Here is a 57,671-nt window from a genome sequence, read left to right as displayed (position 1 = left end):
CTTGCGCTCTTGATCATCCAAGGTAACAAGCGTTTCGCCAGCTTTGGCAAGGCGAACATCAATGCGGCCGCCAGGCAAACGATCTGCATCAAAAGCATGAAGCGGTTGGCCGTATTCAAGCATAACAAAGTTTGTAACGTCAACAACGTTGTTGATTGGACGAACGCCGGCAGCGATCAATCGGTTTTGCAGCCACAATGGGGACTCACCGATTTTTACGCCTTTAATATAACGAGCCGAATAATGCGAGCAATGCTCAGGTGCACTAATGCTGACCGTTGCAAGGCTATCCGCACGTACGGCTGTATGATTAATAACAGCCTTTGGCAGACGAACTTCACGGCCAGTTAAAGCTCCAATCTCATAAGCAACACCAATCATGCTGAGGCAGTCTGAACGGTTTGGCGTCAAATCAAGCTCGAGCACCTCATCGTTAATGCCAAGCACATCGCCAATTGGCGCACCGATTTTCGTTGTAGCTGGAAGAACAAGAATGCCTTCCTGCTGTTCTTTTGGCAGAAGCTTTTCATTCAAACCAAGCTCCTTCGCCGAGCAAATCATCCCTTGGGATTCAACGCCGCGAAGCTTTGCACGTTTAATTTTGAAATCGCCAGGCAATACAGCACCGATTACCGCAACCGGAACAAGCTGGCCTGCATCGACATTTTTGGCTCCGCAAACGATTTGCAGCTCTTCGCCAGTGCCAACGTCAACCTTACACACGTTCAGCTTATCCGCGTCCGGGTGCTTTTCCTTCGATTTCACATAACCAACTACGACGCCGGTCACGCCTTTATTGCGGGATTCCACAACGTCGATTTCAATGCCGCCGCGCGTCATTTTCTCCGCAAGCTCCTGTCCTGTGAAGCCGGACAAATCGATATATTCATTTAACCATTTATAGGATACATTCATCTCTTTTCTTCCCTTCTCTCATTGCTACATTCTTGCGAATTGGCTTAAGAACCTCAGATCGTTCGTATAGAAATGACGAATATCGTCAATGCCGTATTTCAACAACGCGATACGCTCAATGCCCATGCCGAATGCAAAGCCGCTGACCTCTTCCGGATCGTAACCGCCCATTTCAAGAACGCGTGGATGCACCATGCCACAGCCAAGAATTTCAAGCCAGCCTGTATGCTTGCACATGCGGCAGCCTTTACCGCCACACTGAACGCAAGTAACGTCAACCTCAGCACTTGGCTCCGTGAATGGGAAGAAGCTTGGACGAAGTCTAATTTGCGCTTGTGAGCCGAACATTTGCTGAACGAATTGCAGCAATGCTCCTTTCAAATCGCTCATCCGAATATTTTTGCCGATGACAAGACCTTCGATTTGATTGAACTGGAATGAATGTGTCGCATCGTCATCATCACGGCGGTAAACTTTACCCGGACAAATGACTTTAACAGGCGTTTGGCCCTTCATTGCTTTCATTGTACGAACCTGAACCGGGGAGGTCTGCGTACGCATCAAGATATCATCCGTAATATAGAACGAATCCTGCATGTCGCGGGCTGGATGGTTCTTAGGCAAGTTCAATGCCTCGAAATTGTAATAATCCTCTTCAACCTCTGGACCCTCGGCAATTGTATAGCCAAGACCGATAAAAATGTCTTCAATTTCTTGGGCTACCTTGTTCAAAGGATGTACTGCGCCGGTAGGCAATTGCTTGCCTGGCAGCGTAACATCCAGCGTCTCTGCAAGGAGTCTATTGTTCGTCTCAGCTTGCTGGAATGCATCCTGCTTCTCATCGATAACCGTTTCAATAGCTGCTCGAACATCATTCGCTACTTGACCAATTACTGGACGTTCTTCAGCGCTTAGTCCACCCATGCCGCGCAAAATTTCAGTCAAAGCGCCTTTTTTACCTAAATATTTAACGCGCAAATCATTTAGCTGCTGTGGCGTATCCACATGCTGAAGCTCCTGCAATGCTTCAACGCGCAGTCCTTCCAATCTTTCCTTCATTTTTCTTCGCCTCCATATCATCATCCCTAAATCATGCAAGCGTAACGGCTAAAGCCATCCTTAGGAGGCTTAGCTAACGTTTCGCGGTAAAATATAAGCTCTTTATAAGCTAACAAACTTATAAATGGTTATATTTACACAAAAAAAGGCCCTCTCTCCCTAAAGGGACGAAAGAACCGTGGTACCACCCTAATTCGGATTGAGCATCAGCCTGTACGCATAACCAAGTGTGGCTAACGTCGCCTAGAGGCGCTGAATGACAATCCCTTAGCCCCATAACGGCGGGAACCGGAACTTCCCTACACGCGCCGTATATCATGGCGTTTCAGGTGTCTGCTCAGGAGTGAACTTGGGCAGCCTATTTTCACAAAAACGCTCTCAGTCTACGGCGTCTTCTTCCTGTGCGAAAGTACTGCTTACTCTTCTCCATCATCGCTTTACTTCGATTATGAAATAATAATCTATATTATATGCAATCTGAAGTACCGTTGCAACCGCTAAGCTTGCTTTTTGCTACGAATCAATCCTCATCATCATTTCTTCCAGCAATCGAATGCGTGCGAACGACGCTCGGAGAAGCCCGATTCCTATTTCCGGGTACAAACGAATGAGCCTTGACACATTATCGCCCAGCAGCTTCAGCACTCTCACATCGCCAAGCAAGGATTGCGCCGTTACTGTAGATGAGGTGCTGTCGAGCGCTGAAGTTACGCCGCATACATCCCCTGCACCGAGTACGCCGATCGTTCCTTCCCAGCCTGCTGCGGAAATGCTCGTAAGCTCGATATTGCCGTCAACGATAACATACATCGCGGGGTTAGGCTCTCCTCTTTGCAGCAGATTCTCTCCATCCGGGCATACATACTCCTCGGCAATATTAGCAATTAAGCCTAGCTCCTCAAGCGATAAATCAGCGAAATAGGGAACCTGCCTTAAAAAGACTACTTTGTTTAAACGGCTCATCATCTGCTGGTCTTTGGACATTTGTTCCCCCTCCTCCACTAACGCCGCTGCAGCGATCTCCCGCCACCAATCATCATTTCCGTTTAGTGCTGCCTCCAATAGGACAGTCGCTTCCTCATCGGCAGTTACTTCTCTTCCAGCTTCGCCGCGTTCTAGAACGGTCAGCAAAAACTGCGATAATCTGCGCTCACCCATGCCCTCCGCGAGCACTTCCCAAGCATTGCTGCGAATTTCTTCGTCTTCATCAGCAGCTGCCCTTCTGATCGCATCAACAACCTGCTCATCCGCAAGCTTGGTCAGCACCGCCCATACTCCTGTAAAAATAAAGTCGCGAACCTCTCGCCAGCGCAGCAAAGCAAGCTCTGCAAGCTCCGTCTTCCCTAGCTGTTTGAGTGACAATGAATAACCTGACGCTGCCTCAAGCTCACTTAAACGATTTAGCGCTTCATCCGTTAGCTTAGAACGTACCTGCTCGTCTGGCAGAAGTGCCGAGAGCGTAATCATCACAGCTGTCCATCGCTTCAGCGGCGCGCCATTCAAGCTGTCAGTCAGCAGCTCTATCGCACCATCGCCCATCTGAATAAAGCTTTCTGTCGTCGTGCGGAACATTTCTTGGTCCATAAGCGGGAGACGCTCCAGCAGAATGGGTATAATGGATGTAACCTTAAGCCTTCCCAAACATGCGATTGCTGCAACCCTTGCCGCTGGATGCGCATCATCAACAAGCTTCTCAACCTTCGGCACAAACGAATACAGCTCAAGCTCCGCGATAACTCGGCAAATATAAACTGAGGATTCGCCTCCTGCATCAAGAATACGATCGATCACTTCCGCACATGCCTCGAGGCTTGCTGCATTGTTAAAGGAGTACATCGCTTTGACTGCCTCTGCAATGACACTCGGATGCCGATCAAGCAGCTTTTGCCGCAGGAAATAAAAAGCCTGATGCTCCATATGCTTCATTCTGCCAATCTGTCTTACTCCTTCAGCACGCATCTCATCGTCCTGATCCTCAAGGAATGCTGCTACCTTCACCATCGCATGCAGGTCTGCGCGCTCAAGATTCATCGCCCTAACCGCAGCAACGCGAATGCGTGGATTCGGATCATCAATCAGCGCCAGCAAATCGGCAACATCATTCGGATTTTGTTGCCTGCCGATAATTTGCAAGGCAATTTCTTTCGCAGAGTCTATCGGCTGCTTCAACATGGCCCTGAGCTCTGCCATTGCAGCTTCGTTTCGACTAAATTCATCGAACTGCTCCGCTAAGTCCTGCTCGCCAATTGTCTGTATGCTGCCTACAAGCTCGCGCATATAGAACCTTCTGCCGAACCAAGCAAGCACAAACAGCAGCACGGCGCCTGCAAATCCTACAAACGACAAGGCTGTCCAGGATACCCCAAAGCCTGAATGCAAAAACTGCAAGCCAGCGCCGATCAAAATGCCCGCCGTAGCCGCAATTCCTTGCGCTGCATATCTGTAGCTGTCACGCTGCGCAAGCGGAAGCGTCTTGAAGAACAGCTGATAGGAAGGCTCGGCTGAATAATAAAGCAGCAAATATAACAGCATGTAGCCGATCGAAATCATTGGAAGCGCCGCTGGACCGCCAACAAAAAATAAAGCGCCGGCAAAGGCGAGAACATAAACGCCTGATATAGCCGTAAGCATTTGGCTTGCACCAAGGCGTGCCATCAGCTTGCCTGAGACGGTTTGCAGCAAAAAGGCAAGAACAAACAACACCATCGTAATCATCCCAAAAAACCGGCTGAAAGCCTGTTCGCTTGGAAATGACATTTTTGTCACGTTCAGAAACTCATATTCCATTAGAAAATAAAGAGCTGGCATCAGTGTCATAAGCAAAATAACGGTTAGCAAAAAAGGAGATCGAAGGGCGTGCTTAAACACCGCTCCCGTTGACACCGGTTCCTCCTCTAGAGCATTTGCTTCGATTTTGATCGACAATGGCACCAAATAACGGGTAATCACTTTACGGTAATTCGGCAATGCAGCCAGAAGCAGCAAACCGGAAGCGGCATAAATAACCTCGGGTCCAAAAAATAGGCTTAAAAGCTGTGCAAGCAAACCTGCCGCTACTCCGCCAAGCGTTGCAGAGCCAACGAACACGGGCATGAGACGCTTCGCTTGCTGCGTCGAGCACAAATCAACGGCCAAGCTCCAAAGCAATAGGGTCTGCTGCCTAACGACAAAGCTGGAAGCTATGAACAAGACGGGATAATACCCTCTCAGCTCTAGACCGAAGCTCTGCAATACTAGCAGCATCAATGCATTTACGGCAACGATGCCTAACATTATTCCATATAAGACGCGCATCAGCTTCGGCTTTGGCAGCCTAGCAGCAAGCCAGGACAAGAGCCACGCCTCTAGCGGCAATATGATAGCCTCCGCCGCATATACATAGGGAAGGTATTCACTTCCGAACCGCTGATTGAACAACGTCATAAAGCCATTGTAATTAAGCATTTCAGATATGCCGCAAATAAAAAAAACAGGTGCCATCATAAGCAGCTTTCGCTGATCCTCTGGACGGGCACCGATTGCGCGCAATATGGTATCTTTAGTCATATCTTTTTAAACCAGCTTTCGATGATAGATTAAGCGGTCTTCCCCTTCGTAGTAATAATCTGGACATCTACCAACCAGTGTAAAGCCGCTGCTCTCAAACAATTGACGAATGCGGTTGTACTCTGGCAGATCGCAAGTATAGGTTACTAGATATCTGGCGTTTACTTCTCCCAAAAAGTCATACATCTGCTCCATCAGCATCGCCGCAACGCCTACTTTGCGATAATCATGATGAACAACCATGTAGTCCCAGTTGAAACCTCCGGTTTTTTGCTCATTTTCGGCGATGCAATTTATGCCTATGACATTTCCATCCTCATCCTCGGCATACCAGAAATAAATTTCATTATTTACCGCGCGAAATGGAAGCTCTCGGAAATGCGTCAGCTCGCCTGGCGTGTATCGAGTATCATCAAATGAAAAGCCTGATAATAAAAATGCGACGACTTTTTCCGCCTCATCTACCGTGGAGATGCGACTGATCCGAAACTGTCCAACAAGCATTCGACCTTCCTCCTAACTTCAATTTTTAAACGGCGAGTGTGCCATTCCAGCCCTCAGTCGATCCCTTCTGGTAATACTCATCACAAAGATAAAAATATAACTTTGCCGCTTTGTCGAAACGATTAATTTTGATCACTTCTATAAAGGTTTCTCTCGCATCGAAGAAACGCCCCTCTTGGCAAAGCATAATCCCCTTCTCAAACAGCGGCTTTGTACGATCCTTTAAAGCACGCTCTGTATCTGAATCTCCCTCATATACGTCAATAAGCTCAATCGGATCATCCTTGCCGTCAATTCGTACACGACCAAGCAGACGGAAGCGGAAGCGTTCCGGTGAACGCAGCTGCTCATAGAACGTACGAGTGACAAGTATTGATGCACCCATCGTATCGGACATCCGCTCTAATGTTGCTGTAATATTCACATCATCGGAGATAACATTGCCCTCCATCCGCTGCTCTTCACCCACGATCCCAAGCATAAGCGGCCCTTTATGAATGGCCATGCCTAGATCAACCGGAGCAAAGCCGGAAGCCTTCAAGCTTTCATTATAGGAAACGAGCTCTCTGCGTATCGCAACAGCCGCGCGCAGCGCATCTTCATTTCGTGAAGGGAACAGAGCCATAAAACCTGCGCCCAAATATTTGCTTATTAGTCCTTCCTCTGTCCGAACGAATGGACTAAACCGTTTTAGAAAGGTGTTCATAAAATCAAAATTTTGCTTTGGAGTCAGCTGCTTCGATAAATGATGGAATGAGCGAATATTCGCGACCATTACCGTCATATTTTGCTGAACCTGATCTCCAAGGTGAATATCGGTAATTCCCTTTTTGCCTAAATATTTAAAAATCTGCTGCGGTACAAAACGATGCGAAGCTTCGCTGAACGAAGTAATGTCCTTTATGTACGTTCGAATATGAAGCGCCATGCGATTGAACTGCTCTCCCAAATCGCCGACCTCATCCTGTGATCGTATGTTCACCTTCACATCCCAGTTGCCATTTGCCATCTCCATTACGCTTTTGCGAAGCTTGCGCAGCGACGAGAGCAGATAATACGTTACAGCGAGTACGAGAACGATTAATACTAAGCTTATAAGCCCAATGTTTCGCATGATGCTTTTGTAAATAGTTTGGTTGGATTGATACAATACATTCAAATCCCGGCCTGTTTCATAAACGCCTACAATTTTGTTAGTAGAATCATAGATAGGTCCAATTGCATATAGCCATTTGCCTGTAGCATCTTCCCATCGATCCGTTACAACCTCGCCCTTCTCAACCACAAGCCGGTTCAGCTCGTTCTTAGGAAAAGGCTTGTACATATTGACGCCGTCATCATCATCCATAATGATGAAGATTTCACCATTTTCATATCTGTACAATGTGCTGTAGAGGCCTTTGCGATTTGCAGGATCCTCGCTTTCGAACAAGAAGTTCATTTTGCTCCGAATCGATTCATAATCCTTGCTCATATAATCGTTTGGCGAAGTCAATCGATTCAGTTGGTCGCCGTTAATCATATTTTGACCATTGCGCGCAAGCAAAGACAGCTGCTTCTGCATCTCATCCTCCATTTTGCTGGAGAAACTATCATATATAAAATTGGATAACATAATCATCGCTATTATCAATATCGGTACAATTGCAAAAACTTGTTTGAAAAACAATGAGATTCTGCGATTAAGCACATGTACATAGAACAGTCTGATTATCATAACTAAAATAACGAGCAATACGGCAGCTGCCAGCCACGTAATCCAGCCCTGTACCACCGAACCGCGATCATAAGTTAGCTTCGTAAGGACACTCGTAAGGCTGCCAGCCTCATCCATGCTGACGATGCTGTCACCTAAAGCAAGCTCCATCTGACCCGCTGTATTCATTGTCAAATCCATAATATCAAGGCTTTCAGCATGCGGTGCTTTTGTCTTTAACGATGCCTCATCTATGACCGTTCTTAAATTACTGGAATCCTTCGCATTCATACTCGTAACTGCATTTACTAGGCGATCAATAAAATATAATTTTCCATTCTCGTGCAGAAGCAGTCCTTCAGGGAAGTTTTTGCGAGTGCGATCCATGCCTTCCAACGGATAGGACAGCTCGCTTTCGCCTCCTGCATTCACTCTGAAAATAGCGCCGCGCTTCGTAGAGTAATAGATTTGATCCGGCGCATAACCTACGATTTCTGATAAGTAACGATCTGCAGGCAATTTAAATGTTAGCAGCTCCTCTGCCTTGCCGCCCGCAGCAGATAACCGATTTAATTGTACGTTCGTCTCTTCGTTTATGTAGAAATAAATATCTTCCTTTACAACTTGAAGACCTTTGATCAGCCCTACCCGTTTGTTGGTACCGCTTCCCTCGAACGTAAACAGGACCGTTCCTTTTGTATCGCCTATCGCGTAGCGAACAATTCTTTCTTCGCGTACATAAAGCCCATATCCGTCCAAAATCGTATCAAGAACATAGATTGTGCCGTCAGCCGCCACCGCTATATCTGTAAAATCATGTCTTATGGTAGCATCATCCTGCCGAATGACCTCTTCAATAGATCCTTTGCTGCCGATTCGTATAATCTCTTGACGTGAATCTCCGATAACGATCATGCTTCCATCCGGCCCTGCCGATGCCTTGGATAAATAAGTGAGGGGTTTCTCTGTTTTATACGGAGGGGTTTGAAAGTGATTTATGTTTGGATAAAGCCAGAAGCCGAGGCAAATTGCTATTATACTCAGAAGAGTCATACCCATAGTGGACCTTCGCATGTGCACCATCGCTTTCATTTTTCAAAATATTTCTATTTCCATATTACTACATGTTTAGTCATTTAGCATCAGCATTGTTGTAAGTATTCATCGAATGTTAGCTATTTTAGTAGGTTTATGTTGATGGCTTTTAGGGCTTATAGTACTATTAAAATAGTAGAATATAGCAAAAAAACAGGAGAGGCATTAAGTAAGGCCTACTCTCAGGAAGGAATTATATGGGACAACTTATATGCGGAGGAGCTACCATGCAATGCTCTTTTGGAGCAGCTCCCGGCACGTTTAATGTGTTGCCTGCCAATCGCGTTTTGACGGCTATGCCGATCGCGAACATTATGGATAATAAACCGATGGTTAATATATTGCCCTTTGGAGTATGTAATTCGCTGGCCAATCCGATGGTCGCAGCCGCAACTGCTGCTGCCTTAGGCGTACTTACCCCTCAGCCCTGTATTCCCGTTACAGCCGCTCCATGGGTGCCCGGCTCGCCAACCGTGTTAGTTGCGAACATGCCCGCTTTAAATAATTCGTCGAAATGCATGTGCAACTGGGGGGGCGTCATTCAGTTCGTGAATCCGGGACAGATGACGATACAGGTGCCATGATATGATAGCGCAAATTCTAAATCCCATAATCAAGCCCATTAAGCGAAAAATTATTGCGCCTCTTAAACGGGCGAAAACGCTGCCAAAGCGTATGCTTGCTGTGCTCCGCAAATGGCTGGTTACTGCTATTTTTGGCCCGCTTCGATCGCTCAACAATTATTTGCGCATCGGGAGCTACTACATAGCGAAGAAGCTTATCGCACTTGTTCTCGTCATTACTCTGATCATCGTTTATTTTGGATTTGTAAGCCCGCCAGCCTTCATTAACAAATGGTTCGGACGAACGCCTCAGCTGGAAGCAGCTGCTGCTGCGAATGGCAACTTCACAGGAGCTGCATCCGTCCTTGACGCGGAAGGTAATCTGCTGTTTAAAGGAGAACTGGTCGATGGTCAATACAGCGGTCCAGGGAAGCTATATTATCCAAACGGCAAGCTTCGTTACCAAGGAGATTTCGCTAAAGGAATGATGGCGGGCTCAGGCGAGTTGTTTAATGAAGAGGGAGAGCTTCTCTACCGCGGACAATTTGCTGACGATCAATATGCGGGTGCTGGAACTTTATTTTATCCAGGGGGAAAACCTCAATATGTTGGCGAGTTTGCAGCCGGAGCGTACGATGGAGCTGGTACAGCATATGATGCTGGCGGCGGGATCATCTATGCTGGCGCCTTTCTGAAGGGTTCATACAGCGGCGATGGAAAACTTTACAATGAATCAGGCAAGCTGATCTATGAAGGCCAATTTAATACTGGGGTTTATGAGGGTACAGGCAAGCAGTTTGACAATAATGGCGTTTTATTATTCGAAGGCAACTTCCTTGCTGGCAAGCTGTCAGGCCCGGGAAAACAATATTACCCATCAGGCTTCGTAAAATACGACGGCGCCTTTCTTCTCGGCAGCTATCATGGTGTTGGCATCTTATTCAATGAGACAGGCTCCGTTGTTTATACAGGGTCATTCGCCAGCGGACAGCAGAATGGCAGCGGACAAATGTTTAATGCCTCAGGCGGTGTTGTCTATGACGGCAAATTCGTCAATAACAAATATGAAGGCATAGGAGCACTGTACGATATGGACGGCGCGCCTCTTTACAAAGGTTTTTTCAGAGACGGCAGCTTGTACGCTGAAGGCTTCATGAATCTGTCGCTCATAAAGCTGCAAGAAACGTTGGGTGTTCCTGATGCTCCTGTAACTGTTCCTGAGGAAAAGCTTACTGAAGAAATTTTTGTAGACGAGCCTACAGAACCTATAACGACCGACGAAGCTGATGCTTCAGCAGATTCTTCATCACCTGAACCGAAAGCGACAGACCAAGCAGCGATAGCACCTTCGGCGACGCCGGAGGGCAGCAGTAATTCAGCCGCAATGCCAACAGCAACACCGCAAAGCATTCAGACAAAGACAATGGCTGCTGGCGGCTCCACTGCTCTACCTGCTGCACTTGGCAGCACCAAGGAAACGGCGGCGAACACAGAGAAGGATACAACGAAAAGCGAAGACCCTATATTTGTTGATCCCGACCTAGCACTCGATCCAATACTGCCGCAAACGCTGACGTTCAGCGCAATGCAAATGTCCTTTGTACTGGAAGTCGATGAAGACAATCCAGAAGCTTTTTTTGTAAGTCAACTGACGACATGGAATCCAGTTGTCATGGAACAAACGTACAGCAGATTATTAGCCGCCAAAACGGTATCCACCAAGGAAAAGCTCGACAATGGCCGAGTACGGGTTCTGTTCAAGTCAGGCAGTACGCTTCTCACTTTTTTATTAAATAAAGATAAGCCTGTACGACTTGAAATGTCCTATATCATTCCTGAGGAATAACAATAAATGTGAACTGCCCCCGTCAAGTAACAGTACAAATAATAAAAATCGTTAAACGGCCTTAGTCCTAAACTCCATTGGACTGAGGCTGTTTTGTTTTGCCTGTAATCGTTCGTAATTGTAAAAGTGAATGTAGGCTTCAATGTCCTGTTCAAGCTCATCAAAAGTTCGGTATGTTTGCAAATAATATTTTTCGCACTTCAGGGTTCCCCAGAAGGATTCTGGGACTGTTGAAGGCAGCGGCTATAGGGCCAAGTTCGCCACTTTCGATTTCTTCGATAATGGTTAGTTTCTCTATTGGATTTAGACATAAAAATGCTCCACTCATAGCAATAGGTTTTTTTATTACTTCACCTGTCTACTATTTGGGGAGCATATTATAACGGACATACATTCCGCTATTTACTGATTTTAAGCCCATTTCGAATTCTAACGGACATCAGATGCGTTATTTATCCAAATTGAAGGATAACCATTGCTCTTAAAGCCAAATAAGAGACTGTATGTCCGTTAGCTCCTTAAAGATGGAGATTTCGAGCAAATAACGGATCTGATGTCCGTTAGCTCTATATAAATGGAATCTCCACGCTAATATCGGTTCCGATGTCCGTTAGCTCCACTTTCCCAAGTTGAAGACTGTCATTTTCGTCCATTTCCCACCAGCCGTTCTTTATGGCTATCATTCTCTCACTTGGAATATTGCTGAATAAAAGATAAAATCGGCTCTGGCTGCTCCAAGCTATGCGGGTGATGACCGACTCCCGGCTTCACAATGACTTTAATGGCCCCGCCAAGCTCACGGTAACGTTTCTCGAATGGCAGCGTGTTCTCTTCTATAGGCAGCGGAATATCAGCATCACCTGCAACGATCAAAACGGGAATACCGCCTGCTGCCAGCTCTTCTACTCTGTCCAGAGGAGAGCAGCCCTTAAGTGACGATTCCGTTTCTTCCGTCTCACCGTAAACAGCCAGACACTCCTCCCACTCAGCCGCTCCACCTGCAGCTGCGCCTTTCCCGCCTGGCCAGCTGCGCATATCGAGTACAGGGGCATCTAAGTACAGCAGCTTCACTTGGTCTGGGTACTTGGCTGCATAATTAAACGCATATAGCCCGCCGCGGCTGAACCCAAAAAGCACCGTTTTTGGAGCGAGCTCATAAGCTCCTGTCACGTAGGTTTGGAACGTTCGCATCCGTTCTACCGCACCCGGGCATCCATACATGTCGCTTAGTCGATAATAAGCAATTGCCCAGCCCTGCTCGAGCAAAGCCATATCGGGGTAGGAGAACGCGTCAAAAAACTCAGCGCGCCATATCCATGGCCTGCCTTGCGCAAATGTTTTAGGAAAAACGATTAGTCCTTCTCTTCCCTTCAGCATAAAATCGATACGCTCATAGCCCTTCCAGCTTGAAGTACGGCTATTATTTTTGTTCTCTGGATGATCAGCCAAGGAGAGAATAAGATTTTTAAGCGCTTCGCCCTCCTTCAATGCCAGCTCCAGCGGCAGCGCTTCCGCTTTATTCGGGTTCGTATGTCCGACATGCTCCTTCCATGCCGAGCTGAGCAATCGATGGCGCTGCTCTACAGCCGAGAACAGCGATGAAGAGTCTGGTTGGAGCACATATTCGGGCATTTGCTCCAGTGATATATTAAACAACACACGAAGCAGAGCAGCGGCGATCAGCCAGTGCCCCTCAGCATTCGGATGAATGCCGTCCCCCGTTACATAATTGTTATTCTCCTTACGCTTATGCTCCCACTCGAGCAGCATGGGATCATGGATAGAAACGAGCGCATCTGCGACATCGTCCAAAGTCAGCACCCAGTCTGCGTATCGCTTCAATACATCCTCATAGTCAGCAAAAGGTTGAGAATAGCTGTATGCTGGTTGCCCAGAAGGAAGCAAGCTGCCGCCGGTAAACGATGCGGCATCAAATGGAGGCGGCGTCATAAGAATTATTTTGGCTCCCATGGCCTTAATCTGAGTAACAGCCCGTAATAACCCCTGTTGATACGCTTCGAATCGATCAGAAGAATAAGGATAATAGATGCCGTCATTCATTCCATAACATACAACGACCCAGTCCGGTTTGCTTTCCGCTAGAGCCTTGGCAAGCCGATCATGCACGCAGGGACGAGGAAAAGGATGCTCCGGTTCGCTTAAGCCAGATGCTGTCTCGCTGCTTACGCCAAGGTTAATGAGTGTCATTTGATTGGCTGGCATATGCTGCAGGAAATAAGCATCCATGTAAGCAATAAACGTACCCTCATCCGTAATGCTGTCTCCTAGAAAAACGATCTTTTTCTTATCTGGAATAGCAGAATCCTTCCCAAATAACGGCTTCATCAAATTGTCCTCCCTCTGTTATTTCGCACGGAATATTGATGCATCGCACCCGGCAGTCCTCTAAACGCCAAGCAGCCATCGCTAATTAGCGTCCACAGCCGATATTCAGTGAAACGAAAGTCGATTAGCTGAAAATAGTGGTCCTGTAATTCTCCAATAACAGCTCCTGCCTTTACAAATCCATCCTCGCTTTCGATTGCAAGCTTATCAATAATAGTTATAAGCCTCCTATCAAGCTCCTCTTCAGCAGCATGCTTAATCTTGCCATCTTCCCATAAACGCAGTGTACACTCTTCCTGAGACAGCTCCAACCACTCTGCTTCATAGCGTCGTCTCTCACTATCTACTATTTTCTCTGCTTGCTCATATCCGTTTACGATATTTAAGTAAACATCCCTCTCTAGCAGCCCTTGCGCATAGTGAGGCAGGTTAGTCTGCATGCTTGCCGCGTTAAGCCGAAAAAGCTCAGAAACATTCATCATATGTACGCTATTGGTACGATTCTTTAGCAAATGCATGATGAAACGCAGTCCTACCTGATCGTGCGCGTTATCGGCACACCAGATGATGATAGATTTATGCTCAGCTATGGCTGTTATTTTCTCGATCATTCTCTGAATCTGATGCTCACGATTCATGTGGTGATTAAACATAAAACCAGACAGCTTCTCCATTTGCCAAAATTCTCGAGACCGCTGTCCTTCCACACGATCAATATTCTTAATTGGACCTACTGAAAAGCAATCATTAAACGACAATACCTCATTGTCTGCATGTTTTCCTAAATTGCTTAGGGCTACTTTCAAAGACCCTGCATCCGACATGCTGCATACGAGATGAACCATGCTTTTGCGCTGCTCAGCTTCAACTCGCAAGGAATGTGAGTGCTGCACGCTTTTTTCATATATTTGTACAATGGAGTCAGCCAGAGCCATCTGCTCCCCATTTCCTTGTTCAGTAAACGGTACAGTCAGCTTTAGAAGGTCGTTTAGAAGGCTTCTAGCCTCACCCTCGCTCAGCTCCCTTAAACGCTCATAAAGGTCTTTCAAATAAAAGCCTCCTTCTTGTACACCTATACTAGTTTACGCCATATATAAAAAAGCTGCTCAGCAAGATCATCGTTCTTATCGACCTTCTGAACAGCTTATAATGGCTTACTCCTGCTGCGATGCAGCCGCTTCTGCAAACCCTTGATCTATCTCATCATTTACTTGATCAGCCGCTTTCGCCGCACCTAAACTTTTGAATGCCCACCAGCGAACGGCGATTACAGACGCAGCCGACTCGGTTTCACCTTGAAGCTTCATTCCGATACGGAATGTGCCCTTCTCTGGATAAACAATTGTTCCAAGCGATACATTCGGTATATCAGGCTCAAACTCTGTGCCTTTAAATACGTCGCTTTGTCCATAATATACTTTTTTCATCGTGCTTGCTTGGTCAGCCAAAATCGTCTTATCGATCTCTTCCAAGCCGACTACAACCGATACTTGACCCTCGCCAAGGCCATGCTGAATTTCATCAGACACATAGTTTTTTTTGCCGCGCGAGAAGAAGAAGCCGCCTGTCTTGCCGATAGACTCCAGCGCTACTTCCATTGTACCCGTTGAAATCTCATCATACAAATGCTGAGGCCGCGGAATACCAAGCTTGAAATCAAATTCATTGCGTTCGGGATGATACTGTACATCAAGAGTTGGCTTCTCATCGTATTCCAGATCATGCGTCTCCGCGCTCGCATAAAACTTATGAAGCGATGAGGATTGCGACGTTTGCGTTAAACGCTGCAGCAGCGCGGTGCTCTCGATATATTCATCAAAAGGTACACGATCCACCTTCTCAATCATGTAGGTCGGTCCCATTTGGAGCAAGCTGATTTTGGCTAAGCAGATGCTTTGATCAGCAGAACCCTCTACTGCCTGCTCTAAGCTGCGTTCATGCCAATCCTTCAATATACGATTCGCTACAGGCTCGTCCAGCACCTCAATGATGTGCTTCGCATTCGTATCCAGTGGAATAGCCGAGTCGCCAATGGTTAACTTCGCAGCATGATTAGGTACAGTAAGCTGTGCTTTGATGCCAGCAGTCTGCGGCGCTTTCAAATGAAAACTAACCGAGTACTCCGTTTCCTGCGCATCGCCCGGCTCAACAAACATAACGGTATTCCCATCATGGCCAACAGAGGTGAAGCCCATTGCTTCATAATCATATTGGAAAGCAATTCGCGGCGTTTGCAGTGTCTTCTCAACCACCAGCTTGACCTCAACAACCTCGCCAACATTCACATACTTTGGCATACGCTGCGTAATCCGTACGTTCGCATCTTCATAAATCGTAGCTACATTTTCAAGCAATCTAACGAATTCAAATGAGGACGGTGCAGGCGCTTCTTCATTAATGAATAAACGATAGGATTCAAGCACACGGTTGTATTCGCTCACTTCATCGTTGCGAATTGCTGAATTGCCTACCGAGTGAACGGGCTCCTTGCCTTTCTCATCATAAGCGACGCACAAGTATACGTTTTTCTTATATTCATTGTTTGTAAAGCCCTCGATCATCGACAGCTTTAACGTTACAGGTGAAGGAATAACCAGTTCTCGTCCGATATAATCGATTGCTACGCCCATTTCGACCGAAATTGTTTTGTCATCTACCGCTACAACCTGCATGCCGGACAACACGCCGCTGCCATAGAGCAGACGGTTCAACAGCCTTCTTTTATCATTAAAATATTTTTGCTCCGACTCGAAATCGCGTACCGTCAACAGCTTCCCGTAAAAATAACGATTTCTCTCAAATGGATACAGCCTCGATTTTTTCACTTGTACCGCTCCTTCGCGTAATTATACTATTCCAGCTCTGAATCCATTTCTAAACGGGTATGGATATCCATGCGCTTCTCCATGCCAACGTCAACGATCAGCGTGTCATTTGGCATCGAACGATCAGGGTTCAGCTTGAGCAGTGAAGGCTCAGTCAGCACCGTATTTATGCCTAAGTACGTATGTAAATCCAAATACATCCAAGGCTGCAGCAGCACCAGCTTCGCTTCCGTATAGGCCGGCTTTTGCTCATCCAGCAGCTGTTCGATAACGACTCGCTGCTTCTCTGTTGGCGCTTGTTCCGGCCGCAGCAGCACGGTAAACGTATACGGATCACCGCTATAAAGCTGATCTGTCAGATGCCGCAGCTCTCCGTTGTCGCGCATCGCCTTTGTTTGAAAATATTCCACGATGAGCGGTGCAATACCCGTATAAATCTCGATCGTTTTCATTAAGCCTTGACGCGTGCCACGGTAACGATAAAGCTCCGGTGCGGCCTGAATGAACGCCTGCACCTGCTCATCCGTCCAATAATCATCCGTTTCCAGGCCAACCCAAGTCGCCAGCCAGCGTAAATGCTCGCCCGTTGCCCGTTCAGGATCGATGTATTCCGATAAATCCTCAATTTCTTCCTCAATCTCGGAAAACAACGTGCCGAATAATGATAAATAACGCTCAAGAAAATCACGGCTTGCCGGGTCCTCTTGATAGACAGCAGGCAAATAATTTAAATAAGTGTCTCTCGGAAAATAAATTCGCAGGGACTCCAATAGCGGCGTATACCGCTCCGAAGCGATCCATTCGATTTTTAGCCACAAGTAACGTCCTTTTGCTCCAAAAAACAATGCATCACTCGGATTAATAACCGGCACTGACCAAAATTCGGCTAGTGCATTCAGCTTTTCGCGGTAGGGAATCGTCGCATCAGCTAGCCAATCGTCTACTTTTCGATAGCTTCCGGCGATAATGCAGCTATCGTCATTTTGACTGAAATAGGATATATGAATCTGTGTGCCATCTGGAATAAAGGAGTTAAGCGCCATCTTGTGCCAGACGGTTTCGGCTTCTGCGCTATCGAACGCCCGTGAAAGCCAGACCCCTTCAGGAACACCCGTTTCCTCCATCAACAGCGTCTGCGGCTGTAAGTTCAAGATCGTAATCGTTCCGTCTTCGCTGTTCAAAATGTACATGCGATCCTTCTCATCAATCAACAGCTGATCCGCTTTGCCACGGAAACCTGTAATGCGTCCAACTGTCTCGCCAGCAGCATTCAACTGGACGATAAAGCGGTCATCCTCGCTCACTTGATCCATTTGCCTCGTGTCGCCAATATAAATCATGCCGCTGCTGTCAGCACAAAGTCCTGCATAAGGAAGAGCAGGGAGTTCACGTTTCGCACTCAATGTTCCAGTAGGCCCGAATGAAAATAGCTTTGCGTATAACGTATCAAATATATAAAGCTCACCCGATGCCGCGACGGTCATGAAGTAAGTTCGGTTCAAATGCCTTAGCTTCGCTCGTACATGCTGTGTAAACTTTGGATCACTCCATACACTGACAAGTGCGCCGCCTAACGTAAACTGGATGATCCCGAGCTTAGCGCCTTCTGCTATTGACGGCTCATCGCCTCCCGTATCGAGTTCAAGCGGTGTCAGCACGTACACATACCGGTTATCCGCTGCTATCTCAAGCGGATGCAGCAAAACTCCATCTGCTTCATTGCCTCCGCGCGACCAAAGCGTTTGTCCATTGCCGGTATGGTAAGCAGCGACTGTCCTCTCACCCGTGCGATCGGCGGCAATTAAAAGCTCGCCGGAGGCAGCAAGTCTAGCATGGGAGCTGAACAGACCATGCCCTTGTGTAAACAAGCGCTTATGATCAGCATTACGGCGGTCGTAAATCCACAGATCCGCGCGCTCATCCAGCAAAAACATATGCTCATGCTGGGAAACAGCCAGCTCTTGAATGGCAGCTGTACCTGCGAGGTCACTCAGCTGAATCGTTCCCGCTATTCCGTATTTGTTATCGCGGCAAACGCCGAAGCCTGCTAAATGAAAATCAAGATTATACCCGGTGCCGCGCAGCCAATCCTGCTCGCGGTTAATCGAGAAAAACTGGTCTTTTCCGTTCATGCTGTACCTCCTTTGCAGCCGATTGCCACGATGCTATAGATGGGTGCGACTAATGAGTTCAATTTCATGCTGCCCCGAGTAAACAAGTCCCTGCGGCGGAAGAATGATGTCTCCTCCTGCACTTTTCCTAACATGCGCACCTTCCGCATCAATCCACAAATCCTGTACGTATACTACGCCGCTCGCCTTGCTTAGCGCATTATAAATGTCTCCCTTATAGACAGACCGGCCAAATTTCCAGCCTTTGGTTTCATGCTCACCATCAAGCGGTCTTAGCAGCTTTTTCAATTGCTCTACTAAACGTTGTCCTTCATCTACGAATTGAGGCTCGACAACAACAACGGCATTGACGGTTACTTTAATATAAATGGGGGGAATGACATGTACTTCTGTCGTTATTAATCTTCTTGTATCCAAATGACGTTTTACAGTTTGCAGAAAACCGGCGCTTGGCGTTGGTGTATCGCTTAAACCGTATGGTACGACTACAACAGAAACTTGACCATTTGCCTTCTCTCGCGGATAATCATCAAGTCCCGGCTTATAGAGAGGAATTGCATGCACTCTAGCTACGGCAGCGCCTGGTGTTGCTAAAGCCAAAGTTTCGTAATCCTCATTGGTGACGGCACGGAATGTATGCTTCAGTTCTGACTGCGCCCGCTGCAGCGTTACCTGCAGCGTTTCCGCTTCCGAGCCTCCAGCTGCAAAACTTGGATTATTCACTTCGATTTGCAATGCTTTATGTGCTTCGTTCACCCACTCAGATATGAGATAAGGCTTAACGTTGCCACGATCACCACCGCCTAATTCGCAACCGGTAAGAACGATATTGGTGTCCATACTGACTGGCGGAATAGCTCCTTTTTCGCCATTGCCGAAGTAAATGAGTCTTTTGACGGGATCATAAATATAATGACGATCGCCTGGCTTAGAGCGGTCAAACTCATCTACACGCTTCCAATCCTGCCATTTGAAATGGCCATTCGGCTCTTGTTCACCTACCTGCAGCTTTAGTGCCTCGCGTTTCTTGCAGGATAGATTGTACAGCTCAAAGCTTTGGCTCGGCAGCCCATTGCTTCGTCCAATAAATCGGTAAAGGTCAAACCTAGGTTCACTAGCAATGATACGAACCGTTTGTCCAGGCGGCGGAACAGCTCCGGTAGAGCCGTCGCTAAACTGTACCGTTACATGGTCCATCGAAGCATGTCTTATAACGGTATAAAACGCAGGCGGGCGATCAGAGTGAGGCAGCTCCTCAAAGGAAGCAATTTCCTGCCAGTATCGCCATGCGCCATCTGCAGCTCGCACTTGAACTCGTATTTGTCCAAAAACAGCTAAGTAGGTAGCAATATGTATTTCTTCATGGGGCTCTCCCGATACCGTAAAATCAATCACTTCGCTTAATGTATCCTTCTGCTCAGCTTTGATCGTATGCAGCATTAGCTGACGAATGCGAGGCGGCATTTCATAACCAGACTCCTCAACTGTTGCACATATCCAATATCGCGGCTGCTCGCTTGCAGGATGCACAGTTACCGTACGCATCGGCGCCCTTAGGCAAAATGATATTTTACCGCTAAGCGTCAAATGTAGCGTCTCATCCTCTATCACTTCAACGGGCATCCACCCTGCTGTCCCTGCTGCTTCATCCCAGCAATAAGCTTTCCACGAGAGCCTTGCAGATGGAGAGATGGCTTCGCGATTGATTACCAGATGCTGCAGCTCGTCATTGCCAACGCCTTTATCCGCTTCCAAAAGATTGATGTTTATCGTGACCTGTTCCTGCGCGCTCAGCTCCCGATCGAAGGAAAGATAAAGCTTCGAGGCTGTCCTTGCATCCTTCCCGAACGCATAAAAGGCAACATTGGCATGATCATTTGTAGCTGTGACGTCATTGGCTTCCCGTTCCGTTCGCGTAACGATTCTATCCAGCGCAAGCGGCACAAGGGAAATGGAGGCTTCCGTCTCAAACATCTGATCCTCAGCCATCAGCTTCGTCCCGCGAGGCAGCGTCACTGGAGCTTTAATATTTGAGAACTGTACAGTAGCTCTCGCCGAACTTGCGTCTGCAGGCTGAATACCAAGCAGATCAAGAAATCTGCGCCTATTCTTGTCCGGGACACGGCCAATGAAATAACGCTGCATCTCTGTCAGCCAAGCGAATAACTCAATAAACGTAATGCCCGGGTCATGCGCATTCTCATCCGTCCATTCCGGAACCCGCTTCGGGATGAGCCTTCTTGCTTGTTGAACGATTTCCGCATACGTGCGGTCGTCTAGCGGCAGCCTCGGCAGCATTTGATCTCTCCTTCCTTTTCTTTTTTTGATCGCACTACCCTCATTCGGAACTCTTATTTCGGTCCAGGGAAGGCCGTTATGCTATGGCTGCCATTAACGACAATGCCATGAATAACCTCATTCATCCGGCCGGGATCCCATTCGGTACGATTTCCATTTTCTATTTTGACAATATGTAAATAAAGACGTTCGATATATAAAAGCGAGTGGACAGCATGCAAAAGGGAGTGAAGCACAGATACATGCAGCGTTTCTCCAATATTCCAGCCGTTGCCGTCAACATTTCCAGTTACCGAATGTAAGAACGCATTCAGCTTGGCTGCACAAGCCATCTCTAGCGGAAGCAGATCATCAACGGACTGGGATGCCACCGTTGCATGCACGGACACTTCCAAATAAGCCGGCTCGATGACCCGTATGGCACCGCCCAAGGAAACCAGACTGGATGCTGTCTGCATGAGCTCACGCTCCACTGCTTTGCGCAGCTCTGGAAACTGAGCAGCGCTTTCCAAGCCGCCCGCTGGGAAAGCAACCACAACCATGGAACCAGATGCGCGCTCCAGCCTTGCATTTCGATTGCTTAAGCATTTCACCTTTGCAATCTGCGGATATGCCTCTCTAGCAATCCATTCTACGTCGCTTGCGGTAACTGCCCGTCCGCGGTGCTTAAGCCGCTGCGGTCCCCTTACGAGCACTTGCTCTACCCGTTCCGCATCACCGCCGCCAATTGAAGGAGCCGGATTGCTGATGCTGCTGACGAATGCAAATGGAAGCACCATTCCCGTTATTTGCCCGGCATCGACATGCCCGTTTGCGCCCGCGGTAGTTATAAAGCGAACGCGCACCGTTTCCGCCGTCTCAGAGGAAGGAAGCTTCCCGCGTATGCCATCTCCGAATTGCAGCATTCCGCCTGCGTGGTCCGGTGAATAATGACGGTCAATTGGGCCAGACTCTGCAAGCGAAACGACCGGCTGCCATCTCACCCAGAAGCGTTGGTCATTACCGTCACCGTCTCTTTGCAACATATAATATTCAGGCTCGGAGTCAGACCATTTCACACGATCCATTGGCGTGAAATGTGCGAGCTCATCTACCCACACCTCTTCTTCAATGAATGCCGTAGGCGCTAGCTGTACAAAGCCGTCCGCAGGAATTGAAAGCTCCTTCTCCTGACTAACCTGCTGCCTGACCGAAACAGCATTCAGATGCATGCTTGAGGCTACTGGATTGCCCGGAAAGGAATCTCCGAGCGAGCCATCACGATTGACTGCGCGTATCCAATAACGCTCATGCCCGAACAAGCGAGCCGGTGCCATCGTAGATGGGCCTACAAATTGCAGCTCTCCGCTTATCGTAAATGCCTCAGTGTTGTCCACCACCTTCAGCGGCTGCCAAATGTAGCGGCCTGCTTCCAAGCAAAGCGCTTCCCACTCCACCCACGGCGGTTGATTGCTGGCTGTAAACCTGCGTTCCAGCTCAATATGCAGACGAATAGGACCTTTTAACGGCGCAGCATTAAAGGAAGCATACATCGCAGGATGACTTGCTGGAATTTGCTCAAACAGCTTAAAGGACTGACCGCCATGTTGTGCAGAAGGCGTTCGATCACGATTGTCAATATTGCTTCTTGTATAGACATGCTCTGGCATAAATAAGCTTTGCGAGGCATGGGCATAGGACAGAACAGGTTGTGCGAGCCAAGGTGACATATATTCCACGACAGGCGCGATAATAGGATCAGTCTGCAGCACGCGTGCCCGAATCCAATAATCAGACGTACCGTTTACGAACGTTTCCGCCATATCGTCTGGACAGTTGAACGTCAATGTAAAGCTTCGTTCACTCTGCTCCGGCAGCTCGGCAAACAATGTTCCGAATTGCTCGCTGCCGGGCAGCCTGCCCCAATTGCTGCCATCCCAATACTCCCATTGAACACTTCTGATGCATACGCGCGGCGGATCCTTCTCATCAAAATCGGAAGTCCGCATGACCATTTTCCACTTTACTTCGGGATCCTGCGCCATTCTGAGCCTACTCGGTATCGCTCTCGCAGTGAAAGTCAGCTTGATTTTGCTTTGACGCTTGCTAAACGCCTCTTCACACGATAAATAAAAAACGGAATAAGGAACAAAATGTTCTCCAAACGGGTAAAACCCATCCTTCAAGAGCTCCGTGTCATTAAAATATAATGCGCCTGGCTCAATGCCAACATTGTCGCCGGCCGCATCATGCGCCGCACGAAGCCTTATTTTATCCATCTCCAAATGCTTGTTAAGCAGAGGGGAGGCAGCGCCTTGCAGCTGTTTCACGGTACACCTGATCCAGCGGCCAGTTATTCCTTCATGCTCAGTGAGCTCCAGCTTTCCAGCTCGCTGTTTATATAAAACGACCATGCTGCCTGCTGCCGTTGCGGAATCAAATTTTACCCATTCCCCGTTGCATGGATACGTCCATTCCACCCACTCGGATGCGAGCGAGGCTGCAAGCTCCGGTTCAGAGTAACGTTTTTCGGTGTGGTGAACATTTATGTAAAATCGGCTTGGCCGATCTACTAGAAAAATATCGTCATGCCGAATATATAGCGTATGCTCCTGCTCATTTGGCATAGAGCTGGTATCGAATAAGCTGATTGGCTCAGCTAGGCCGCTCTTCAATCGATCTCCATAGTCCAGTGCTGCAGTAGCAATGTGATCCTTTTGTGGATTTACACTAATCCACTCCATCAGCTTCGCTGGTGTAGCGAGCAGCACCTTCTCCGTCTCAAATACGAGCGGCTCGCCGCCGTCAGGATGCGGGGCTGTCAATGCAATGCCTGCCGGCAAATAAACGGGGTCGACCGTTCCTTCACTCAGTTGAAACACAACGGTCGCCCGGGCTGGACGAGGCGGCTGCAGCTTGACCTCGATAAGATCGAGGAAAGCAAGGAAATGATTGAGCGGCGCCTGATTAAGCCGATTAACCGTGTCCTCCAGCATCTCAGCGGTCAAATAGGCTAGTCCCGTCCCCGCATCAGGCTCCTCCTGCGAGAATCGCCACTCCGGCGTATAATGAGGTGCCATCTCCTTTAACTGAGCCATAAAAGAGGATAAGTTATTATGATTGATTTTTGGCGGACGGTTGTCACCGCCATTTCTTCCCCCGTGCTTCATCACGTTGCTCGCTCCCGTTATTTGCTTCCTTCCTCTAAATAGAAAGGAAACACCTGATTAAAAAGATTGTTTGTGGATCTTACCGCATAGGAGACGCTCATTAGCACACGGCCGTTATTTTGCCGATCAGGCTTCACCTCTACCTCTACGTCCTTTACTCTCGGCTCCCAAATTCGAATGGCTTCCTGCACATCACTGGCAATGAGTCTAAGCGATGTCTCATCCGTTGTGCCAAATACAAAATTCCGTAAGCCGCAGCCAAAATCAGGACGCATTAATCGTTCGCCCTTCGACGTTCGAATAATAATTCGGATAGACTCTTCAATGTCATCCTCGCCTTCCGCCATGCGAATACGGCCGGTTGTTGCGTCTACCTGAACGGGAAATTTCCATCCTTTCCCCAAAAACGATGCCGACATCTGCTGCAGCCTCCCTCAGCCATCAATTGATCTTAACCATCGCGCCCTTCAGCGACAAAATGCCGTTAGCCTTTACCTCAAGCATGCCATTGGATTGAAGCGTGAGCGCTGCATCCGCCTCCACCTTCACCTGAGCGCCTTTTACGGTAACCGATTTTGAGCCCGTCACTTTTACATCACCTTGCGCGCTCATCTCAATCGTAGACGCTGAACCACATTTGATGGTGACCTTCTTTCCCGTCTCATCCAGCTTGATCGATTGCTGCTTGTCTTGCGTTTCAACCGTAACCGTCTTATCCTTATCGGCAAACGTAATATGATGGCCTTTTGACGTTTTTATCGTAACCGTGCCTGCGCTGCTCGTATCATCAAACGTAATCTCATGCCCGGTTTTCGTCTTGATTTTGCGAATATCGTTTTTGTCGTTCGGCGCAGGCGGCTTTTGTTTCTTGCTCCACAAAGAGCCAATGACGATCGGCTGATCCAGCCGCCCCATTAAGAAGGCGACAAGCACCTCATCATTCACCTCCGGCAAAAAGAGAGAGCCCATGTCGTTCCCGCCCATTAAAGTGGCAACGCGTACCCAATCAGTCTGGAGCTCACCTTCGCGCAGTGGAAACTTCACCTTTACGCGGCCAAGCTTATCCGGGTCCTTGTTGTCGGTAACGATTGCATTCCACACTCCGGACAGCTGCTCGGATTGCATGGAGCGCTGATGCTGGTCAAAAAAACCGGGATACATCGTGCTCATATCGCATTCCCCTCCGTCTCAAAATAAATCATGTAGCCATCCGTTGCGTCGAGTCTATGCGTAACCTTCGTCAATCGCAGCAGTTGATTTAGCTTGTCGCTGCCGAGACCCTCAATCTTGATTAATTCACCTGGCTTCATCTCTGGAAAACCAATCGAAGTTCCATGTCCGCTCACAAGCTCGCGGGAAATACGATCCAGCATCGCCTTCGCAAGCGATTGCGCCTCGTCCTGCGATGCTGCCTGCGTGTATACGACCTCCATCTTTTGATTAGAGAGCATGCTTGCTACACTGGGGCCGCTTTTGGTGTTCGTACCAATAATCGTAACCGAGCTGGCAACGGATTCTATCGCTTGTATCTTATCGACGTCATAGCCGCGAACTTTAACTTGTGATGTCTGGCTGGAAGCATCCACCGTCAGCGTGAACTGAACGAGGTTTTTCCCATATTTCAGCGTAATAAGCGGCGCTCCTGATGTTTTCGGTTTTTTGAAAATAAGCTTGGATGCTTCTACATAGAAATGCCTGTCGTTATCCATCGCGAGCGAGCGGACAAAATGATAATCGCTCACCCCGATTTGCTCAATCGTTTTTTTCGTGACGCCCGTATCGTCCAAATCGACAGACAAACCATAATTTCCGGCAATTTGCCGAACGACATCGCTGTCCTTCATTTGGTTCCACACCTTAGAGTGTGACGTCTTCATCATGAGAAAAGAGCGGTCCATTGCCGTTACGACAATGCTTGGGCTGCCGTTTGAAGGATAATCAATGGTATAACCTGTCATGATTCCATCAAATACAAGCGATTTTTTATCTGCGTAACCAAGCTTGATTTGCACCTTCTTGCCTACCGCAATCGTTGTGCCTACCCATTGCATGCGGGATTCGCTCCATATATAGCCATTAGAAATCGAAAACCTGGCGATATCCGCCTGTGCATCCGTCGTTTGCTCGACATCAACCCATTCTACGGCCATGTTCGAAAGCTTTATCAATTGACCCTCTATTAAAATATCAACCTCAGGTGCGCTAAAATCACCATATTTGGATTCCAAATCCTCAAAGGAGTATGCAGCCACGTTTTCACTCCAATCTCGGAATCGTCAAGCTTCTTCCGGATAACAGCATACGGGGGTTATCAATCCCATTCGCTTCGGCGATATGGCGCCATGCTCCCGGGTCCTCATATTCCTCAGCCGCTATTGACCACAGCTGATCCCCTTGCTTGACCGTCTTTTGCTTCGTACGATCGGCAGATTGACGCGGTATTTCTTGGTATTGTTCCTTCATCGTTTGCGAGCTCAGCATATCGACTGTTAAGGATGCCCTAACAGGGACGCCGGTTTCCAGAAACATCGTGTATTTCTGCGTAATGCTCGTAATAACTCCTTTAAAATCAAGCGAGCCCCAAATGAATTTACAGGTCGGCGGCGTGTGCAAATCCGAGTCAACATCGAGAATGCCCACGATTTTGGAAGTATAGGTACGAACGTCAATGCCCGCTTCATACGTATCAAAAAACAAATTCAGCTTCAATGTTGTCCGCTCACCGCTCGTAAATTGGGAGAGCGGGGTTTGCAGCCCCGCAATCTCCTTCTCCGCATATTGATTTCCGGATTCCATCTCATAATCAGTCGGGTTAAAAAGCACATCTACCTTCTCGGTTTCTTTCGCTCGAAAGATCCAAAACTGCGCTTTGCTTAATGCCATTCGATGTCCCCTCCAAATCTGTTCATTCTAGAAGCCTCTTCTTCGCTGCTCCAGCTTCATCTTTCGCTCCAACGCCTTATATACTTGATCCGCAATAGCTTCTGGATGCAGCTGCGGCATTTTCATAATCATCTTCTGCAGCTGCACAGGGTCCAGCTCGCGAGGCGCTTCCACCTTCACCTGACGCGGCGGCTCCTGTGCAGCGGGCCCACTTGGTTTATGATGCGAAAGTGTGGGCATCTCGCCTCGTTCCCCAAATGAAGCAGCGTTCGTCTCTGCTCCGCTAGGTGCAGCTTGGCCAGCTGTATTTCGATGACGGGCAGCTGCTGTATAACTAAGCCTTACTTGATCGCCAATTGTGCCGCTAGATTGAACGGAACTATGCTCAATACCGGCTTTTACAACCGATGTTAGTCCGCTAAGCAACGGCTTGTTTTCTTTGGATGCTTTTGCAGCAAGATTGGCGAAGCCAGAATGTCTTTGAATCGTTCGGAATGGAGTCACTCCTGCTCTGGATCCGCTATTCAAGAAAGATGACATTAGCGTTTGACGATTCACAGGATTGGTTTGTGCGCTGCGGTTATTTCTCTCGCCAATAGGGAGAGCAGGAGCTGACAGCTTCATGTCTCCTGATTCTGTCTGCTTGTGCACGCTTAGTGTTGGATACGCGCGCATGGATGCGGAAGCTTTCGCTGATTCCGTTGCTTCGGCTGACATTTCAAAGCGGTTAGCCAACGTTTGTGTTGCTTTATTCGCCACATCATTTAATGATTCAGCGCCATATGTTTTTTCTATTTTATTTACCGAGGTGCTGCTATTTTTACGGACTTGCCGCTGAACTAGTCTTGATTCGACCGGCTTTTGTTTCGCATCAGCGCTAGCGCTTGGCTTTGTGTTTGGAGAAGTCTGCTGCTCCGCTAGCCTTCGCACTAATGAAGTCGATGCTTGCCTAATATTATTGTTTTCAACCGCATATGCTGAGGTTTTAATCGCTTCAGATGGGAGCCATTCAGCAGCAAAACGATGAACCGTTCTTCCAACTAAAGGAGAAGCTGAATCTACTTTTGCTCCAGCATTAGCAGAAGAAAAAGGACTAGGCATTGTTGTCCCTTTTCTTTTCCCTTGTATTGCATTCTGAAGTATAGCGCTGATGCTCGCTTCATGATTTGCCGCTGTCATTCGCCGCTTATGCGACAGTGATGCTCCGTTTTTTAATAACGTCGTCTTATTATTCGCAGCTCTCGCAATTAATTGTCCGCGAACGGTAACAGGTGCCAAGCGCGTATTTAAACCAGCCTCTTCGCTTGGCTTCAATTCTCCCATTTTAGACAAATTCTCGGCTCTCGCACTCGCGTCTGTTCGACTGACACTAGCAGAAGCGCCTTGATTGAAATTCACATCATGCGTTAAGGTTTGCGATTCTGGTACGATTGTTCGTTTATGTAAAATAGCACGGCGGCTTTGAGCACGTATAATCCCTTTCGGATTATGATCCGTTGCAGCTTTATGCTTATAGATAAGCTGAGTTGACGGCTTCTTCAGGGCGGTAGCTTCGGATGCCTTGCTTGCATCCTGCCTTAGCACTGACTCTACGCTCTGCGCAGGCTGTCTCTGTTCAAAACGTCGCAAAACCATCTGGGTAGGCCTCGCAGCCATATTCCGATTCCTTATTCTTGCTGCTTCTTCTAGAGCATTTGATAATGTTTTTGAAGGTATAAATCTTTGAGATAAATCAGCTGATATCCCTGCTTGTGCCGCATGAATGGAAGTAGCAGCATTGTAAGTTTTTGTTTCATTTCGCTTCCGGCTGCTTACATTCGATGAAATATCAGCTGGATTAGCTTTAATCTCTTTTTTATGGGAAGGCACGACTGGATTAATCATGCTGCTATTATTCAGATTTACAGTTGAATCATTATCGACCTCTCGTGGCTGATCCGACTGTGAACGATTCGCTCGATGAATGAGACGTTTGGCAGCAATCGCTGATTGGCTGCTTCGATCAATTAATTCGTTCAACAGCTGCGGCTTCCGCTGCAATACTAGAAGCTGAAGCCTATTTCGATTAACATCTGTTATCTTGCTAGCGGTTACCTTGATACTAGAATGGATAGCTGCAGCTTCTGTTTCTGATTCTGCATTTGGTATTGCCAAACGATTCGGTTGATTCGTTTTATTCGCGGAGACATTTGATTGTACATCCGCTTCCTTGCCATTTGGTGCTGCTTCTTGCGACATCTCCGTTTGCTCGGTGCTATGTTTTTGATGATTACGATGCTTTAGCTCTAGCTGTTTTTTTCCTTTTGCACGATCTTCTTGCGGTAACGCATTATCGTCCTGTCTGCTCGAGAGCGTACGGAACATGTGTGTCGCTGTCTCTAGCTGCTCCAGCTTCACCGCTTCGGCTCTCTTCCCTGCCTCGCTTAGAACCTTACCCGCAGCGGCGCTTCTCTTCTCCGCCTCCCGCTGCTCCAGATTCACCGCTTCGGCTCTCTTCCCTGCCTCGCTTAGAACCTTACCCGCAGCGGCGCTTCTCTTCTCCGCTTCCCGCTGCTCCAACTTCACCGCTTCGGCTCTTTTCCCTGCCTCGCTTAGAACCTTGCCCGCAGCGGCGCTTCTCTTCTCCGCCTCCCGCTGCTCCAGCTTCACCGCTTCGGCTCTCTTATCAGCCTCACTTTGAACCTTTCTCGCAGCGGCGCTCTGCTTACCAGCCTCCCGCTGCTCCTGTGAAACGACAGCTCTGCGTGCATTCGTAAGCTGCAAAGGCGCCTTGCTCAATGATGCGCCAGAATCGTTAGCCTGCTTGAGGTTAGACTTAAGCTGAGCTCGATCCTTCGCCAGCGGCTTATTAAGGTTATCCAGCTTGCGAAGCGATTGAATGACAATACCGGGTTGAAGCTTGGCTTGCAGCCATTTATAGTAATCCGCCTGCTGCTCTGCCTTCAATGGTTGGGTAGGCAGCTGCAAGACATGCGGTATTATTCGTTTGGAATGGTCATGCTTGACTCTGTTCGTAATTATACTGCTGTTAACAATCTCATCTAACTGCTTCGTAATGCCTGTTTTGTGGAGTGCTCCATCATTCGTTTCTTTCCCTTGAACTGGCTGTGCTATTGCCATTTCTCTTATTGTTCTTAGTTCTTTGACAATATGTGTCACATCTCTGAATACGATCGTTTCACGCTCTACCGTTACTCGCTCGCGCATCATGATGCGCTCAGGCTTGCGCTCTGGACTAGGCGGCGTTTTTTTATTGTTGCCGTTATTTGGTGCTGCTGCTTTAGGTGCTACGACTTGCACATGCAGCGTTTGCTGAGTAATGGTCGGTTCATTTTTGATCACATGCGACATAGCAACCCGCTCAAATATTTTGCGTCCTGTGCCTGTCTTATATTTATTTAAGATGCCTCCGGCAAACGGCTGAACCGACGTTGATTGCTTTGTCGCAGCTTTGCCCATACGGTCCAAAATTCGTTTCATACCGGTGCATCCTCCTATTCCCGTTCAACTTGCAATTTATGATTCATTAACGTTTAACTTCATGCACAACCCTACTTCTGAAAATCGCCATATAAACCGCTATGAATAATTTCTATCGTTTCAACCGCAATGTCACTCGTGCTCGCATTCAGATGCGGCCCGGTCCACCTCACCGGATAAGCATCAAAGAAGCTCCAGCGTCCAAATTCTGTTCCATCAGCAGATTGCAGTACAATCGCACCCGTTTTGCGGTCAATCGTTCCATCTATTGTGCTTTCGTACCAGCTCCAAAGAGCAGGCGATTTGGTCATGCCCTTGCGCAGCACGAGATTTGGGAACCGAACGCCCATCGGCAGCTTATGAACATAACCATTCACTCCGCCTTCACGGTATTCCTCAATTTCTGTTTCTGCCTCAAGTCCCGAAACCTCAGAGAACCCAGCAACAAAAATGTCATCGAGCTCCACCCAAAACTTGAATGTTGTAGCTACATCGTGAAAGCGACCTTTCTCTTGCCCCTTCATGACTGCCATAGCGCCGCGTCACCTCTTTCCAAAAACGTCGAAAATGTTTTTCTTACCGCTATCTGATTCATCGTTCATCTTGCGATTAATTTTGGAAATTTCATCGCACCAGCGCCTGCGTTCTGCATGCTCCATGCTCATAATTTCGTCATGCGACCAATGAAAATAATACGCGACGAAGCCTACCTCCTCGTACAGCCGGTCAACCGGATAACCTAAGAGAGAGCTTCCGTTAAGGACAAAAAATCGACAGCCACCTCGAACTCGTGGTCACATTTGGGACAAGCGGTAAGCACCTTAGGCGCCTCTAAGTCATTAATCTGACGATATAGATTTTGCAAATAAGCAAGATCTGCCGTAAACAGCTTCTCAATCAGCTTCGTATCAATATGCCTAACGTCCCCAAGCTTCGTTACCACTCTAGCCATCAAAATAACGGTCAAATAACTAGGGTTGGATTGTACGCGCGGGTCCTTCATCGGTAAAATTTCATCAGCTGCTGTAGCAAGCCGCATAACACCCCGCCGGTGGAGATTACCTTGATCATCCACGTAGCCGCGAGGCAATTCAAATTCATATTCCGTTTGAAACGCCATCCGGTCATCACTCCAATATGTAAAATAGAATCAATTTCTAGAAAAGCGGAAAACAAGAGAGGAGCAAACGATTTCTCGCCTGCTGACCTCCCTTGTTCGCCATAAACCAGCTTTAATTACTCATTTCTATGCGGTGCGCGTTAAGCCCTCATGAGCGAATTCAATCAGCTCTAGCGCAATATCATTGCCGGTACCATTGAAGGTAGGCGCAGTATATTTAACAGGCCAAGCTTCGATAACCTGCCAAGTAGCCACGTCTTCGCCTTCTTCGTCAAGCGCGATGATCGTAATCGTTTTGCGCTCAATCGTTCCTTCGGCGCATTCTTGAAGCCAATCATACAGCTCCATCGATTCAGTCGTGCCCCATTTCAGTGAAATGTTGCCGTACTTGATTAAGCCTGGAAGCTTGCGAGGTGTAATAACCTCGTTGCCCTCGCGGTATTCGACCACATCAAAGGTTGCCTCAAAACCGGAAACCTCGCTAAATCCTGCTTGCTCAAGTCCTTCTACTTCTACACGAAATCTAAAATTGCGATATGGATCAATACGATCTCCTGGCATGTGGATCCCCTTCCGTTATTCGATATGGAAGCTAATGACTATTCCGAACCTGTTTTTTGCGTGATGCGGAATACGACGAATTCAGCTGGTTTCACCGGCGCTACGCCGATTACACAAATCAATCGTCCATTGTCGATGTCATCCTGTGTCATCGTTGAACGTCCAATTTCAATATAAAATGCTTCAGACGGGCTTGTACCAGACAATGCTCCGTCACGCCATACACGAGTTAAGAAAGCGTCAATCGTGCGCTGAACCCGGGCCCATAGCTGCTCGGTATTGGGTTCAAATACAACCCAACTTGATCCATTCATGATCGAACCTTCGATGAAAATGAATAAGCGGCGTACGTTGATATATTTCCAAAGTGTATTGGATGAACATGTACGAGCGCCCCATACGCGAATGCCTTGACCTGTAAAAGCACGAATCAAGTTGACGCCTGCTGGGTTAAGAATATCCTGCTCGCCATTGTTATATTGAACGTCTAGGCCTACTACACCGCGAAGCGTTTCGTTGGCAGGCGCCTTTTGTACGCCGCGTGTCGTGTCAGAACGAGCATATACCCCAGCGATTGTACCAGATGGCGGGATGAAAATATTGCGTTTGTCAAGCGGGTCAAACACTTGCAGCCATGGATTATACAGTGCGCAATAGCTTGAATCGAACAAATCACGATGAGCAAGCACATCCTGTACCTTCGTTACTTCGCGAGGAAGATCAAGAATCGCAAAGCGGCTTCCCAAGCTTTCACAATGAGCAACCAGCGACAGCTGTACGTTAGGATCGGTTACACCTGGAATCGCCATGATGCTGACAACATCGTTGTCGATAAACGACTGGATGCCTGTTCTTCTGCCTGGACCAAAGTCTTCGCCGATAAAATCAGCAGCCGACAAGCTTGCAGCAGAACCATCACTGCCGCCCGCAAGCAGAATTTCAAATACGGCAAGCTCAGAACCAGCAATTTGCTCTAGCGGAGCAATGCTCTCTTCCGATGCCTTTAGTACTTGTACGCTTACGATATTCGAGCGGGATACCAGCTTCTCCACATAGTTTGGAGCCTCTGGATTTAGTGATGCTTTCTCGTAGGTTTCCGACTCCGTTCCGTAAAGCACGTTAATCGTAAACTCCGAGGAACTCAGTACTTTAGTTGGAACTAGAGCCGTATCCACTACATCGCCGCTAAGTGCTTCTGCAAGCTCAATCACTTGATCATGAACAGAAATGATGCGGTTGTATTGCTTCTCTGTACCATTTGTAAAAACGACCACATCTCCAGCATAAAAGCCAGCAGCGTTTTTCACGCGGTAACGATTGCCTTCGCTTGCTTCAAAGATCGGTGTTTTTGCTTTGCTTGCAGGCACAACAACAGCACGAATTTGATTGCCCCAAGCGCCTGGATTTTTGGCGGTAATGGAGAGAACCGCATCCTTCTGAGCTTCGTTAGAGGCTGTTTTGGCATCTGACGGCGCTACCCGGGAAATGAAGCAGCGGGAGCCTCCGTTTGTGAAAAACTGATTAACCGCATGCGCAAGAAAACGGTATGAGCCAAAAGCATTTTCAGATAAATAGGAACCATATACACGTCCAAAATCAGCTGGACTTGTAATAAGCTGCGGTAAACCCTCGACTGGTCCGCGAGCAGCAAGCCCAATAAAGCCCGCTGTGCTCGTACTAACACCTTCCAGTGGTTTGGCGCCGCTCTCAAATTCCTCCACATAGACGCCTGGCGATAAATACTCAGCCATGTGTGATCTCCTCTCTGAATCTATTTATGTATTAGGTAATGGCAGGCATATTTCTCCCGCGTCAACCCCAAGACCAATTGGAATGCGTCAGAATAGCTAATCCTACTGAAGGACTAAAGTCTGCGCTGATACTACTTCACCCGCTTGCGCCGTCAACTCGGTCGCAGCGCTGCCATGTTCATTGATTGCAAACACTTTAATAGGAAAGCTCTTCGTCAGTATGCCGCGGAATGGAAGGATAACAATACCATTGTTTGCACTGCTCGTTTGAACAGCAGGCAATAATAGCGCGCCTCTTCGATAGTTTTCCTTCAATGGCTGCTCGAATCGCAGTCCATTGCCGGGCAAAATCTCAGCTACACGCACAAGCTCCTCATTGCCTTGACCGCGAAGCAGCAAGCTCTCGCCTGCAACCGTCTGTCCCTGCAACTGCCCCACTGCTGCTGTATCTGCACCAGCAAGCAGCGAATCTTGCATAATTCTACCTCGTGCTGTGGCATCCTCGCATATGTAAGCCCAAACCTCAGCATCAGCACAAGGTCTTCTAGCAGCATTACATAACTCAAAGGTGACAGCTGTCGAATCTGCAGGATAAGCATATTTGGGACTAGGCAAAAGTGGTACTGTAATCATTGGGTATAATTTTGAAATAGAAGCGGTTTCAATCTGTTTCCTGTAGGGTATAAATACAGATGAGGTAACGGAGAGCACATAGCTGCCAGAGGGAAGGTCAAGAAACAGAAAGGTCCCGTCAGGCTTCCGAATGGGTTTCTTATGAATGCCCTCAAGTGAAACGGATAACGCGGAAGGTGCAAGCAGCCTTCTTGTCCATACGTCAACTGGCGATACAACAAGCGAGCAGCGAGTTACCCTCGTTGAACGATGGTGTGACATATTAGCCACCGTCCTTTTCCTCAAGCACAATATGACGCTCGACAACTCGCGAAACCGGCTTCACACGATTCGAATCGAGCATGACTGGGCCTACGCGATAGACGACAGAAAGCTTGTACGGCGTATCACCAAACTGCCAAAGCTTTAGTAAATCTTCGCCTTCCATGCTGACTAGACTCATCCTTATCGCACCGTTTCCTTCAGCAAGCGTGCCTTCAAGATATGTACCGCTGAGCACGGCGTTATCATAAAAGACCTGCATAGCACGACCTAATATCCGATGCTCGTCCAATGCACGCGTTAATCGATTCGCACTCGAATGCGCTGTCATTAAAAAATAAAAATCAAGCGCTTGCGGCGGGTACTGAAGCACTCCTCCACGATCCACCATGCCCGTCCGGCGAGATTCGCCATTTTCCTTAACGTTGAACAAAAACAAGGAAAGAGCTAGATCGCCTGCATCCCGGGGCGAAGCCATTCCGATCAACTCGGGACGCGGCACTGGGTCAGGCGTAAGATGATCACGTAGCAAGCGCAGCATGCTGGCTTCCAAATCCGCAATAACCGTATATCCACCCATCAGCCTATCACTCCCAAAAAAATCAAAATGGTATTCGATTTCTATTATAGCTTCTCTACTACCAATTGACTACGCAAAATTACTCAATTTATGTCAATTTTCCTGACTTCGCGAACCAAATTCAGTAAAATTACTACATTTTACAACAAATTATTGAGAAAAACTTGCTAGTTATATGGTTCGAACGATTCTTTCACGACAATTTTCCCCATCTTGTGGAGCTCTTGACGTGTCGCACGGACCATATGCCTCATGCCGATTGGAGCTTGCTCCGAGGCAGCCATAAACGCGGCAGACAGGACAATATTTTTAATATGACCGCCTGATGCATCTATGCGCGCTGCTAGAAATGACAGATCAAGATCAGGATCAAGCGGCGCATCCTTAGGCAGCAGCGAGCGGAAAATTTGCTCCCGATGGGCTGCATCCGGGAATGGAAAGTTAACTATTACCTGCATTCTTCGCAAAAAGGCTTCGTCCATATTTTGCAGTAAATTGGTTGCTAGAATCGATATACCCTCGAAACTTTCAATGCGCTGCAGAAGATAGGATGCCTCCATATTCGCGAATCTATCATTTGAATCTTTTACTTCCGTTCGTTTGCCGAACAAGGAGTCTCCTTCGTCAAAAAACAGGACAGCCCCGCTGCTTTCCGCTTCAGCAAACAGCTCTCTCAAGTTTTTTTCCGTTTCTCCGATATATTTGCTCACAACGCGCGACAGATCAATACGGTAAAGCTCTAGACCCATCTCTCCCGCAACGACTTCAGCTGCCATCGTTTTGCCCGTGCCAGGAGGCCCAGCAAACAACATGCTTAAGCCTCGACCATAAGGAAGCTTATGACCAAAGCCCCATCGATTAAACACCGTTTCGCTATGCTTATGCCTGCTGCACGCATCCTTAAGAAGCTCCAGCGGCTCCTCTGGCAATATCAGATCATCCCATCGCCGAACTAGCCGTTGCTTTTCCGCAAGCTCGGACAAACGATGCTGAACCTGTGTTCGCGAGGCATGGGCATAATCATCAAGTGTAGGGAACTCGTGCTTGTGATGGTAAGCTAGGCGATCTGCTTGTTTGCTCATTCCCTCGATCTGCCCAGCTGTAAAAGCATACTTATCGGCTAAATGTCTGAGCAGACTACGATCCGCTCTTTCATCGCTGCAGCGCTGCCAGAGCTGCAATCGCACTTCTGCGTTAGGAACATGCACAGTGTGGCTCGTTAATGCAGAAAACGCTGGAAGCGGCAGCTGTGAGGCACGCCTTTCTACACGCGTCAGCCATAACACGACAGGGAGCCTTGCTAATTCTATATAGTTAGCAAGCGCCTTGCGAACCCTTTCCTGCTGATGAGGCCAGCCCTCAGCTGCGCTTCTTTCACCCTCCCCCTCATCGAAGCATAAAACAGCTACAGATAAGAGCGATTCACGTACAATATTGTTCAACTGCTCCGTCATCGCATCTTCATCCTTAGCAAGCTTGTCTAGCTTGACAAGCAGCAGCGGCTGCTCCAAAGACTGAGCCAGATGTCTGGCATGCAGCTTTTTGCCGGCGCCCGAAGGTCCGCTTAACTGAATAAACGGTATTTCATACTGCTCATTCTCATCATCTTGAGTGAATGCTTTGTCTCCCTTGAAGGATCGTTCCCTTTGCACAATTTGCAGCAGCATGTCTTGAAGCTCGAAATTAAACGCCAGCTCTGGAGCTGACCTCGCCCCATCGTATAAGGTACAAACGTCTTCAATTCTGGAATCCAGCTTTTCAGTATCCAGCAGAAACGAGATAATACGGGCGTCCATGCGCAGCGGCTGCTTCAGCATGCTTCTCTCAGTAGGTACTGCCGCTCTGCCTGATCTCAGCACAAATCTGCCAAGGGTCGAATAACCTGCGAGCAGCGAACGAGCATGATAAAACTCTTCTTTCGAATCTCCTAACAATCGCAGCGCAAGCTCCGCAGTAGGCACCCGCAGCGTAACGTCGTCATTCAAATAGCCAAACCAGCTTTCATAACGTGAATCAAGCTCAGCTGCAAGGCATAACATAACGCAGCGTTTTTCCCATGTCGAAAGACGAAGAGTCCATGACAAATAAGCGAACGGGAGCCTTGCTCCCTCGCTTACGCTGTCATGGATGTGCTGTGAAAACTGTCGTTCCGCTTCTAATCGAAATTGTCTAAACGAAGCTAGTGCATCTACTTCCTGTAAAGACTCGTTTCCTAGAAACGATCGTTCTATATCGATAGCATTAACGACGAGGCCGCGCATTGACATTGGCGTTTGACCATCGATTTCCTTGCTCTCAAAATCTGCAAGAAGAACTCGCAGCCCTTGTTCCAGCAAAGCGAGCTCGTCACGTAAATAATCGAATCCTGTTTCATAAAATCGCATGATGGTTCACCCTTATATGAATGCATTACGCTTATCGGCGCATGAGGCAAAGTACCGCAATATCGTCGGATTGTGGAGCTCCGTCCGCGAACATGAACACGTCCATCAGCAGCGCATCGATGATTTCAGCGCTAGAATAACCGGACGTTTGAGATAAGAAATTTTGTAAACGACTAGTGGAATACTGCTCTTGCAGTTCGTTCTCAGCCTCGGTAATACCATCGGTGTAGAGGACAAAACGATCGCCATGCTCAAGCTCGATGGTCTGATTCCGATAAGTGAATTCAGGGAAAGAACCAAGCGGGATGCCTTTGGGGAGCTTAATCGGCAGAACGGAACCATCCGCTTTGACAATGTAAGGAGTACAATGTCCGCCATCGCTAAGCACAACCTCGCCAGTCGCAATGTTCAGCACGCCGCATATGATCGTTGCGAATAGCTGCGCATTGTCCGTACAAAGCTCATCGTTGACCATTTCCAGCAGCTCGCCTGGCGAGAGCTTCGCATTCATTTTCCCTTTAATTAACGAAAGCGTCATCGCCATGAACAGCGCAGCTGGTATTCCTTTATCCGACACGTCACCTAGTGTGAAAAACAGATGCTCCTTGTCTATTTTGAAAAAGTTGTAGAAGTCGCCTCCTACCTCTTTCGCTGACTTCAACAGTGCACAAACGTCAAAAGGTTCATTTGAGGAAGGCATTGTCGTAGGAAGAAAGCTGAGCTGAATGCTGCCGGCAATTTGCAGTTCATTCTCAAGGCGATCCTTGAGTGCTGTTGCCATTTGCAGCTCCCCCACCGACTCCTCAAGCGCTTCATAGAGTCTAGCATTATCCAGTGCCAATGCCAGAGGCCTTGCGAACTGAGTAAGCGTCTCATGATCTGCCCTACTAAATCGAGCTCCGCCGATCTTAGCGGTTGCTTCCAGAACACCCACCTTGCGGCCTCTCGCCATCATCGGCACGCTTACCTTATCGCCGACGCTATGATCCATGGTTTTTGTAAGCTCATTATCTTGCGAATCCCAGTCATCGACCAGACCAACCGCTGCCTCTTCTGCGAATATAAGCTGCTTCGCTGCTGCATTTACCGAATTTATTAGCTCCGGCTGATGCAGCGAGGAATGAACCTGCGTGCTTAAATCAAACAGCATTTCCATACGCCTCAGCTTTGCGGTAAGACGACGATTGCAAACGAATAAATATGCCGCAGCGCCAAGGCCCGCAGCTCCGAATATTAAATAGAGTACTGACAAGACCGTTACCGCCTCTCTAGCTTCAGCTGAACCATCATTAAGCCCCTGCTCCCAGTTTGACTAGCGCTTCTTCCCGTGTCTTCGCCATATCCAATATGGTTGTAAAACCCGACATTTCAAATACATCATAGACTTGCTCGCCGAGACATGCGCAAACCATCTGTCCTTTAGAGGCTCTAAGCTTCTTAGCCGCCACCAGTATAACGCGCAGTCCCGCACTGCTTATGTATTGCAGATTCGTAAAATCAAAAATAAATTGCTGCTTGCCTTCTGCAAATAGCTTCAAGAAAGCTTGCTCCGCTATCGTCGCATTATTCCCATCCAATCTTCCCTCTAGTGGAATAATCGTAATGCCATTTAACTCCGTTGCTTGAATGTTCATATGTCTGCTTCCTCCCGCTTATCGCCATTGCTATTAAGTACGAATTGCTTGCGCATGCGGAAGCGATTCAAACCGCCCGCATATTCATAATGAATGTCATCCATTAACCTTTTCACAAAAAAAATACCCAAGCCGCCAATCGGACGATCCTCCAGCTCGAGCTCTAATAATGCTCTAGGATCAGCCTCCTGCAGCGGATTAAAGGGAACGCCCCCGTCTTCTATTTTCACTTCAACGCTGGTTGGAGAAGCTTGAATAATGACGTCAATATGATGCTCTCCCCCAGATGGGAAGCCGTAGTTTACAATGTTGATGACAAGCTCCTCGCATGCTAGAGACAAGTCGAGAACTGCGCGTTCAGACCAGCCCGCCTCGGCACCGATTTGTTCAAGCCCTTCATTCAGACGCTGAAGCTCATCCAGCCGATTGTACAGCTTAATTTCACGATCGATGGGAAATTGCCAATCGTTCGACATTTACTACCCCCCAAATTGAATCTGTCCTATCCGAGCAGAAACTAAGCAAGATATGAATCTAGTAGTTCTACGAATTCTGTTGGAATCCTGCTATTTTTGTCGAATAGTTTGAAGTGCATTTCAGCAAAAGTTTTAACGTTCAACAAGCCCCTGTTCAAAGGCGTAAATCGTCAACTGTACGCGATTAGCGAGATGAAGCTTTTGCAAAATATTTTTTAGATGGTTTTTTACCGTATGCTCCGATAAGCACAGCTCTCCTGCAATCTCACGATTGGAAGCGCCTGTAGCCACCCGCTCAAGCACTTCTTTCTCCCGATCGGTCAGCGGAGTCGTAATAATAGACGCATTTTTATCCAGCGTTTGAGGTTTATTCACAAGATGCTTGGTCTCCTGCGGCTTCATTTTCGAAAATTCCTGCAGCATGCGAAAGGCAAGCTCCTTCGACATCGGTGCTTCATCTAAAGATATCGCTCGCAAATATTCCATCCATGAGGACGGGGCAAGATTTTTGAGCAAATAACCTTGCGCTCCTCGCTTTATCGCTTCGAATAAATTAGTAATGTCATCGGAGACCGTTACCATGACAATTTTTAATGAGGGCATTAGCAGCTTGAGCCGCTGCGTCGCTTCGAGTCCGCCAATGCCAGGCATATTAATGTCCATAAGCACCAAATCGGGCTGTAATTCTTCGATTGCAGCGATTGCCTCCTCGCCGCTTGCCGCTTCCCCTATTACTTCAAATGAGTCATCGCTTAATACGATATCGCGTATGCCTTCCCGGCCGTGGGGATGGTCATCTACTAAAAAAACGCGTACCTTAGCCGTTTTATCCGTCATTTGGCATCACTCCTTCCGATGATTTCGACTTTTGTACCCTGTGGTTTCGTCTGCTGTACCGTCATCGTCCAGCCCATCGCAGCTGCTCGCTCCTGCATCATTTTGACCCCATACTTGCCTTTGCCGTGAAGCTTCTCCTTCTCAGCCCCGATACCATCATCGAGAATGGAGCAGCGGAAAGTATTTGGCGTCTTATCGGAGCTTCCGACTCCTTCGCCTTGAATAATAATTTGTTTTGCTTTCGCATGCTTCTGTACGTTCATAAGAGCCTCACGCATAATGGCCAGTAATTCGACCTTCTGCTTATAGGACAACAAGCCGTCCTGTACATGCCATTCCACTGTTGTTTGAATGCCGGAAGTCTGTTCCATTTCAACAGTTAAATGGTGGATGCTTTGCATCCATGACATATCGGCTGGTAAAGGCGCATCGTGTAAATTGGCAATAGATTGCCTGACATCATCATATACATGCCTCACGGTTTTTCTAATCTGATCCGTCGTTTGCTGTGCATCAGAAGCGGACTTCGCCCGCTCCAGCTTGTCCAGCTTAACCGATAGCATAAACAACGATTGTGATATGCCATCATGAAGCTCGCGAGCGAGCTGCTCACGTTCCTCAAGAGCCGCCTTGACAATACGCTCGCGCTGCAGCGTCTCTTGCGTTTGCTCCAGCTTAGCGAATAACGCACGGAGCAGCGTCAGTGAAATAATAAAAACAAAAACAGGCGCGAGCAAATTGCCGAGATCCATCGAAATGAACGGGAGCAGCAATGCGTGGCGCAAATATTCCCATAGCCCGATAGCGACCGTCGGAATCCATAAAATTAGCCATTTCAGCCATTTATATGACATCTGCTCAGCCCCCTTTCTCCCCATTAGTCATTCCGAAACGGAATCAACTGCTTTGTTACTGCGCCGGTCTGATCCGTAATGATCAGTTCTGCTTCCCATGCCCCGCGTGTAGGCAGCTCGAACTTATCGGATTCATAATCCGTTTCTAAAAATCCTGGGAAAGCTAAATAATTTTCCCCGCTGGCGCCGCGCACTGGAACGTTGATATCCGCTTTCTTCGGATTGTCTGGCGTACGAAGCAGAAATTGTACAGATGCCGGCGAACCAAGTGTCTCAGGCAGCCAAATTTTTAATTTCACGTCATTTGGACCAGGTCCATTTGGCGTTATGATTACTGTGTAGTGGAGCGTTTCACCCATTTTATGATAGGATAACGGCTCTGTATCGGCAACCGGACTTACATAAGTGAAGATGCTTGCAAGAATCAGAACCAAAGCCATCAAAAGTCCATCCAGCTTCAGCAGCTTGCCGTTAGGCAGCTTTTGCTGTTTGGCACGCCGATGCAGCAGAAATCCAACGCAAGCAACAATCAGTACCAATCCTGATTTGGCAAGCAGCATGAACCCCCAGCTTGTATAAAACAAATAGCGCCAGCTTGGCAGAAGAAGTGCCGTCATGCCAATTCCACTAATCGTTAGCAGCACGATTGTCAGCCATGCGACTTTCGTAAATCGCTCGGCGAATCTTCCTGCCTCCTTGCGATCTGTCCGCCACAATAACAATAGCAGCATTAATCCGCCAGCCCACAAAGCAGAGCAGACAATATGTATGAAGTCGAACACAATAGCAAACGTATTGCTTGGAAGTGCATTAACATGCCCATTAAAGCTTTCAACCGCAATAAGCAGCAGAGCCCAAATCATTTTGAGTGAATCATGCATTCGCAGAACCGTAAATCCAAGCAGCGAAAGTACGATCAGTGCAAGCCACGATTGTCCGGTGGACGTCTCCGTCAGCAAGCGGACCCATTCATTCGAATTACCGCCGTCATATCCCTTCATTAATTGACTCGCATGAACAAATACGAATAGCAACACGGCAAGCAGCAATCCCCTAAGCGAATAAATGCTCCATTTTTGCACGAGCTTGCTCAGGCTGGAATCCGCATCCTTTGACAGCGTTATGGACCAAAGCATTAAACCAGCAGCGAACATAAAGGCAGCATAATAAATCGCTCTAACCGTATAAAATAAAGCTTGCGAAACGGTAATTCCTGCTTCTGAATGTGTCCCGTCCGAATGATCATGGCCAACCTGCTTGTGAGGATCGAAATTTGTTTCTTCCATTCCGGAATGCAGCTGTGCAAAAGCCTGCGGCGGCGATACCCACAAAGAAGCAGCAGCGGCGATCAGAAGAAACAATAGTACCATTGCCATATATTTCGCCCATCTGCCGGACGCCATTTGTTTTAGTTGGAGCAGATATTTTTCCATTGATGTCACATCCCTTTATGTCATACTGTTTCAGTGTACTCGACCGCTCTAAAAAGAACAATTGCAGCGCGGTTAAGCAAATACGTATAGCAACCTACTTTTAAGCCCATTCTACTATTAAAACCATGAATCTAAGGACGTGAACCCTAATGATGGACAAGGACTATCATCTCGCTGAATTAAATAACCAAAGCGATGCACTCGATGCCATTCGCAAGCTGGAGCAGCAATTGACTAAAACTTATGGCTCAGAAGTCGCATTAATTGCTTATGCCGCAGACGCAGATAATGAAAAAGATAAAGCCTAAACAGCATATTAAGGCGTAATCAACGGCATGGCTCCTGTGCAATTCACAGAGGCTATGTCTTTTTTTATAAAATGCCCCTTATTTTACGAGCGAAAAATAGCGGCCAGTATTCATCCGCGATTGCCGGGCAGCCTCTATCGGATTCCCAAACGTACACCCAGCCTGAAACAAGCTTATCCTTTGCGTCAGCAACCCATACCCTTTCATAATCATTTTGCTCCTCGTGACCATAAAATTGCTCGAGCGCATCCATGGATGCAAGTCCTTCTCTATCGACGACTATCCATTGACCGCTTATAATACTATTGCACTCTTTAGCAATAGCATCTCGAACGGCCGCTGGATACTCTCCGCAATCCACCAGTCTCCCTGCGATCTTGCCAGGTCGAATCGATTGCACATAGGATGAAACAAAATGATGATTGCTTTGACCAGGCAGTAACGAACCGTAAATAAAAACAGATATTTGCCGCATCTCTTCTCGAGCACCTTCCATCAAGAAATAATAGATTGAAAATCCGTCTTCCTTCGAGGTGATTATTCCAAGTGATGATGAATCAGCCCTATGGTGTATATGGTTATCGATTTCAAGATCCGCCGCAGCTTCCCATCTATCAGTTATTTGCAACCGGCTATCAAGAGGTAACAGAGACTGACTACTACTGGGACGGGATGAAACGAATTGACGGCCCGCTTTACTTATTCCAATATACTGTCTCCGGCTTTGGTCAATTCAGACTCGGGGATGAAACACATGATCTCTATGCAGGCAATGCTTTCCTTGTAGAAATCCCTGGAGATCATCACTATTGCTTGCCGCAGTCGAGCGACCACTGGACTTTTTATTTTATATTATTCCGCCAGCAGCATATGCAAGCGCTGTGGTCTGAGCTGCTGCATGCCGTCGGTGCCACACCAACATTTGAGCCTGTAAGCGCTGTCGTTCGCAGCCTTCAACATTTATATGCAGAGGCTCGCAGCAATCGTATTCAGAACAGCTACCAAGCATCATCTCTTATTTATCGTCTTATGATGGAACTGCTGCAATCAAGCACGCTGCAGCAGCAGGAGAAAATGAATTGGCCGCAGCAAATTAAGCAGGCAACTGCTTATATGGAAGCTGAATTCCATCGTTTGCAAAGCTTAGATGATGTCGCAGCTGCAGCTGGATTGTCTAAATATTATTTTACGCGAATGTTCATGAAGACGACAGGCATGTCACCAATGGACTTTGTAACGAAGCTCCGAATCGAGAAGGCTGTTCAACTGCTTAGGAGCAGCAGCCTCACGGTCGAAGAAATCGCTCATACGGTTGGTTACTCGAGCGGCAGCTACTTTAGTAAAGTATTTCGAAGCCGCGTCGGCTTCCCTCCTGCTGATTTCCGCTCAGCCAAGGAGCTTCCTTCAATCGATCGTTTACAGTTCGATTAAAGAGCAATATTTTACATATCAACGCAATAAATTACGCTAGTCATCGACTAACGTTTCGTTTTACGATTGTCGTATAGAGCAATATTACGATAAGAGAGGACGAAATCAAATGTATACAACTTCCAAACATCATCACTATGCAGCAACTCCGCCTATGGGCTGGAACAGCTGGGACTGCTATGGCGCAAGTGTGAGAGAAGACGAGGTTCGCGGAAATGCGGCATATATGGCCGAACATCTGCGAGATTATGGCTGGGAATATGTCATTGTTGATATTCAGTGGTATGAGCCAGGGGCAAATTCATCCCAATATCGTCCTTTCGTTCCGCTTGAGATGGATGAGTATTCCCGCTTGCAGCCCGCAGCTAACCGATTTCCATCCGCTGCGAACGGTCAAGGCTTCAAACCTCTAGCTGATTATGTTCATTCACTCGGGCTAAAATTCGGTATCCATATGATGAGGGGCATTCCTCGTCAAGCCGTTCATGCAGACACCAGCCTGCTTGGAACAAACATAACCGCTCGCCAGATTGCACATCCGAATTCGATCTGCCCGTGGAACACAGACATGTATGGCGTTGATGCTTCCAAAGACGGCGCACAGCAATATTATAATTCGTTATTTGATTTATACGCTTCATGGGGAGTCGATTTCGTTAAAGTGGATGATATTGCCGCTTCCAGAATTTACGGCATTCATTTGGATGAAATCAAGCTTATTCATCACGCAATAGAACAATGCGGCAGACCGATGGTGCTTAGCCTATCGCCTGGTCCTGCTCCTCTCGAACATGCGGGTGCGCTTGCAGAGCATGCGAATATGTGGCGAATGACAGATGATTACTGGGATTTGTGGCACCTGCTTTATGAGATGTTTGAGCGCTGCGAGAAGTGGGCGCCGCATGCTCGGGATGGAGCATGGCCGGATTGTGATATGCTGCCGCTGGGGCATTTGGGCATTCGTTCTGTGGATGGCGGAGGCAGCGATCGCTGGACAAGATTTACACGGGACGAGCAGGTAACGATGATGTCGCTATGGGCTATTTTCCGATCGCCGCTTATGTTTGGCGGTGAAATGCGGGACAACGACGAATGGACGCTGTCATTGCTCACAAATGAGGAAGTATTATCCCTTCATAGGAATGGACGCGGTGCACGCCAGCTTTATCGAGAACAGGACCGTATTGCATGGACAGCACAGGGCGATGATGCATTGTACGTTGCTTTGTTTAATGCGAGTGATCAAGAGGATACGGTTGCCGTGACGCTTGCGCAGCTTGGTTTAGCCGATGCACCGCTCGTACGCAATCTTTGGACACGCGAGAATCTCGGCAGCTTGAACGAGCTGTCATTCTCTCTGCCTCCACACGGATCGTTATTGCTAAAATTAACATAGCATATTTAATGATCACGCATGGCCGCCAATTGTTTATTCTAACAGGAATTTCTGCTGTTAAACTCGCTCAAATGCTGCTGCAGTGATGCTGAAATGGAAAAACTCCCGTTAATTCCTATAACCATTCGCACATCAAGCTTTCCCTAGTTTTGGCTTATAACGTTCCAATATGTTACAGTTAGAGTTCAAGTGCTTGCGTATCTGCCTCATATCCTTTGGCAATTATACGCTGCAGCTTGAAAAAATCTCATTCCTGAATACATAGGAGGTCGTTTAGTTATGGCAAGCCAAACAGGAGCCATCGTACAGCAATCCTTAAACGCACTAATGGGAGACCCTGCTTTTTTACCAAATTTACAAGCTCAAGCACGTGAGCAAGCTTTCTTATCACTTGCTGCTATTCTTTCCACGCCAAATAAAGTTCATAAAGCTTTTTTGCGCATTACGGTAGATAACGGCAATGTCGTTCGAATTCCGGCCTATCGCATACAGCATAACGATACACTCGGGCCTTATAAAGGCGGAATTCGGTTTCACGAATCCGTAAGCGAAGATGAAGTAACCAATCTAGCTGCGCTAATGACGCTCAAAAACGCGCTTCACGAGGTGCCTTTCGGCGGAGGTAAAGGTGGAGTCGTTATTAATCCACGCTCCTATTCCGCTAGAGAGCTTTATCTCATTTGCAAAAAATACGTGCAATATTTCAGTGACGTGCTCGGGCCTGACAAAGATATTCCGGCACCTGATATGGGAACCGGCGAGCGTGAAATGGACTGGATGATGGCCGAGTACAAAAGCATTCATCCTGGTCATCCTTACCTGGGCAGCTTCACCGGCAAAAGCGTCATTAACGGCGGATCTTTGGGCCGCAGAGAAGCTACCGGAAAAGGCGTTTATTTCACTTTCCGTTACATGCTTAATGATTTTCTTAAAGAGCAAAGCAGCTGGCTCGCCGGCAGCACAAACCCGTTTGTGCAAACCGCGTTAGCGCATGCGGACAAGCCGCTGTCGATCGCCGTTCAAGGCTTCGGCAATGTTGGTTCAGTCGCTGCAATGGAAGCATATAAATGCTCTTATTTGAACAATAAAGTAGTAGCTGTAAGCGATCGCAACGTCACGTTGTACAATCCAGACGGTCTTTCTATTCCTTCATTGCTTGAATACGCATCGACTCACCAAGGTGATTTGCCTTCGGACGAAGCCGCACTGTCTGAGCTTGATATGAAAGCCCAAATTCTTGGCCGCGAAGAGGTCCTTTATTTAGATGTAGATGTGCTTATTCTTGCCGCACTTGAGGAGCAAGTTCGCAAGGACAATGTCGATCAAGTAAAAGCCCGCATCATTGTAGAAGGTGCGAATGCCCCTGTCACTGGCGAGGCTGATGAGGTGCTGACTGCAAAGGGCACCATCATCATTCCCGATATCCTTGCAAACGCCGGCGGTGTTATCGTTTCCTATTTCGAATGGCTGCAAGGGAGAGAAACCCAATTTTTTACCGAGGAACAGGTGTATAAGATGTTGTATGAGAAAATGCAAACAACGTTAAACGGCATTCTGCCCGCTTTCTTCGGCGACCCTTTCCCGCTCCGTCAAAATTGTTATAATCACGCGGTTATGAAGCTGTCAACCGTGCTGTATCGTCAAGGCAAGCTTTATTAACATGCCTTCCTGACTAGGTATCTGCATGCTCCTTTAAGAGCTTCTTAGTCATAAATGTGACTTTACAGATTCAAATAAAGGGCAATCCCTCAACCAGCTTTGGCTGCCGAGGAATTGCCCTTTTTATAATGAAGAAAACTACTGCTGAACATAACGATTAATGACTTCAACAAGCAAATCATTGAGCAGCTTAACCTCATATTCGCCTACTGCTGGTTCTAGGTGATCACTGCCGATACCGCTGTCATCGGTTAAAAACAAATAGGTGCCGCCCGTCGCTGTTGCCATGAAACGCATCAAATATTCCGTCTCTGCACTCACACCGCTAGAAGCTACAGGTATAATTCTAACCCCTTGCTCTGCCGCATCCTCTGTAAGCTGCTTTATCTCGTCGATAACCTGTGGTTCATCATGAGGCGGTGCGTCTAGAACGAGAAACAGCAGACGCGCTCTAGCATCCTTGCTCCACTCATGCTCATGAAGCGCATCGCGCAGCGCCTGATCAACAGCCTCGGGATAATCTCCGCCCCCATCCGCCTTTTGCTTGCTAAATTGATCTATCACTTTATTTATGTCCGTAGTGAAAGGATACGGCTTAACGATATAATCATCATGCTTATCTTTGTAAAAGTTTGCGCTAATACGAATGCCAAGCTGATTTGCATGCTCATCGGACACTCGCTTCACAACATCCTTAAGCTCCGCTTCCAAATAATTCAGCTCATCCTCCATGGAGCCTGTCGTATCCACAACAAACATAATGTCTACCTGATCTGACAGCGCTGTACCTTTACTTAAATCAACTTTAATGCTGCCTTGCTGTGGGATGTCCATCTCCTGCGTCGTCTTGCTTTCTTGACCCGATTGCACTTTAACAGTATAACGGCCTAAGTTCGCCGTATCACTTTCAAATAAACCTGCATACACATAGGCTCTGCCCTCCGTGTTTGTACGCGCCTTCCATATCGCCTTCTTGTCTGCGTACAGTTCTACCTGTGCATCAGACACTGCTTTTCCTCCAGCTGTGACGATAACCTCAAGGCGGTTAAAATTCCAGAACTGCCATACCCGCTTGCTGCTATCCCCTTCTTGCGAGTTGAGTAAATTGCCAAAGCGATCCCAAGCAGCTAAATCATCCCATTCACCTGCAGTTAGTTGCCCGGCCTGCTCTATTTTGTCTGGATTCGAATACCCTCGTTTGCCTCCTTCTTTTTGTCTTAGAGGCTCCACGCTAATAGATTTTCGATCCTCATGACTCGTAGTAGCTTCTCCTTTGCTCGGAGCGTCGCTCGTCGAATTGCTTCTGTATTCCATGTCTCGGTTACCACTGTTCGAGGCATCATTCTTAGAGGAAGAGCACGCGCTTAATACAAGCACCAGAGCCACCAAAACAACGGAAATCCAGCCCAATCTTTTTCTTTGTCTAACATCCTTGTTGAGAGAATGACCCGCTTTCATTCTTTCAGCCCCTTTTTATTTATATTTATGTTTCCTAATCTGACGATTATTGGAAGTATAATGTTGCATTAATAAGCCAGTAACATTACAATCGTTAACAGACATGCTGCGAGTCCCATGATCGACTGCATGAAGCAATTATTCAGGAGGACTTCACCTTGGAAACATTCGAATTAATCGCATTTGAAATGACTTATCAGCAAGAGACGATTCAGCTTTCCTTTACTTCCGCTGAGCTCGTTCGAGTTACGGAGTATGGGGATCGATTATGGTACGTAGATATAAATGGCGTTGGCGATCGTGAGCTATTAGCATGGTTTGGCAGAAATGAGGATATCGGAATTGAGCTTACTGCTGTCGCCAGCAGTGGGCAAACCTTCCGAGGCAAAGGCTATTTTCATCCAAATGAGCCTCATCAAGCTGCTGCTGTTCGGGGCGATGGCGAGCTGCTTGAAACATAATTCACACAAAAAAAGAAGCTAAGATAAGTCATGTTAATGACTTGCCTTAGCTTCTTTTGATTTATTATTATTTGCCGTGAGCAATTTCAGGCGTTGTAAGGCGATCATAAAACTCTACGCCTTTATCTTTGTCTGCAGAATCACGAAGCGCCATAGCGGAACGTGGATGCTCATCCAAAATACCTGTAATCATGTAAGGAATGATGTAACCCCACTCTTCCTTCTCGCGAAGCGGAACCATGTACTTCTCGATCATATCAAGGACAGGACGGATGTTGTATTTCGTGTTTTGAAGCTCGGATACCAATAGCTCCGTGTTGCAGTTGCCCGCTGCGCGGCCCATGCCATAAACAGATGCATCAAGCAGCTCAACGCCTTGTTCTGCTGCTAGCAGTGTGTTAGCAAATGCAAGCTGCAAATTGTTGTGTGCATGAACGCCTAGACGTTTGTTAGGCAAATGGTGACGGAACTTGTCAACGAGGTAGCTCATATCGCTTGGCTTCAAGCTGCCATAGGAGTCAACGACGTAAACAACGTCAACTACGCTCTCATTGATAAGCTGGAAAGCTTCAATAAGCTGGTTCTCCATTACGTTAGAGAGAGCCATAATGTTAATTGTCGTTTCGTATCCGCGATCATGGAATACTTTAACCAGTTCAAGCGCTTTATCTACATCTTGGATGTAGCAAGCAACGCGAATCAGATCAAGCAAGCTCTCGCTGCGCGGCAAAATGTCGTTCTCGTCAACACGACCGATATCAACAAGTGCGGAAAGCTTCGTATTTCCTTTGTTAGGGATAACTTTTTTCAAGAAATCATCATTTAGAAAACGCCAAGGTCCTGCACTTTCAGCACCCTTAAGCAGTTTTGGAGAGTTTTTGTAGCCGATTTCCATATAATCGACGCCGGCTTCGTTCAAGCTTTGATACAAATGCTGAACGAACTCGACACTAAAATCCCAATTATTTACGAGTCCGCCATCACGGATCGTGCAGTCAACAATTTTACAGTGGCTTGTTTTTGATTGCATGCTTTGTTACTCCTTTGATGTGAACATGAGTTCATTTTATCTCATCATACTTGAAAAGAAAGAGGAACGCAAAATAATTTTGTCGTTTTATGGTTAATTTAGAAGCAGTTTTGTCTACTCTGCAAACACCTTCTAGGCCAGCGATAGGACATCTACTTTGACTATTATGACCAATGTCCAGACAAAAAAGCCGTCTCAACGATTTAACGCAGAAACCGGCTTCTTTGGCTGCTTTCACAAATAAATTATTTAACAAGCGTATGAGGCTCTTGTCCATAATGACCCGATCGCTTCATTTTCGTTTGGATATATTTTTCATTATAAGTAGAGGAATTGCCCCATAATGGCACTCTACCCGCCACGTTCATGCCCGATTTGCGCAGTGCATCCACTTTCCGCGGATTGTTGGTAATGATCGATACCGGGTGCTTCCTCAGCAGCTTAAGTACAGCAATTGCATCACTATAATCGCGTGAATCATCTGCGAAACCAAGCTCTGTATTCGCATCAACCGTATCGAGCCCATCCTCTTGAAGCAAGTAGGCAATCGCTTTACTGAACAAACCAATTCCACGGCCCTCATGATTGGCTAAATAAAAGAGCGCCCCCGTGCCATGCTCTATAATGATCCGCATCGATTGCTTTAACTGAAAGCCGCAATCACATCTTGCGCTTCCGAAGATATCGCCTGTATGGCAGATGCTGTGCATCCGAATTAGCGCGTCTTCATTATTTTCAAAATCGCCATATACGAGAACGCTTGATTGCTGCAGGTCGGCATAAGAGAATCGATTTAAATCATCAACGAGCTGCTCGGGAGACAGCTCCTCGCCTGCTTCCTTGCGGAGCCAGCTATACCAATGAAAAACCTTTGTTTCTCCGTCAAGGTCGACGGGAAGCTTCACAGGACCGATCACATAAATGTCATCATTGCCGCTTTGCGTTCGTTTTAGTTTGTTTTTAATAAGTGCTGCTATATTAGGTTTAATCATGCTAGTTCACCTTCTCTAAAAGAATACGCAATTAAAATTGCATGCATAAGTAGCTGAGCGTACCAAATTCATAGCTTCGATAAATGACCTTTGGAGCTGACTCTGGGCTGCCGCTGCCTAAAGCTATATATAATGGAACAAAATGTTCTGCACGGGGTACTGCCATTTTAGCATGTGGAGCAAGCTGTTCATACTGAAATAGCGAATTTGTATCGTGCTTATTCATTTTTTCTATTAGCCAATCATCAAACTGGACAGCCCAGCTCTCCGGCTCCTTCTGTCCCCAGTTTACAGCACGAAGGTTATGAACGGTCACGCCGCTGCCAATGAGCAAAATATTTTGTGAGCTCAAGCTGCGCAGCGCCTCGCCAATTCGGAACTGCTCCTCCGGAGCACGATATGGATTTACAGAAATCTGCACGACAGGAATATCTGCCTTCGGGAACATATGATTCAGCATCGTCCATGAGCCATGATCCAGTCCTCTTTCATTATCATATGCTACCTGAATATTATTTTCACTCAGCAAATGGCCAACATGCTCAGCGACTCTTACTGAGCCTTTAGCAGCATATTTGATCTGGTAAAGCTCATCAGGAAAACCATAAAAGTCATAAATCGTTTCATATTCATCATCCTTGGAAGAAATCGTAACGATATCTGTCTCCCAATGCGCCGTGAAAATAACGATCGCATCCGGCTTTAGACTCGCACCTGTTTGTTTCAGAAATTCGCTATATTCATTTTGCTCGACAGCGAGCATCGGTGATCCATGCGCTAGAAATAAAGGATTCATTGCGGTGCCTCCTTAAATCCACTTACTATTTGTAACTAATTATAATTTTATAACTAAAGATAGTCAAGTAATTAACAATATCCAAGTGTGCTTGTATAAATAAGATATTGGAGTTATACTTATTAGAAGTAAAAAGAGGTGATGCGCATGGATCAATCTAACCTTTGTCCCCGTTTTCAGAAGGGAATGGAACTTATAAGCAAGCGTTGGACCGGCCTTATCATATTCCAGCTTTTGTCCGGCCCGCAGCGCTTCTGCGCCGTTCAGTCCGCCCTTCCGATCAGCGGCAGATTGCTGTCAGAACGTTTCAAAGAGCTAGAGAATGAAGGTATTGTCGATAGACATGTTTACCCTGAAATACCTGTACGCATAGAATATTCATTAACGGAAAAAGGCCTTGCTCTTGAGCCGATTATCCGTGAAATACAAGTGTGGTCTCAAGACTGGATTGAACCGATAACCAAAGTCTAATCCATCCTACACAGCATAAAAGGGATTATCTGCTCAGCGGGGTTTAAGCGCTGACTAGATAATCCCTTTTTTTAATGTTTATCCGTAATCCGGTTCGCCACAATGAGCATATCCATATGACGGCCGGCTTGCAGTAATTCACGGACGATATTGCCGCGAAAGCTTGCATACCACGCCTTTCTGCTAGGCTGCCCGACGATAAGCTGCGTTGCTTTGATGCGATTGGCTGCCGTTAGAAGTGTACCCGCAATATGCTCCCTGCTCTCCGCTTTGGACATTTCAAATACTCCGCCAAGTCTCTCGGTCAGCTTCATCAACAGATCACGCTTATTGATCGCCTCGTCTGTCCAAGGTGCGCCATCCTGCACATGATGCACATGCCACTGCGCCTTCAGCCGATACGCGATGCGGAAGCCCCGCCGAATAAGCCGCTCTGCGTCCGCGAGAATATCGATGCCGACAAAGATGACCTCTCTTCGGCGCAGCGTTCCACGCAGCGTCTGATTGCGATCCCATGCTTCAAGCCGTTCATCCACATCATCAGCAAGCTCGCGAAGGGCAAGCTCTCGCAGCGCAATTAAATTGCCCGTCGTAAAAAAAGCACCGAGCGCTTGTTCCACTTTGGCTTTGGCATATATTTTCCCATCTCTCATACGCTGCTGTAGCATTTGCGGTGTCACGTCGATCAGCTCTACTTGATCTGCCAGCCTTATGATCGCATCGGGTACCGTTTCTCTAACACGAACGCCAGTAACCTGTTCAATGGCGTCATTCAAGCTTTCAATATGCTGCACATTCATCGTCGAAATAACCGATATTCCCTTTTGCAGCAAATAAATGACATCCTCATAACGCTTCATCCTCAAGCTGCCCGGCACATTCGTATGAGCTAACTCATCCACCAGCACAACATCGGGATTTCTGCTAACTATCGCTTCAACATCCATCTCTTCGAGCTGAGTACCTCGATATTGAATCGTTTGCCTAGCGATAATCGGCAGCTCTCCAATCTGCTTCAAGGTATCCTCGCGCCCATGTGTTTCCACGATGCCAATAACGACATCTATACCTTTCTGATACATCATGTTCGCTTCAGCAAGCATCCGATACGTTTTCCCGACGCCTGGCGCAGCCCCGATATATAGATTGAAGCTGCCTCTTCTCATGGATTCCATTTGCTGCTCGCGCTCATCTGGGCTGAACCTTCGAAACAACGCTTTCCGCGAATCACTTCTTTGCTTAACAGGCAAAATCCGCTCGCCTTCTTGCTCTGAGCGGTCTGCCATAAGAAATAAATCGATCTGCTTGAGCTTGCGCAGCACGCTGTCAACAATCGAGCCCTGTTTCAGCTGCTGCCATCTGCTCTGCTTGGAATGGCCCATAACGATGCGAGTAACCTGATGCTCCTCTGCGTACCTTACTAGAGCGGACGGCAAACGACGGCGGCTTTGCAACGGCAGCTCCTCAAATGTGCCCCCTACTTTAACAGTAAGCTTCTTTATTGAAGCTTTAAAAGCCTGCTCTTCCTTGGACAGTTTTTTTTGCGGCTCCTTAAAGGAAACGACTACGACATCTCCATTAAGCCTGCGGGCAATTTGCTGCCCTCTTCTTACATATAAAGAGCCGTTCCAATGATATTGTGCGGTTACCAGAATACGCTCGGAAGCACCCGACGGACCCGTGAGCCCCATCTCCTCCCGATGCTTCTCCAGCGACTCATTGACTCCCTCTGCGACGAGCCGCAGCGACAGCTCTCGCAGAACCGCAAGATTTCCCCGCAGAGAAATTGCAGGATCGGGCTTTACGCCGAGCGTTCCATCCTCAAACCGCTTAAGCATCGTTTCAGGAGATACATCAATCAGCCTAACCTCATCAGCAAGCTCAAGCGTATGAGCAGGCACGGTGCAGCTCGGACGAATCCCCGTCCATTTGAGAACAGCCTGATCTACACCCTCGAGCTCATACACATTGATTGTTGTAATAACGCTTATGCCCTTGCCAAGCAAAAAAATAATATCTTCTAGCCGCGTTTGAAACTTTGCATCTTCTCGATTGCGATGGGCTAGCCCATCTATGAGCAGCACCTCAGCGTCCCTCTTAACCAAAGCATCCAGATCAAGATCCTTTTGCTCTGCACCATCCTTCTGCCAATGGATGCTTGGCACACGCTCGAAAGGTTCAATCAATTCGAGCGTCTCCGGACTCTGCGGCCTAGGAACCGCGCAAAGAACAACATCAATGCCATCTCGCTTCAGCTCTGTTCCTTCTCGCAGCATATGATACGTTTTGCCTGAACCGCTTACCGCTCCAATGAGTATTTTCAGACGTCCTTGATGCAGCTTTGCGATGGAGAGCAGCAGCTCCTCTGGCGTTTTCTTTTTCAGCGGAGCCATATGGCTATTCCCCCAACATTTTTGACAATGCGATATTCAGCTTCAACACATTAACCCGTTCGTCACCGAAAACGCCTAAATCGCGGCCTTCCGTATTTGCTTTAACCAATTGCTCAAGCTCTGCTGGCGACACGCCGGTCAGCTTGCTGATTCTTGCGATCTGTACATCAGCCGACTGTGGCGTAATATGCGGATCAAGGCCTGAGCCCGAGTTCGTAATTAAAGCGATCGGCAGCTGGGAAACCGGTACATCTGGATTTTGTGCCTTCCAAGCCTCAATGGAAGCTTTGGTTCTTTCGATTAAAGCTGGATTGGATGGTCCAAAATTGTTCGATCCAGAACCGGCAGCATTATAGTCAATGCTTGATACACGTCCTTGAAACCATTTTGGATCAACAAAGCTTTGGCCGATCAGCTCTGAACCAACGACTTGGCCGGAGCTATCCTTTATAAGGCTTCCATTCGCTTGCTTAGGGAACAGCAGCTGAGCTGCTCCCGTGCTTGCAAGCGGGTAAATAATACCGCAAATAATCATAAATATGATGCTGATTCGCAAAGGTATCATTAACGATGACAACTGGAATCGTGAAGCGTTTTTCGCTTGTTCATTCATATAGGTAAGCCTTCTTTCGTGTAAGGTTATATTAAATCCATAAATGCACTGCAAAGTCGATGAGTTTAATGCCAACGAACGGAACAATGACACCGCCCAAACCATAAATGAATACGTTGCGGCTAAGCAATTTGGCTCCGCTCATCGGTTTGTACGCTACGCCTTTAATGGCAAGCGGGATAAGCAGCGGAATAATAATGGCGTTAAAAATAAGCGCCGACAGTATAGCAGACAATGGAGAACCTAAATTCATAATATTTAGAACGCCCATCTCGGGAATGGCAAGCATAAACATCGCTGGAATGATTGCAAAATATTTGGCGATATCATTAGCGATACTAAAAGTCGTCAGTGCCCCTCTTGTCATAAGCAGCTGCTTGCCGATAGCAATGACTTCAATAATTTTGGAAGGGTCCGAATCCAAGTCCACCATATTGGCAGCTTCTTTTGCAGCAATCGTCCCGCTGTTCATAGCAAGACCCACATCCGCTTGGGCAAGTGCAGGAGCATCGTTTGTACCGTCACCAGTCATCGCAACCATTTTTCCTTCGGCTTGTTCACGGCGTATAACAGCTATTTTATCTTCCGGCCTGCTCTCCGCAATAAAATCGTCGACTCCCGCTTCATGTGCGATGGTTGCTGCAGTAAGCGGATTGTCTCCCGTACACATAATCGTTTTGATGCCCATCTCTCGCAGCTGATCGAATCTTTCCTTCATTCCTGGCTTAACGGTATCCTTCAAATAGATAACACCAAAGATTTGGTTATCAACAGCTACTGCGAGCGGTGTACCGCCTAATGTAGCAATCGTATTTGAAATATTTTCTAAATCGGATGGGATGGTTCCCCCCTGTGAAGCTACCCACTTCCGAACCGCATCGACAGAGCCCTTCCGAACTCGGCGGCCGTTTGCCAGATCAATGCCGCTCATTCGCGTCTCTGCTTTGAATTCAATAAATTCGCCGCCTTCTGCAAGTGAAGCATCATAGCTTAAGCCCTGCTTCTTCATCCATTCAAGCACAGAACGGCCTTCAGGCGTTTCATCCTTAAGCGAGCTAATAGCCGCCCAACTCGATAAAGTTTGAAGATTGCTGCCACCGACAGGCACAAGCTCGCTTGCCATCCGGTTGCCGAACGTGATCGTTCCGGTTTTATCCAAAATCATCGTATTAATGTCCCCTGCAGCTTCAACAGCCTTACCTGACATAGCCAGTACATTAAACTGAGTTACTCTATCCATCCCAGCAATGCCGATTGCTGATAATAGTCCGCCGATAGTCGTCGGAATCAAACATACGAGCAGCGCGATTAATACTGGAATTTCTAAGTGGATACCCAAATAGTCAGCGATTGGTGCCAATGTAACAACTACAATTAAGAAAATAATCGTTAAGCTCGTCAAAAGCGTATTGAGCGCAATTTCATTAGGCGTCTTCTGACGTTTCGCTCCTTCAACAAGGGCAATCATCCGATCGATGAATGACTCCCCGGGGTCACTCGTCATGCGCACTTTAATTTTGTCACTCACAACCCTTGTACCGCCTGTAACCGAGCTGAAATCTCCTCCAGCTTCTTTAATAACTGGCGCCGATTCACCTGTAATCGCTGATTCATCTACGGAAGCCAGCCCTTCAATGACCTCGCCATCACCAGGAATCATCTCACCTTGCGTGACGATGAAAATATCGCCTTTGCGGAGCTCCGTTGATGATACGACTACAATAGAGCTGCCGACGAGCTTATTGGCGCTCATTTCCTGCTTAGATTTTTTGAGCGAATTGGCCTGTGCCTTGCCTCTGCCC

Annotated in this window: 47 protein-coding genes (2 of these 47 only partly in view); 8 read left to right on the top strand and 39 right to left on the bottom strand. The window is 47.5% G+C overall.

Going from position 1 to position 57,671, the window contains the following annotated elements; translation table 11 throughout:
- The 5 genes from pheT to ACIFSR_RS12295 form a co-directional block, all read right to left on the bottom strand.
- On the bottom strand, window positions 1–915 hold the start of the coding sequence (pheT, locus tag ACIFSR_RS12315) for a phenylalanine--tRNA ligase subunit beta (protein ID WP_430057603.1). It extends 1,527 nt beyond the left edge of the window; the window shows 915 of its 2,442 coding nt (coding positions 1–915); its start codon is at window positions 913–915; its stop codon lies beyond the left edge, outside the window.
- 24 nt (window positions 916–939) lie between these two features.
- Window positions 940–1,974 carry a phenylalanine--tRNA ligase subunit alpha gene (gene pheS, locus ACIFSR_RS12310; protein ID WP_339207691.1) on the bottom strand — a complete coding sequence of 345 codons (1,035 nt, stop codon included), beginning with the start codon at window positions 1,972–1,974 and terminating at the stop codon, window positions 940–942.
- Between the two features lie 513 nt (window positions 1,975–2,487).
- Entirely contained in the window at window positions 2,488–5,520 is a 3,033-nt protein-coding gene (locus ACIFSR_RS12305; RefSeq protein WP_430057602.1) for a cyclic nucleotide-binding domain-containing protein, read from the bottom strand.
- A gap of 6 nt (window positions 5,521–5,526) precedes the next feature.
- On the bottom strand, window positions 5,527–6,024 hold the full coding sequence (locus ACIFSR_RS12300) for a GNAT family N-acetyltransferase (RefSeq protein ID WP_430057601.1): 498 nt from the start codon (window positions 6,022–6,024) through the stop codon (window positions 5,527–5,529).
- Window positions 6,025–6,049: 25 nt separating this feature from the next.
- Window positions 6,050–8,635: an adenylate/guanylate cyclase domain-containing protein gene (locus ACIFSR_RS12295; RefSeq protein WP_430057600.1), complete on the bottom strand. Its 2,586-nt coding sequence runs from the start codon at window positions 8,633–8,635 to the stop codon at window positions 6,050–6,052.
- Window positions 8,636–9,012: 377 nt separating this feature from the next.
- Between ACIFSR_RS12295 and ACIFSR_RS12290 the strand changes: the two genes are divergently transcribed.
- Window positions 9,013–9,399, top strand: coding sequence for a DUF4280 domain-containing protein (locus ACIFSR_RS12290; RefSeq protein WP_076267901.1), 387 nt, complete (start codon window positions 9,013–9,015; stop codon window positions 9,397–9,399).
- 1 nt (window position 9,400) lies between these two features.
- Complete coding sequence (locus tag ACIFSR_RS12285; protein WP_430057599.1) at window positions 9,401–11,224, top strand: hypothetical protein; 1,824 nt, start codon at window positions 9,401–9,403, stop codon at window positions 11,222–11,224.
- Between the two features lie 51 nt (window positions 11,225–11,275).
- On the opposite strand, the gene ACIFSR_RS12280 is transcribed toward ACIFSR_RS12285, so the two are convergent.
- The 26 genes from ACIFSR_RS12280 to ACIFSR_RS12155 form a co-directional block, all read right to left on the bottom strand.
- Window positions 11,276–11,464 carry an IS3 family transposase gene (locus ACIFSR_RS12280; RefSeq protein WP_430057836.1) on the bottom strand — a complete coding sequence of 63 codons (189 nt, stop codon included), beginning with the start codon at window positions 11,462–11,464 and terminating at the stop codon, window positions 11,276–11,278.
- 447 nt (window positions 11,465–11,911) lie between these two features.
- Complete coding sequence (locus tag ACIFSR_RS12275) at window positions 11,912–13,570, bottom strand: GDSL-type esterase/lipase family protein (RefSeq protein ID WP_430057598.1); 1,659 nt, start codon at window positions 13,568–13,570, stop codon at window positions 11,912–11,914.
- Window positions 13,570–14,619: a DUF1835 domain-containing protein gene (locus ACIFSR_RS12270; RefSeq protein WP_339207685.1), complete on the bottom strand. Its 1,050-nt coding sequence runs from the start codon at window positions 14,617–14,619 to the stop codon at window positions 13,570–13,572. The genes ACIFSR_RS12275 and ACIFSR_RS12270 overlap by 1 nt, the downstream gene beginning before the upstream one ends.
- 105 nt (window positions 14,620–14,724) lie before the next feature.
- Window positions 14,725–16,395, bottom strand: a complete 1,671-nt coding sequence (locus tag ACIFSR_RS12265) for a hypothetical protein (RefSeq protein ID WP_339207684.1) — start codon at window positions 16,393–16,395, stop codon at window positions 14,725–14,727.
- 26 nt (window positions 16,396–16,421) lie between these two features.
- A complete protein-coding gene (locus tag ACIFSR_RS12260; protein ID WP_430057597.1) occupies window positions 16,422–18,527 on the bottom strand; it encodes a phage tail protein in 2,106 nt (701 codons plus the stop codon).
- Window positions 18,528–18,560: 33 nt separating this feature from the next.
- Complete coding sequence (locus ACIFSR_RS12255; RefSeq protein WP_430057596.1) at window positions 18,561–20,825, bottom strand: putative baseplate assembly protein; 2,265 nt, start codon at window positions 20,823–20,825, stop codon at window positions 18,561–18,563.
- 53 nt (window positions 20,826–20,878) lie between these two features.
- Window positions 20,879–23,974 carry a baseplate J/gp47 family protein gene (locus tag ACIFSR_RS12250; protein ID WP_430057834.1) on the bottom strand — a complete coding sequence of 1,032 codons (3,096 nt, stop codon included), beginning with the start codon at window positions 23,972–23,974 and terminating at the stop codon, window positions 20,879–20,881.
- A gap of 17 nt (window positions 23,975–23,991) precedes the next feature.
- The gene (locus ACIFSR_RS12245) at window positions 23,992–24,393 is read right to left on the bottom strand and encodes a GPW/gp25 family protein (RefSeq protein WP_430057595.1); all 402 of its coding nucleotides are present in this window, start codon (window positions 24,391–24,393) and stop codon (window positions 23,992–23,994) included.
- A gap of 22 nt (window positions 24,394–24,415) precedes the next feature.
- Window positions 24,416–25,144 carry a phage baseplate assembly protein V gene (locus ACIFSR_RS12240; protein ID WP_339207680.1) on the bottom strand — a complete coding sequence of 243 codons (729 nt, stop codon included), beginning with the start codon at window positions 25,142–25,144 and terminating at the stop codon, window positions 24,416–24,418.
- On the bottom strand, window positions 25,141–26,226 hold the full coding sequence (locus tag ACIFSR_RS12235) for a phage late control D family protein (protein WP_430057594.1): 1,086 nt from the start codon (window positions 26,224–26,226) through the stop codon (window positions 25,141–25,143). Before ACIFSR_RS12235 ends, ACIFSR_RS12240 begins: the two co-directional genes overlap by 4 nt.
- A 4-nt stretch (window positions 26,227–26,230) precedes the next feature.
- Window positions 26,231–26,857, bottom strand: coding sequence for a LysM peptidoglycan-binding domain-containing protein (locus tag ACIFSR_RS12230; RefSeq protein WP_076267910.1), 627 nt, complete (start codon window positions 26,855–26,857; stop codon window positions 26,231–26,233).
- Between the two features lie 27 nt (window positions 26,858–26,884).
- Entirely contained in the window at window positions 26,885–30,337 is a 3,453-nt protein-coding gene (locus ACIFSR_RS12225; RefSeq protein WP_430057592.1) for a hypothetical protein, read from the bottom strand.
- A 71-nt stretch (window positions 30,338–30,408) separates the two neighbouring features.
- On the bottom strand, window positions 30,409–30,870 hold the full coding sequence (locus ACIFSR_RS12220) for a phage tail protein (protein ID WP_256710880.1): 462 nt from the start codon (window positions 30,868–30,870) through the stop codon (window positions 30,409–30,411).
- A 9-nt stretch (window positions 30,871–30,879) separates the two neighbouring features.
- Window positions 30,880–31,059, bottom strand: a complete 180-nt coding sequence (locus ACIFSR_RS12215; protein ID WP_076267912.1) for a DUF6760 family protein — start codon at window positions 31,057–31,059, stop codon at window positions 30,880–30,882.
- A 17-nt stretch (window positions 31,060–31,076) separates the two neighbouring features.
- Complete coding sequence (locus ACIFSR_RS12210; protein ID WP_028611985.1) at window positions 31,077–31,457, bottom strand: hypothetical protein; 381 nt, start codon at window positions 31,455–31,457, stop codon at window positions 31,077–31,079.
- A 126-nt stretch (window positions 31,458–31,583) separates the two neighbouring features.
- Window positions 31,584–32,018, bottom strand: coding sequence for a phage tail protein (locus ACIFSR_RS12205; RefSeq protein WP_076267913.1), 435 nt, complete (start codon window positions 32,016–32,018; stop codon window positions 31,584–31,586).
- A gap of 38 nt (window positions 32,019–32,056) precedes the next feature.
- A complete protein-coding gene (locus tag ACIFSR_RS12200; RefSeq protein ID WP_430057590.1) occupies window positions 32,057–33,769 on the bottom strand; it encodes a phage tail sheath family protein in 1,713 nt (570 codons plus the stop codon).
- Between the two features lie 102 nt (window positions 33,770–33,871).
- Window positions 33,872–34,672, bottom strand: a complete 801-nt coding sequence (locus ACIFSR_RS12195) for a hypothetical protein (RefSeq protein WP_430057589.1) — start codon at window positions 34,670–34,672, stop codon at window positions 33,872–33,874.
- Window positions 34,665–35,243 carry a DUF4255 domain-containing protein gene (locus ACIFSR_RS12190; RefSeq protein WP_339207668.1) on the bottom strand — a complete coding sequence of 193 codons (579 nt, stop codon included), beginning with the start codon at window positions 35,241–35,243 and terminating at the stop codon, window positions 34,665–34,667. The genes ACIFSR_RS12195 and ACIFSR_RS12190 overlap by 8 nt, the downstream gene beginning before the upstream one ends.
- Window positions 35,244–35,410: 167 nt before the next feature.
- A complete protein-coding gene (locus ACIFSR_RS12185) occupies window positions 35,411–37,627 on the bottom strand; it encodes an AAA family ATPase (protein WP_430057588.1) in 2,217 nt (738 codons plus the stop codon).
- 31 nt (window positions 37,628–37,658) lie between these two features.
- On the bottom strand, window positions 37,659–38,879 hold the full coding sequence (locus tag ACIFSR_RS12180; RefSeq protein ID WP_430057586.1) for a PP2C family protein-serine/threonine phosphatase: 1,221 nt from the start codon (window positions 38,877–38,879) through the stop codon (window positions 37,659–37,661).
- A 37-nt stretch (window positions 38,880–38,916) separates the two neighbouring features.
- Complete coding sequence (locus ACIFSR_RS12175) at window positions 38,917–39,261, bottom strand: STAS domain-containing protein (protein ID WP_076267919.1); 345 nt, start codon at window positions 39,259–39,261, stop codon at window positions 38,917–38,919.
- Window positions 39,258–39,737: an ATP-binding protein gene (locus ACIFSR_RS12170; RefSeq protein WP_339207663.1), complete on the bottom strand. Its 480-nt coding sequence runs from the start codon at window positions 39,735–39,737 to the stop codon at window positions 39,258–39,260. The genes ACIFSR_RS12175 and ACIFSR_RS12170 overlap by 4 nt, the downstream gene beginning before the upstream one ends.
- Window positions 39,738–39,869: 132 nt before the next feature.
- On the bottom strand, window positions 39,870–40,574 hold the full coding sequence (locus ACIFSR_RS12165; protein ID WP_339207661.1) for a response regulator transcription factor: 705 nt from the start codon (window positions 40,572–40,574) through the stop codon (window positions 39,870–39,872).
- Complete coding sequence (locus ACIFSR_RS12160) at window positions 40,571–41,428, bottom strand: sensor histidine kinase (protein WP_339207660.1); 858 nt, start codon at window positions 41,426–41,428, stop codon at window positions 40,571–40,573. The genes ACIFSR_RS12165 and ACIFSR_RS12160 overlap by 4 nt, the downstream gene beginning before the upstream one ends.
- 23 nt (window positions 41,429–41,451) lie before the next feature.
- The gene (locus ACIFSR_RS12155; RefSeq protein ID WP_430057584.1) at window positions 41,452–42,861 is read right to left on the bottom strand and encodes a copper resistance D family protein; all 1,410 of its coding nucleotides are present in this window, start codon (window positions 42,859–42,861) and stop codon (window positions 41,452–41,454) included.
- A gap of 149 nt (window positions 42,862–43,010) precedes the next feature.
- Between ACIFSR_RS12155 and ACIFSR_RS12150 the strand changes: the two genes are divergently transcribed.
- The gene (locus ACIFSR_RS12150; RefSeq protein WP_339207657.1) at window positions 43,011–43,169 is read left to right on the top strand and encodes a hypothetical protein; all 159 of its coding nucleotides are present in this window, start codon (window positions 43,011–43,013) and stop codon (window positions 43,167–43,169) included.
- A 64-nt stretch (window positions 43,170–43,233) separates the two neighbouring features.
- On the opposite strand, the gene ACIFSR_RS12145 is transcribed toward ACIFSR_RS12150, so the two are convergent.
- Window positions 43,234–43,644 carry a gamma-glutamylcyclotransferase family protein gene (locus ACIFSR_RS12145; RefSeq protein ID WP_430057583.1) on the bottom strand — a complete coding sequence of 137 codons (411 nt, stop codon included), beginning with the start codon at window positions 43,642–43,644 and terminating at the stop codon, window positions 43,234–43,236.
- A gap of 74 nt (window positions 43,645–43,718) precedes the next feature.
- Here ACIFSR_RS12145 and ACIFSR_RS12140 point away from each other — a divergent pair, with 74 nt between their 5' ends.
- From ACIFSR_RS12140 to ACIFSR_RS12130, 3 genes are all read left to right on the top strand, one after another.
- Complete coding sequence (locus ACIFSR_RS12140; protein WP_430057832.1) at window positions 43,719–44,600, top strand: helix-turn-helix domain-containing protein; 882 nt, start codon at window positions 43,719–43,721, stop codon at window positions 44,598–44,600.
- Between the two features lie 109 nt (window positions 44,601–44,709).
- Window positions 44,710–45,996, top strand: coding sequence for a glycoside hydrolase family 27 protein (locus ACIFSR_RS12135; RefSeq protein ID WP_430057582.1), 1,287 nt, complete (start codon window positions 44,710–44,712; stop codon window positions 45,994–45,996).
- A gap of 279 nt (window positions 45,997–46,275) precedes the next feature.
- Window positions 46,276–47,655, top strand: coding sequence for a Glu/Leu/Phe/Val family dehydrogenase (locus ACIFSR_RS12130; RefSeq protein ID WP_430057580.1), 1,380 nt, complete (start codon window positions 46,276–46,278; stop codon window positions 47,653–47,655).
- A gap of 138 nt (window positions 47,656–47,793) precedes the next feature.
- Here the strand turns inward: ACIFSR_RS12130 and ACIFSR_RS12125 are convergent, their stop codons facing one another.
- Entirely contained in the window at window positions 47,794–49,113 is a 1,320-nt protein-coding gene (locus ACIFSR_RS12125) for a vWA domain-containing protein (protein WP_430057579.1), read from the bottom strand.
- A gap of 158 nt (window positions 49,114–49,271) precedes the next feature.
- Here ACIFSR_RS12125 and ACIFSR_RS12120 point away from each other — a divergent pair, with 158 nt between their 5' ends.
- Window positions 49,272–49,574 (top strand): hypothetical protein, encoded by a 303-nt coding sequence (locus ACIFSR_RS12120; RefSeq protein WP_339207651.1) that lies wholly within the window; start codon window positions 49,272–49,274, stop codon window positions 49,572–49,574.
- Between the two features lie 67 nt (window positions 49,575–49,641).
- Here the strand turns inward: ACIFSR_RS12120 and ACIFSR_RS12115 are convergent, their stop codons facing one another.
- From ACIFSR_RS12115 to ACIFSR_RS12105, 3 genes are all read right to left on the bottom strand, one after another.
- The gene (locus ACIFSR_RS12115; protein ID WP_339207650.1) at window positions 49,642–50,604 is read right to left on the bottom strand and encodes an aldolase catalytic domain-containing protein; all 963 of its coding nucleotides are present in this window, start codon (window positions 50,602–50,604) and stop codon (window positions 49,642–49,644) included.
- A gap of 245 nt (window positions 50,605–50,849) precedes the next feature.
- Window positions 50,850–51,596 carry a GTP cyclohydrolase II gene (locus tag ACIFSR_RS12110; RefSeq protein WP_430057577.1) on the bottom strand — a complete coding sequence of 249 codons (747 nt, stop codon included), beginning with the start codon at window positions 51,594–51,596 and terminating at the stop codon, window positions 50,850–50,852.
- A gap of 31 nt (window positions 51,597–51,627) precedes the next feature.
- A complete protein-coding gene (locus ACIFSR_RS12105) occupies window positions 51,628–52,392 on the bottom strand; it encodes a DODA-type extradiol aromatic ring-opening family dioxygenase (protein ID WP_430057575.1) in 765 nt (254 codons plus the stop codon).
- 147 nt (window positions 52,393–52,539) lie between these two features.
- On the opposite strand from ACIFSR_RS12105, the gene ACIFSR_RS12100 reads away from it, so the two are divergent.
- Window positions 52,540–52,863, top strand: coding sequence for a winged helix-turn-helix transcriptional regulator (locus ACIFSR_RS12100; RefSeq protein ID WP_076267930.1), 324 nt, complete (start codon window positions 52,540–52,542; stop codon window positions 52,861–52,863).
- A gap of 71 nt (window positions 52,864–52,934) precedes the next feature.
- On the opposite strand, the gene ACIFSR_RS12095 is transcribed toward ACIFSR_RS12100, so the two are convergent.
- The 3 genes in view from ACIFSR_RS12095 to kdpB are tightly spaced (at most 31 nt apart) and all read right to left on the bottom strand, a layout consistent with a single transcriptional unit that may run on beyond the window.
- The gene (locus ACIFSR_RS12095; protein WP_430057574.1) at window positions 52,935–55,256 is read right to left on the bottom strand and encodes a histidine kinase; all 2,322 of its coding nucleotides are present in this window, start codon (window positions 55,254–55,256) and stop codon (window positions 52,935–52,937) included.
- Window positions 55,257–55,260: 4 nt separating this feature from the next.
- Window positions 55,261–55,869 (bottom strand): potassium-transporting ATPase subunit KdpC, encoded by a 609-nt coding sequence (gene kdpC / locus ACIFSR_RS12090; protein WP_076267932.1) that lies wholly within the window; start codon window positions 55,867–55,869, stop codon window positions 55,261–55,263.
- Between the two features lie 31 nt (window positions 55,870–55,900).
- Window positions 55,901–57,671 carry the 3' portion of a potassium-transporting ATPase subunit KdpB gene (kdpB, locus tag ACIFSR_RS12085; protein WP_430057573.1) on the bottom strand. It continues 263 nt past the right edge of the window, so 1,771 of the gene's 2,034 nt are visible here — the last part of the coding sequence; the start codon falls outside the window, past its right edge — the gene reads right to left on this strand; it ends in the stop codon at window positions 55,901–55,903.

The sequence above is a fragment of the Paenibacillus sp. NRS-1760 genome (assembly GCF_050467785.1).
Taxonomy (GTDB): Bacteria; Bacillota; Bacilli; order Paenibacillales; family Paenibacillaceae; genus Pristimantibacillus.
Note: the sequence above shows the minus strand (reverse complement) of the source record. Positions and strands in the feature narration are given on the sequence as shown.

Excerpts from the sequence above, each read along its gene's own strand:
- pheS (WP_339207691.1), bottom strand. The coding sequence starts at position 1,974 with ATGAAGGAAAGATTGGAAGGACTGCGCGTTGAAGCATTGCAGGAGCTT.
- ACIFSR_RS12305 (WP_430057602.1), bottom strand. The coding sequence starts at position 5,520 with ATGACTAAAGATACCATATTGCGCGCAATCGGTGCCCGTCCAGAGGAT.
- ACIFSR_RS12300 (WP_430057601.1), bottom strand. The coding sequence starts at position 6,024 with ATGCTTGTTGGACAGTTTCGGATCAGTCGCATCTCCACGGTAGATGAG.
- ACIFSR_RS12295 (WP_430057600.1), bottom strand. The coding sequence starts at position 8,635 with ATGATCGTTATCGGAGATTCACGTCAAGAGATTATACGAATCGGCAGC.
- ACIFSR_RS12290 (WP_076267901.1), top strand. The coding sequence starts at position 9,013 with ATGGGACAACTTATATGCGGAGGAGCTACCATGCAATGCTCTTTTGGA.
- ACIFSR_RS12285 (WP_430057599.1), top strand. The coding sequence starts at position 9,401 with ATGATAGCGCAAATTCTAAATCCCATAATCAAGCCCATTAAGCGAAAA.
- ACIFSR_RS12275 (WP_430057598.1), bottom strand. The coding sequence starts at position 13,570 with ATGAAGCCGTTATTTGGGAAGGATTCTGCTATTCCAGATAAGAAAAAG.
- ACIFSR_RS12260 (WP_430057597.1), bottom strand. The coding sequence starts at position 18,527 with ATGAACGGAAAAGACCAGTTTTTCTCGATTAACCGCGAGCAGGATTGG.
- ACIFSR_RS12255 (WP_430057596.1), bottom strand. The coding sequence starts at position 20,825 with ATGCTGCCGAGGCTGCCGCTAGACGACCGCACGTATGCGGAAATCGTT.
- ACIFSR_RS12250 (WP_430057834.1), bottom strand. The coding sequence starts at position 23,974 with ATGAAGCACGGGGGAAGAAATGGCGGTGACAACCGTCCGCCAAAAATC.
- ACIFSR_RS12245 (WP_430057595.1), bottom strand. The coding sequence starts at position 24,393 with ATGTCGGCATCGTTTTTGGGGAAAGGATGGAAATTTCCCGTTCAGGTA.
- ACIFSR_RS12240 (WP_339207680.1), bottom strand. The coding sequence starts at position 25,144 with ATGAGCACGATGTATCCCGGTTTTTTTGACCAGCATCAGCGCTCCATG.
- ACIFSR_RS12230 (WP_076267910.1), bottom strand. The coding sequence starts at position 26,857 with ATGGCATTAAGCAAAGCGCAGTTTTGGATCTTTCGAGCGAAAGAAACC.
- ACIFSR_RS12225 (WP_430057592.1), bottom strand. The coding sequence starts at position 30,337 with ATGAAACGAATTTTGGACCGTATGGGCAAAGCTGCGACAAAGCAATCA.
- ACIFSR_RS12220 (WP_256710880.1), bottom strand. The coding sequence starts at position 30,870 with ATGGCAGTCATGAAGGGGCAAGAGAAAGGTCGCTTTCACGATGTAGCT.
- ACIFSR_RS12210 (WP_028611985.1), bottom strand. The coding sequence starts at position 31,457 with ATGGCGTTTCAAACGGAATATGAATTTGAATTGCCTCGCGGCTACGTG.
- ACIFSR_RS12205 (WP_076267913.1), bottom strand. The coding sequence starts at position 32,018 with ATGCCAGGAGATCGTATTGATCCATATCGCAATTTTAGATTTCGTGTA.
- ACIFSR_RS12200 (WP_430057590.1), bottom strand. The coding sequence starts at position 33,769 with ATGGCTGAGTATTTATCGCCAGGCGTCTATGTGGAGGAATTTGAGAGC.
- ACIFSR_RS12190 (WP_339207668.1), bottom strand. The coding sequence starts at position 35,243 with ATGGGTGGATATACGGTTATTGCGGATTTGGAAGCCAGCATGCTGCGC.
- ACIFSR_RS12185 (WP_430057588.1), bottom strand. The coding sequence starts at position 37,627 with ATGCGATTTTATGAAACAGGATTCGATTATTTACGTGACGAGCTCGCT.
- ACIFSR_RS12175 (WP_076267919.1), bottom strand. The coding sequence starts at position 39,261 with ATGAACATTCAAGCAACGGAGTTAAATGGCATTACGATTATTCCACTA.
- ACIFSR_RS12170 (WP_339207663.1), bottom strand. The coding sequence starts at position 39,737 with ATGTCGAACGATTGGCAATTTCCCATCGATCGTGAAATTAAGCTGTAC.
- ACIFSR_RS12165 (WP_339207661.1), bottom strand. The coding sequence starts at position 40,574 with ATGACGGATAAAACGGCTAAGGTACGCGTTTTTTTAGTAGATGACCAT.
- ACIFSR_RS12160 (WP_339207660.1), bottom strand. The coding sequence starts at position 41,428 with ATGTCATATAAATGGCTGAAATGGCTAATTTTATGGATTCCGACGGTC.
- ACIFSR_RS12155 (WP_430057584.1), bottom strand. The coding sequence starts at position 42,861 with ATGGAAAAATATCTGCTCCAACTAAAACAAATGGCGTCCGGCAGATGG.
- ACIFSR_RS12150 (WP_339207657.1), top strand. The coding sequence starts at position 43,011 with ATGATGGACAAGGACTATCATCTCGCTGAATTAAATAACCAAAGCGAT.
- ACIFSR_RS12145 (WP_430057583.1), bottom strand. The coding sequence starts at position 43,644 with ATGCGGCAAATATCTGTTTTTATTTACGGTTCGTTACTGCCTGGTCAA.
- ACIFSR_RS12140 (WP_430057832.1), top strand. The coding sequence starts at position 43,719 with ATGATGAATCAGCCCTATGGTGTATATGGTTATCGATTTCAAGATCCG.
- ACIFSR_RS12135 (WP_430057582.1), top strand. The coding sequence starts at position 44,710 with ATGTATACAACTTCCAAACATCATCACTATGCAGCAACTCCGCCTATG.
- ACIFSR_RS12130 (WP_430057580.1), top strand. The coding sequence starts at position 46,276 with ATGGCAAGCCAAACAGGAGCCATCGTACAGCAATCCTTAAACGCACTA.
- ACIFSR_RS12125 (WP_430057579.1), bottom strand. The coding sequence starts at position 49,113 with ATGAAAGCGGGTCATTCTCTCAACAAGGATGTTAGACAAAGAAAAAGA.
- ACIFSR_RS12115 (WP_339207650.1), bottom strand. The coding sequence starts at position 50,604 with ATGCAATCAAAAACAAGCCACTGTAAAATTGTTGACTGCACGATCCGT.
- ACIFSR_RS12110 (WP_430057577.1), bottom strand. The coding sequence starts at position 51,596 with ATGATTAAACCTAATATAGCAGCACTTATTAAAAACAAACTAAAACGA.
- ACIFSR_RS12105 (WP_430057575.1), bottom strand. The coding sequence starts at position 52,392 with ATGAATCCTTTATTTCTAGCGCATGGATCACCGATGCTCGCTGTCGAG.
- ACIFSR_RS12100 (WP_076267930.1), top strand. The coding sequence starts at position 52,540 with ATGGATCAATCTAACCTTTGTCCCCGTTTTCAGAAGGGAATGGAACTT.
- ACIFSR_RS12095 (WP_430057574.1), bottom strand. The coding sequence starts at position 55,256 with ATGGCTCCGCTGAAAAAGAAAACGCCAGAGGAGCTGCTGCTCTCCATC.
- kdpC (WP_076267932.1), bottom strand. The coding sequence starts at position 55,869 with ATGAATGAACAAGCGAAAAACGCTTCACGATTCCAGTTGTCATCGTTA.